This window comes from Burkholderia sp. AU19243, from assembly GCF_018148075.1.
In the GTDB taxonomy this organism is placed as follows: domain Bacteria; phylum Pseudomonadota; class Gammaproteobacteria; order Burkholderiales; family Burkholderiaceae; genus Burkholderia; species Burkholderia latens_A.
Map to the genome: position 1 here is coordinate 286529 of NZ_JAGSTV010000006.1, position 57671 is coordinate 344199.

A 57671-nucleotide genomic window follows, 5' to 3' on the forward strand; every position below is an offset into this window, starting at 1 on the left:
ATGCATTTCCACAATCTCTTTTGCCTATTTTGACGGAGTGAGAATTGCAAATGGATCAGCCCCAAGCTTGCATGGTCGCCGCCGATGCAGCACCCCGTACGAAACCTTCAAACTACCCTGAGCCGTTTGCCTCGCGCATGACGGGACGGGAGAAGAAACCTCTTGGCGATCCGTTCGGTTTGGAGCAGTTTGGTGTGAACTTGACGACATTGAGCCCCGGCGCGGTGTCTGCTCTACACCATCGGCACTCGAAACAGGATGAGTGGGTGTATGTCCTCAGCGGCGAGGTCACCCTCTACGTCGGTGACGAAAGCTACCTCATGCGACCTGGAATGTGCGCCGGGTTTCGCGCGAATGGCATGGCGCACCATCTACAAAACAACTCGGCAGCCGATGCCACGATCATCGAGGTCGGCAGCAGGGTATCTGGCGACGCAGTAAGCTATGCAACGGACGATCTCGTTGCTGTGATGGGTTCAAACGGCCAGTGGGGTTTCCAGCACAAGAACGGTGAACCCTACTAATTTCAACGTCTGCTTTGGAGGGAGCTGAACGCCACCGATGGGTCGCGTGCCGCCGCTCGCCGAAAGGCAGACGTCGGCCAAGGAGGGACGTTGGACACTGACCCACGAATCGTCGACAATCGCGCGTAGCGGCCCGGATTGGCTACGTTACATCATACCTGCCGGTTAGCGTCACATTTGTCAATGAAGCAGACGACCGTTGAAAAAAACCGATCCCGTGCGCATGGAAGAGAATGGTTTGCTGCAAGCCACTTCTATGTTTGGCTGGGCGCCGCTGCGATTATTTATTTTAGTGACCAGCTTGATCGGTTGTTTGGTCTATGGATTCTGCTTGTTCCCTTGATGGCGATTCCTGTTCTAGTCGCGATAAGCATCTTCGTCGGGGGATTCATCGCCATCCTTTTGGCTCGCCGATGGAGAAGGTTGTTCTCGGTGTTCACCGCACCGTTGATGGCCATCGGACTGCTTATGGCCGCCCGTCAATTTGGGATCAATCCAGACTGGATCCGATTTCAAGTGATGCGTGCTCACTATTCGGACCTTGCACGCAATCTCCCAGGACCGTCACCAAGATATGGCGAGTGGAGTTGGGGAGGCACGGGGGGGGCGACCGGAGCGAACATCTTCTATACCCTGGTCTATGACGAAGCGGACAAGCCTCTCGAGCGAGCTACGAAGCAGGGACGCGAAGGGGCAGAATTTTCTGCACGCTCGTATGGTCATCACTTCTTTCTGGTAACAGAGCTCTATCAATAACAATCGGTATTCGAAGTCTCGCCCTTGCGTGTCAATCATTACTTCGAAACCGCCCCCGCACTGACGGCCCTGTCAAATCATCGGGTCATCGGGTTTGGGAAGCCCAATTCGAATGTCCGCCGTTGACCAGAACCAAAGACCGATTCGGGTTGGGGAAGTCGCCGGTCGCGTGTCGGAGAGCGGCGACCGGCTGAGTTCGGCCAGAATCAGCCGTTCGACAACGAAATCTGAATCGTCGACAATGCAAGCCCACACCACAGCCGCCGAGCCCGAGCCGAACGCCGGCCTTTCGTCACGGAGAGCTGTGGGATCTGCTGTCCTGGCTGGTCCCGCAGGCGATACGGCTCAACAACGACGGACTCGCGCAGTTCAAGCGCTTGTGCACGCGTTTCGCGATGTCCGCTCCCGACGCTGGGCGCCGCTTCGACGCGCTGGTCTCCTTGTCGACCAAGCGGGTTCGCCGCTGGATGCCCGGGAAGCCTGCTTCTGCATTTGTACAGGGGCTCGAGATACGAATCACGGTCGACGAGCAAAGATTCGCCCAGTTCAGCCTCGACGGGCTGGGCAGGGTAATGGACCGGATCTTTGCCTGCCACGTGCCGATCACCGGCTTCGTACAGATAGTGCTGCTGTCGGCCATTACGGGCGCAACCCTGCGGTGCGGTGAGCCGTGCCCAGGCGCCCAGCCCCTCGCCTGATAAATAGATTGCGCTTTCGGTGAAAAATAATTGAAAGGTGCTTTCGAGCATCTTTCGCCGTGTCGGAATTTGTCCTAGAGTATCGGGGCCTCGGATCGGCGGTCTGCCGGGGCAGAACCTGAGACGAGAAGAAGGAACAAGAATGAGTTTCGCCCCGAATGGCGGTATTCCGAGCGGATTCGGAGGGAATTCGTTGGGCTCACTGAGTGCGCTCGGCGGCCTTGCCGGTCCAATTGCGTCCACAGTGGCCGGTCAAATCGGCCCGCTTGCTGGCGTCGCCGGCCATCTCGACACCGTACAGCGCGCGGTGCAATTGGCGCAGACCGGTTTCTCGCTGATGAACAAGACGCCCGCTGCGATTGCGGATGCGCTCAACAATGCAACGGGCGGCGTCGCTCGTCTGACGCAACTGAACCGGTATGTGACGATCGAATCTCCGCTCGGGCCCGACGTTTTATTGGTCGGTGCTGCGGTCATCGACGAATACGTCAATCGCCTGCCGGAAATTCATCTCGATTTGCTGTCGCATCAGCATGATCTCACGCCGGATCATCTGATCGGCCAGCCAATCAAGCTGCGGCTCGATCACGATGCGCGGCAATCGACACTCGAACGCATCGTAATGTCCGGAGGTGCCGAAAATAACCGCTATTTCGACGGGTATGTCGCGTCCTTCGATCGCGCCGGCAATCCGGGGCGCGTAACGCAGTACCACATGACCGTGGTGCCCTGGTTCTGGTTCCTGACGCGCTCGACCGATTGTCGAATTTTCCAGAACAAGACTTCGCGTGAAATCCTCGGCGAGATTTTCCAGGATCACGGGTTCACCGACTTCGAGTTCGACATCCGGACCGCCCAGAAACCCCTCGAGTACATCGTGATGTACCAGGAGTCGTATTACAATTTTTGCGCGCGATTGATGGAGCAGGAAGGGCTGATCCGGACGCACCGCTACGAGAAGGACAAACACATTCTCGTGATCGGCGATACCAACTTCGTGTTTCGCCCAATCGACGGCCTGACAACTGTGCCGTATGCGGACAGTGAAGCCAGCGAGTTCAATGGAATCGATCAACTGCACGAAGGCCGGCGTTTCGGCGTCGGCAAGGTCACGTTCCAGGATTTCAATCATCAGAACCCGTCGTCCCCCCTGATGCTCGTACAGGCTGAGCCGCAGACGTTGCGACACGCGCGGCTCGATGCAACGGAGCGTTTCGAGCACCAGTCGCTGTATGACCACGGTGACGACGGCAATCGCTACGCGCGCATCGCGATGCAGGCCGAGGAAGCTCAGGCGCATCGATATACCGGTGGCGGCTATGCATGGAGAATGACCACCGCCGGCAGTGTGACGGTAGCCAATCATCCCGTGATGGCAAACAATCAGGAATACGCGATCCTGCATGTGCGGCACGAAGCGGTGAACGACTACACGCAACATGCCGCGAAGATGCCGTACCGCAACTCGTTCGCGCTTCTGCCGAAAAAAATTCCGTACCGCGCGCCGCGTAACACGCCGAAGCCGGTCATCCATGGAACTCAGTCGGCGATTGTAGTCGGTCCGAAAGGCGAGCAAATCCATACGAACGGCAGTTGCGTGAAGCTGCACTTCCTGTGGGATCGTCGCGGGCAGATGGATGGGTCTGACTCGATGTGGATTCGTGTGTCCCAGCCATGGGCGGGTGCGGGGTGGGGTGCAGCTGCGATTCCGCGGATCGGGCAGGAAGTTCTGGTCTCGTTCAATCAGGGCGATCCTGATAACCCGGTGATTGTGGGGCGTGTGTTCAACGGTGAGCAAGGCAATCCTTACCACGGTGCGGCTGGCCAGACGATGGGGATCAAGAGCCAGACGCACAAAGGGCAGGGCTCGAACGAGTTGCGGTTTTCCGACGTGAACGGTGCTCAGGAAGTCTTTCTGCATGCTCAGAAGGATATGAAGACCGTGATCAAGGATTCCGAAACGCATACTGTGGAAGCGGGCGCACGCACTGTTTCATTGCTCAAGGGCAGCGAAACCAAGCAGATCGCGCAGGGCGGGCTGACCGAAACCATCGCGCTGACGCGCGACACCACCGCGAACGTGATCAACACGAAGGCGATCGCGAGCAAGGCTGGCCCCGGGATGCAGAGTCACCAGGCCAGCGACGGCATGGAGTTTCGTGTCGGCGAAAGCATCGTGACGATGACGCCGGACGGCATAAAGCTGGCGCACGGACCGTCGACGATCCTCATGAACGCGAACGGAATCTATCTCGACGCACCGGTCATCCACCTGAACCAGGGCAGTGCCCAGGCCCCCGAACAGGCACTTGCGCTGCAGTGGGCCGCTGCGCAGGCAATGATCGCCGAAGGACTCGCGAGTTCCGATCCGGCGACACGTGCGGCAGCGGCGAAATACGCGAGCTCGCTCAAGGCGCAGCAAATGGCGAAGCTCGCCGATCACGTCTACCACCCGAACGATCCGCCACCCACGGGATGGAAGGTGGCCACCAACGATCCGGAGGCGCTGAAGGCGTTCGGCCTCAAGCCCGACAACTTCCATATCGACGGCAGCAACTTCGGTTCGCAAATGTATGTGCCCGACCCGAAGGTTTTCGGCGACAGCATGAAGCCAACCATCGCATTCAAGGGCACACAGAGCCTCGCGCCGTGGGGCGACGATATGAGCAACAACATGGCGCAAGGACTCGGCGATGAATCTCCGTACTACCGGAAAGCCGTGACCATCGGTAGTCGCCTCGAACAGTCGGGCGCGGCGTCAGGCGTCGATTTCACCGGACACTCGTTAGGCGGCGGGATGGCTTCTGCCGCAGCGGAGGCGAGCGGTGGTTCGGCCGTCACGTTCAATGCGGCCGGCCTCAATCCCGAAACGGTCGCGCAGTACGGCGGGACGGTTCAACCGACCAGCATTACGGCCTATCGCGTCGACGGTGACATATTGACCGGGCTCCAGGAAGGTCGGCTCGGGCCGATCAGTGATGGTACTGCTCAACTCATGCCCAAAGCGGTGGGCACCCCGGTTACGCTCGATGGCCAGAGCATCACCACTGTTGGGCGCCACATGATGGGAGACGTGACGACCGGGATGAACCAGCAAGTCGCGAAGGACGAGCTGGATCTGGTTTCACAACTGAATTCCTCACACTGATATGCAATTCAAGAAAGCGATAACTGCCGGCACGGTTGCGGCACTCATTGGAGTGACCTCGCCGCTCTGGTGGCCCACTCAAGCGCAAGGGACGAACATGGCTGGCTTCAAACGATACGCACCGGAAGACTTCTTTTCGGGGCAGCAGCTCACGTTGGCTCAGGCCATTCATGACGGCGATCTTGCCCGCGTTCAGCAGCTCGCGCCGAAGACCGACCTGAATGCCCCGGGCGCGAAGAATACGACTCTTTTGTCGTATGCCGTGCAGGAGATCGTCCCGGTCAAGAACGATGCTGCAAACCCGCGCTACCAGATTATTGCGACGCTTCTCAAGAACGGCGCAGATCCCAAGGCGCCGGTCGGCGCTAGCGGTGGGACGGTCGTCTATGCCGCGCTGCACGCCGACACGCCGAACTTGCTTCGCGTGCTGCTGGACGGTGGTCTCGATCCCAACTGGCGACCTAGCGGCGATACGCCGATGATTTTCGAAGTCGCGGAAAACAAACTCCTGCCACAACTGAAGCTGTTGGTCGAACACAAGGCGAACGTGAACCTTCGCGACTCACTCGGCGCGACAGCCATCTTCGATGCGACGTCGCTCCAACAGTGGGATGCAGTCGATTATCTGCTCGCGCACGGCGCTGACCCGAAGGTGGCCAACCAGCTGGGCGTTTCGTACGGCTGGGTACTGCAGAACACGATGGAAAAGCACACGGCGCCCGATTCCCCGGCGCGTGCGCGCGTCGAAGCAATCCGCCGCAGGATCGTCGCGGCTGGCGCGCCGTGGCCGCCGATCGATCCGAAGGCGCAACGAATGGCCATGCGTGCGCGCGGCGAAAAAGTCGTGACACCCGCGGGCCAGACAGATTGAACTTGCGTTTCAGCCGGGACGCCGTCGGTGCGCTGCCGAGCAGAGAGCGTTGCCGAGGCATACCGACGGACCCTGACATCTTCCGACTTCCACGTTTCACGAGATCTTCCGCATGAACGATTCCGACAACCGCATCCGGATTCACGAAGGCAGCATAGTCCTGCCGGATGGCTTCGAGGATCGTACGACCAATCTATTCGTTCCCACCGACCTCGCGACGCAGCCGAACCTCAGCATCGCGCGTGACTGGCTCAAGGACGGCGAAACCCTGGCACCCTACATCGACCGCCAGCTGGCGATGCTCAAGTCGCGTTTGCAAGGCCATCGGCTGATCTCACGCCAAGCCGAACGTCTTGGGCCAGAGGTGGACGCCATGCCCGGTGAGCGCATTGACACGGCGTACCGTAATGGCGCAAAGATGGTCTTTCAACGGCAAGCGGCGTTTATCGTGGCGCCCGGTCGTGTACTGATTTTCACGGCATCGAGTGCGAAGAGCTTCGGCGAATCGTTCGATGCCCTCTGGCGGAATTGGCTCGAGGGTTACCTGCCAGCCGAGCCGGAAACAGCATAACAACTAGAAAGGGCCGAAGAATGTACGAAGCCGCACGCGTCACTGACCCGATCGAGCACACCAGTGCGCTCACGGGCTTTCTCGTCGGCGCTGTCCTGGGAATCGCGCTCATCGCCGCCGTCGCATTCGCTACGTTCACATGCGGTTTCGGTGTCGCGCTGCTCGCCGGCATGGCGGCTGGGATCGGCGCGCAGGTGCTGCTTTCATTAGGAGAGGCGGTTGGCCGGATGTTCAGCTCGCCGTCCGGCAACATCGTCACTGGCTCGTCGGACGTCTATGTGAACGGGAAGCCGGCCGCCTATGCAACGCTAAGCGGCGTGGCATGCACCAAGCACAATCCCATACCTCTGGTCGCGCAGGGCTCGACGAACATCTTCATCAACGGTCGGCCCGCCGCACGCAAGGACGACAAAACCACTTGCGGCGCCACGATCGGCGACGGCTCGCACGACACATTCTTCCACGGCGGCACGCAGACGTATCTCCCCGTCGCCGATGAGGTGCCGCCGTGGCTTCGGACCGCAACGGATTGGGCGTTTGCTCTGGCAGGGCTGGTAGGCGGCCTAGGCGGACTGCTGAGGCAGGCCGGCGGCCTGTCGCGGGCAGTGCTACCGTGCGCAGCCAAATTCATCGGCGGTTATGTGTTGGGCGAAGCAGTGGGGCGCTACGTAGCCGGTCCCGCGATCAACAAGGCGATCGGCGGGATGTTCGGCAACCCGGTCGACGTCACGACCGGGCGTAAGATTCTGTTGGCCGAATCAGAAACCGACTACGTGATCCCAAGCCCGATGCCGGTCGCGATTAAGCGATTCTATTCGAGCAGCCTCGACTACGTGGGCTCGCTCGGCCGCGGCTGGGTCCTGCCGTGGGAGCTTCGACTCCAGGCGCGAGACGGACGCCTCTGGTACACCGACGCTCAGGGGCGAGAAAGCGGATTTCCATTGCTGCGTGCGGGGCAGGCGGCATTCAGCGAGGCCGACCAGCTCTACTTGGTCTGCGCACCCGACGGCCGCTACATCCTGCGCGACGTCGGCGAGACATATTTCGACTTCGGCCGATACGATCCGGATTCCAGCCGCATCGCCTGGGTGCGCCGCATCGAGGATCAGGCAGGGCAGTGGTACCAGTTCGAGCGAGACAGCCGTGGCCGCGTCACCGAAATCCAGACGTGCGGCGGCCTGCAGGCTGCGCTCGATTATGAACCGGAGCACGGCCGCCTTGGCGTGGTCACACTCGTTCACGGTGACGAGCGCCGGGTTGCTGTCACCTACGGGTACGACCAAAACGGCCAACTAGCCTCTGTGACGGATGCAAACGGAGCAATCGTGCGCCGATTCAGGTATGCCGACGGCCTGATGACGAGTCATTCCAATGCGCTGGGCTTCACGTCGAGCTACGTGTGGTCAATGATCGAAGGACAGCAGCGCGTCGTCGAGACGAACACCAGCGAGGGTGAACACTGGACCTTCGAGTACGACGTCAACGGTCGGCAAACTCGCGTTCGGCTTGCCGACGGCCGTACCACGCATTGGCGCTTCGACGCTGCGTTTCAGATCGTCGAGTACACCGACCTCGACGGTGGCTTCTATCGGGTCAAGTACAACGATGCGGGTATGCCGACGATGCTCATGCTGCCGGGCGAGCGGACGGTCCAGTTCGAATACGACGACGCCGGCCGGATCGTCGCGGAAACCGATCCGCTCGGGCGCACGACGCGTACCCGCTATGACGGCAACAGCATGCGGCCCGTGGAGATCATCGGGGCTGATGGGGGCGCCTGGCGTGCCGAATACGATCCGCAAGGTCGGCTGCTGTCGACTCAGGACCCGCTGGGCCGTGAGAATCGTTACGAATATCCCAAAGGATTGACCGCGCTGCCGACGGTGCACGTCGATGCGCGGGGTGGCCGCAAAACGCTGGAGTGGAACCGCCTTGGCGAGCTGGTCGGCTACACGGACTGCTCGGGCAAAACAACGCGTACGTTCTTCGATGCGTTCGGCCTTCCGCTCGCACGCGAGAACGCGCTCGGGCAGCGCATCTCTTATGACGTGCGTCCAACCGGTGAGCCCCGTCGGATCACCTATCCCGACGGCAGTACGGAAACTTTCGAATACGATGCGGCCGGGCTCGTCGTGCAACACGTCGGACTCGGTGGCCGGATTCAACAATCGCTGCGCAATGCACGGGGGCAGCTTGTCGAGGCAATTGATCCGGCTGGCCGACGGACCCGCTTCCGTTACGATCCCGACGGGCGGCTTCGGGAGCTACAGCAGGGACACGCGCGCTACGCCTTCACGTATAGCGCCGGCGGTCGACTTGCGACCGAAACACGTCCCGATGGCGTCGAACGGCGGTTCGGGTACGGCGAAGCCGGAGAACTGGTCGCGCTGGACATCGTCGGCGCGCCGGACAGCGGTACAACCTCGAATCGACCGATCCGCACCGTCCGATTCGAGCGTGATCGGATGGGGAATCTGAAGGTCCAGCACACGCCGACCGAAGTGACCCGCTACGGGCGTGACAAGGGAGATCGGCTGCTGAAGGTGGAGCGCACCCCGACGGCCATGGGCGTCGCACTCGGCATTACGCCGGATACCGTTGAGTTTGAGTACGACAAGGCCGGCCGCCTTGTTGCCGAGCATGGTGCAAACGGAACCGTTCAGTACACGCTGGACGACCTGGACAACGTGATGACGCTCGAATTGCCGCACGAGCAGACGCTGCAGATGCTGCGCTACGGCTCAGGCCACGTGCATCAAATCCGTTGCGGCGATCAGATAGTCAGCGACTTCGAGCGCGACGACCTGCATCGCGAGCTGACACGTACGCAAGGGCGGCTGATTCAGCGTTCTGCGTATGACCCGCTTGGCCGAAAGGTCTGGCAGTCCGCCGGTTTCCAGCCCGAGGCGCTGGGCCGCGGGCGCGGCCATTTGTGGCGTAGCTACGGGTACGATGCCGCCGGCGAACTGATCGAAACGAGTGACAACCTGCGCGGCAGCACGCAGTACAACTACGACCCGGCTGGACGGCTGACTCGACGCGTGAACATGTTGGACCGACAGCTAGAGGAGTTCGCGTGGGATGCCGCCGGTAACATGCTCGACGATGTGCAGCGCAGAAGCCGCGGATATGTCGAAGGCAACCGTCTGCGAATGTGGCAGGATCTGCGGTTCGAATACGATGCATTCGGCAATCTGGTGGCCAAGATGCGGGGCGCGAACCGGACGCAGCGCTTTACGTACGACGGGCAGGATCGGTTGATCGCGGTGCGCACGCAGGACGCGCGCGGTGTTGTGGAATCGCGCTTCGCTTACGATCCTCTCGGTCGGCGCATCGCGAAGTCCGATACGTTTTTCGACATCCGCGGCGTGAAGCAGCGCACCGAGACGAAGCGGTTCGTATGGGAGGGGCTGAGACTTGTGCAGGAGGTCCGCGAAACCGGGGTGAGCAGCTATGTTTACAGCCCTGGCGAGCCGTACTCGCCCGCCGCGCGCGTCGACGCGGTGCTGGCGGAGGCACTTGCGGCCGCAGCGATCGACACCGCGAAGCGTACTTCCCGGATCTACCACTTCCATACCGACCTAGTGGGGGCGCCGCTGGAAATGACCGACGAGTCGGGCGAGTTGACATGGGCCGGGCAATATTCGGCCTGGGGCAAGGTCGAGCCGGGGAGTCGGCAATCGACTACGGCCCGGACCGACCAGCCCCTGCGCTATGCCGGACAATATGCCGATGACAGCACCGGACTTCACTACAACACGTTCCGGTACTACGATCCGGATGTTGGGCGGTTCATCAATCATGATCCGATCGGGCTGCTGGGCGGCGAAAATCTGTACGCATATGCCGCGAACCCGTTGACCCTGGTCGATCCGATGGGGTGGTGCTCGACGAAGCTCGGGAACAATATGGGCGCGCGTTCTGGTGATGGTATGGCGAACCATCACTTGATTCCCGAAGAGCTCATGAAGCATCCCGACTATGCAGCCATGTTCAATCGGTTGCGCGGTATGGGTTTCGATGGTGATGGCGCTTCCAATGGCATATTCCTGCCCGGTAGCTCGAAGCTAGCGCAAACGCTCGAGCTACCCGGACACTGGTCGAACCATGGCCAGTACACTGCGGCCATTGAAACCGAGCTAAAGAAGTTGAACCAACAATTCCTTGCCGGCCGTCTCAGCGATACGCAACTTGCGCTTGGTGTAGGGCGCATTCAAAATATGGCGCGCGAGGGCTTGGAGTCCGGTAAATATGCGATTGATGCAATAACGGGAAGGTTACTTTAATGAATGCACGTTTCTACGTCGTTAAATATCGCGCCGGAGAGGCAGGTTGCCCGCCGTATCTGTCCGGTGAATTGAATCGCGGAGAATGGGAATGGCCTATGTATGTGGCCGATCCATTTGGCATCGAAGTAAAGCACGACTATGTTTTCACGTTGTCTGATCCGTCGGTCCAGATTGATTTTGACTTCTACGGCGCGCAAACGAATTATGTGTCGAAGGAGTTTCTGGGTGTATGTGACAGAATGGGGGTTCGTTATCGCGCAATTCCCATAAACATTGTCAGGGACGCGAAGCCTGTCAGCCAAAAAGTTTACTCCATATTTTTACCGGGCGATCACGAATCACTGCTTGATCGCCAAAAATCAGAATATTTGGAAGACCGCGATTTGGAAACAAAGGAGATTGCTGAAAATAATTTATACCCGGGAACTCCAATGTACAGCTGGATAAAGCAGTTTGTTCCGCGTGAAGATTGTTCCGCTGTTTTGTTCAGGTGCACCGAAACAATGGAGCTGGTTTGCAATCGTGACTTTAAGGCCGAGGTGGAGCGCTGCGCGTTGAAAGGTATCGACTTCGTACCAATCGATGAAAGCTACTCTTACGACCCCTGGGGTGAGGCGCCCTAAACGAACGTATGGGTCGAAAAGCGGCTGCCGAACCAGGAAGAGACACTCACAGTTGCGCCTCCAAAGCGGACGAATGGTCCGCGCGGTGTCGCTGCGAAGACAAGCGTATCCGCCAAGATACGCGCAAGGAATGACCGCCTGCGGAAAAAAATAGATTGTGTCGAAGTGAAGTCCTGTCACGGCCGAACTTCATTGAATATGCGAGTTACCTCTCGCGCTTTGGACGAGACACTGTTTCTCGCAACGCTCACGGATCCATCCTTCCGCGGCGAGGCGGGAGCGTCGACTTGTGTGGTATGACCGATTTCTGCCTTTTTCGCGAAATGGCGAAGGCACGAACTGGGTGGGACGGCGCGAAGGGTTTGTCCGCGGCGCGCGTCCCGACCGTCAAGCGGCATGCATTGCGCCGCTCGCGAGTACCGGTCCGGTAGGTTGACCGTGCGGCGCGCCGCCGCGAGGCTCGAGCGACACTGCCAGCACCGCCCGCGGATCGAGTTGCGCGATGATCGCTTGCGGCAACGGCATCGAAGTCGGCGCGTTCGACGCGAATACGCCGAGCGAGATCGGCTTCGCATTCGGCGGAATCAGCCACAGTTCGGTGGAGCGATCCGCGGCAACGGGCGGCGTGTTGGCGGGCACCACGACCATCCGCGCGCGCCGCAGGTCGACCGTGGCGGTCCATTGCGCGACGCCATCCGGGCGTGCCAGCGTAGCGGCCATGTACTTGCTGCCCTCGGCAGTCGGGCGGGGCGGTGCTTCGTCCACCCGGATCACGTTGACCGCTAGCAGGCCAAGCGCCGCCGCGCTCGCTCCAATGCCGACCCAGCGCCAAAGCCGCACGCTGTTCCACCACCCGCCGGCCGGCGCGGCGCCCCGAGCGAGCGGCGCCGCGGCGAAGCCAAGGTCGTGCTGAATTCGCGTCCAGATTCGCGCGGGCGGGTCGACGGGCGTGATGTCGTCCGCGAGCGGGGCGAAGCGGCGCTGCCACCGCTCGAGCGTGGCTTGCAACGCCGGGTCGCGAGCGGCGGACTGCTCCAGCGCTCGGCGTGCGTCCGCGTCGAGCACGCCGAGGGCGTATTCTGCGCAGCGCAATTCGGGATCGTGATCGGCCGGCGTATTCATTGCTCCAGGCATATCTTCAGCTGCATCAGGCTGCGCCGGATCCAGCTCTTCATTGTTCCGAGGGGCACGCGCAGCCGCGCTGCCAGCTCGCTGTAGGTCGCACCGCTGAAAAAGGCCTCGCGCACCGCGCGGCACTGCTGCGGATCGAGTTGTGACAGGCAGCGCTCGAGACGTCGGCGCTCCTGCGTTGCCTCCGCCAGCGCGGCGGGCGTCGGATTCTCGTCGGGAAGCTCCAGCACCTGTTCGTCGTCGAGCTGGGCGTCGCGATGCTGCCGCAAACGGTCGATCGTCCTGTTGCGAGCCAGCGTGATGAGCCACGTCATCGCGCCGCCGCGCGCCGGATCGAACGTATCGATGCGTCGCCACGCCATCGTGTAGACCTCCTGGAGGAGATCCTCGGCTTCCCCGTGATCGTGAAGCATGCGTACGATCGTCCCGAATACGCGCGACGCGCTCAGCCGATATAACTCCGCGAAAGCCGCCTGGTCTCCGCCGGCTGCACGAGCCATCAGCCGATTCAGATGCTCACGGCGCGCGACATCCACAGCGGCATCCCGCGAAGGGGTTGACTGGTCGAGGCCACTGGAATCGCTCGGCGTGTCGCTCATGCGTTGTGGAGGGCGCGTCGCGCCACGGTGTGAATGTCGGGCCAAATATAGCATTGTCGGATGCATCCGATTGAACGATCTGCGCGCGCCAGTTGCTTGTGATGCCCGGCGACGCTCGATGCGAGCTTCCGAGCCAAATACGAGCGTCGCGCGTATTGGGATGCATACCGTCGGCAACGTGCAGCAGACGTGCGGGACCGCCGGCGGTTGAGTGCCACAATTTGCGCGTTTCGTGTCAGGACGGCCAATCGATGAGGCGAGGCATCGCGGGCAGGCCGCTGCTGACAGCCTGCGTGATCGTCGTGGTCACTGCAGTCCTGCCGGCCGGATGTGCAAGCTTCGCCGGGCGACGATCTTGACCGCTACGTCGGCAGTGGGTGCGAGTTCGCGCGATATGAAAACCGTGTCGCGCGCGGGCGCGACGGCGTTACGACCTTTGCCGAACAGGTTGGCGCGCAGCGAAGCAGATGTTCAAAGTGGGACATCTGACGGTTGTGCCATCGTCGTTGAAACTTACGATGTTGAGGAACACGAAGGTCGAGCCGTTTGTAGTTTGTAAAAGTAGAGGTGAAGGACCGGGAGTACTGGGCGCCGGAGTGTCGTCTGAAAGCGTGGCGACATTGCACCGCAAGCAGAGAAGATGCAACGCGTCGTGCGCCCCGATCTCACACTTGACCTCAGCGGCCCAGTTGACAACTGCATTACGGAAATCCAATACTTCCTTCTCCTCGAACGTTGTCGACGCGATATTGCCGAGTACTCAATGCGCAGCAGGCAAACGCGAGTCGTCTTCGCCGCGCGCGTCGGCGTCGAGCAATCTGCAATCACCAACACAGCGTGAGGAGTTGCCATGCGCCGCCCCGTTTGCGCCGTTCTGACCTGTCTCGCCGCAGCAGCGACGCTCCTCGTCGACCCGGCCCGGTCGCTAGCCTGCACACGCGTAGTCTATCTCGGCAACAACGACGACGTTATCACCGCCCGATCGATGGACTGGAAACTCGATGTCGCCACCAATCTCTACATCCTGCCGCGTGGTATCGCGCGCACCGGCGAATCCGGTCCGAACTCTCTCAAATGGACCGCGAAATACGGTAGCGTCGTGGCGACCGGTTATGACGTCTCCACCACCGATGGGATGAACGAAAAGGGGCTAGCCGCTGAGCTGCTCTGGCTCGTCGAGTCGCAATATCCCCCCTTCGACAAAAACTCGAAACCGGGACTCACGATCGCCGCATGGGCGCAGTACGTGCTGGACAATTTTGCGACCGTCGCGGAAGCCGTCGCTGCGCTCGAGAAAGAGCCGTTCACAATCGTCACTGACAACGTCCCCGGAGAACAGCGCCTGACGACACTTCACCTCGCGATGTCAGACGCGACTGGCGACAGCGCCATCGTCGAGTACATCGCCGGCAAGCAGATCATCCATCATGGTCGGCAGTATCAGGTCATGACGAACTCACCGATCTTCGACGAGCAGCTTGCACTGAACGAATATTGGAAGCAGATAGGCGGCACCGTCTGGCTGCCTGGCACCAATCGCTCTGCTGACCGGTTCGCGCGCGCGTCGTTCTACGTCAACGCTATCCCCAAGAGTGAAGACCCCGCCATTGCACTTGCCAGCGTTTTCAGCGTGATCCGTAACGTATCGGTGCCGTTCGGGATCGCCACGCCGGGCGAGCCGAATATATCGTCCACACGCTGGCGCACCGTTGCCGATCACAAGCGCATGCTTTACTTCTTCGAATCGGCTGTCACTCCGAGTACCTTCTGGGTCGACCTCCACAAGGTCGACTTCTCCGCCGGCGCACCGGTCAAACGTCTCGACCTCGGCAAGGATCAGCGCAACGCATTCGGCGGCGAAGTCTCCAAGGACTTTCAACGCGCACCCGCGTTTCCCTTCCTCGGCACCGACGCGAGCAAATCCCGCTGAAGCGTGGCGTCACGGCTTCATCAACATCGCCTTATTTGACTGTTCGTTCCAGTATCGATAGAATGGTTTCTTGGCTGGAAACCAAGGGTTCGATCATGGCTAGAAATAAAGAGTTCGATATTGACCACGTCCTGGATGCCGCAATCGAAGTCTTTCGCTCGCACGGCTATGCAGGCACCTCAGCCGGCATGCTGGTCGACGCAATGCGGATCGGTCGACAAAGCTTGTACGACACATTTGGCGACAAGTGGGGACTCTATTGCGCAGCGGTAAAGCGATATGGCGATACCGAACGTCAGGCGCATCTTGACGCGCTGAATCAAGGTCACAAGGCCATCGACGGCTTGCGCGCGATGATGAATCGCGTCGTGCGGGAGGCGCGTCAGTCCTGTTTGGGTGTGGTTTCAATCTGTGAGTTCGGAGACTCGGACCCGGAACTGACGAAATTGCGCGAAGGAATCGGTAAATTTTTGCTCAAGGCGCTGACCCAGAAAGTACGGGAAGCTCAGGCGCAAGGTGACGTTTCACTGGAAGTGGACGCCAAACAAGCCGCAAGCTTTCTGGTTGCAAGTATCGCCGCTATTCGGTTGTCGGCGCGCGCAGGCGCCGGCGACTCGGAACTGGCATCACTGGGCCGGTTGGCGATGCGAGTGTTGATGTAAAATTTTTTTGCCTTTTAATGGAACGATCATTCCATTATTGGAGAGTGTGATGAAAGCAGTGGTGATGAATGGCGTTGGCGATGTAGACATGCTCGAGTATGTCGAGCGAAATGATCCGGTTCCTGGTCCGGGTGAAGTGCTGGTCGGCATCGCTGTGGCCGGCGTGAATTTCATGGACATTGGCGTTCGCCAGGGAATGGCCTGGACCAACGTGCCCAATCCTAAAATAATCGGCGTGGAGGGTGCGGGGCGTGTGCTGGCACTGGGCGAAGGCGTGTCCGATCTCGAGATAGGTCAGCGCGTGGCTTGGGCATATGCACCAGGCAGCTATGCGGAAAAGGTCGTGCTGCCGGCCGCGGCGCTGGCGCAGGTGCCGGACGACATTGACGACCGTGTCGCGGCGTCGCTCATGATGAATGGCTTTACTGCGAGCCATTTTGCCACCGACTTCTATCCGGTCCAGCAGGGCGATATTGCGCTGGTGCATGCCGCCGCCGGTGGCGTAGGTTCGCTGCTGGCTCAAATCATCAAGTTGCGTGGTGGTACGGTCATCGGCCGCGTTTCGTCGGAATCCAAGGTTGCGGCAGCTAAAGCAGCCGGCGCGGATCATGTAATTGTGGATCGCTCGGGCAATTTTGTTGATGCCGTAATGGACATCACGCGAGGAGACGGCGTGCATGTGGTGTACGACGGCTCGGGGCCGGCTACATTCCAGGCGTCGCTTGATGTGTTGCGTTATTCCGGTACCTTGTGCTGGTACGGACCGGTGCTGGGAGCCGATGCGACGATCGAGCTGTTCCGGTTGCCCAAGAGCATCAAGATCGGTTATGCGTCATTCGCCGACCATATTCGGACCCCTGCGTTGCTGCGTTCGCATGCAGCGCAGCTGTTCAGTTGGGTGCGTGAAGGGCGGCTCAAGGTGCACAACGGCGGCGTATATGCGTTGGCAGATGCCGCGAAAGCTCAAGCCGATATGTGGAGCCGTAAGACTTCCGGCAAGTTGCTGCTTGTTCCATGATTTGACCGGCAGGCGACCCCGAGCCGCGAGCATACTGACCGGGTCTTCTGCGGGGGCGATAAAGACCTATGGGTTGCCTCACAGTCGCCAGCATTGCGACGGCAGAAGAGCCGATGACTTGTCGTCGAGCAAGCAACGCGACGAGACGACCGTTCCGCTCCGATATCCGGCCTTAGGGCTGCCGCGGCATGAGCGAGAGCAACGGGGCGGCAGCAGAAGTTCGGTGGTCGGCCCAGCGCGGTTGATCGCCTGCCAACTTCGAGCTTCCGCGTTCGGCCACTTTCAGTCGTTCGCTCGCGCCGCCGGATGGAAACTCAAATGTGTGCTCCAAGCATAGCTGCGGCCCCTCCTGCAGTGTGGCTGATCAGTCGCAAATAAGCACGGACGTATCGGCGCTCGGAGGCGCTTCGCACTGCGGGGCGCCCGCCCGGCAGCCCGTCGATGCTCGCTAGCAATGCCGTCAGCCGAACCGAGCGTGATGTTATCCGGGTTGCGAATAAAAAACTTGACAGTGAGAGCATATGCTCCTAGTCTTTGTCTTAAGAGAGCATATGCTCTCACTTTCGAACGGAGCGAAGTGATGAACGAGCCTGAGATTCTTGTAAGCGGTGCAACCGGACGCACCGGCGGTTTCGCCATTGACGAACTGCTCAAGATGCACAAGCGCGTGCGCGCCTATGTGCGCACCGATGATGATCGAGCGGCAGCCCTGAGGCAGCGTGGCGTCGACGTCGCAGTCGGAGACTTCACCGACCTCGACGACATTCGGGCCGCGATGGAAGGCATCCGATCGGCGTATTTCCTTCATCCGATCGCGCCGGGAATCATCGGAGCCGCGGCCTATTTCGCGCAGGCAGCAAAGGAAGCGGGCGTCGCGGCGATCGTCAACATGTCGCAGATTTCCGCGCGCCGGGAGTCAATGAGCCACGCGGCACAGGATCACTGGGTCTCCGAGCAGGTCTTCGACTGGTCGGGTGTGGCGACCACACATTTGCGCCCCACCTTCTTTGCTGATTGGCTCGTGTATCCGCATTTTGCGCGGGAGATATGGGCCACGAAGAAGATCGAATTTCCGTTTGGCAACGGCCGTCACGCGCCCATCGCCAGCGACGATCAGGGGCGCGTAATCGCCCACATCCTCGCCAATCCGGAAGGCCACGAGGGCAAGACCTACACGCTCCACGGCCCCGTCGAGATGAACCACGTCGAGATCGCAGCCGCGATGAGCGAGGTTCTGGGCGTCCGGATCGAATACGCGCCCACTTCCATCGAGGAATTCCGGATCAAGATGGAAACCCTTTACAAGTTTCCGCCGTTCCTCACGCAGCATCTGGTCGAAGTCGCACAGAACTACCGCGATGGCATCTTCTCGGGCAACAACGACGTCGTCGAGAAGATCACCGGAAAGCCGCCGCTGTCGGTCCAGCAGTTTGTCGCCAAGCACCGGGCCGCATTTGTGTGAACACATCCTTGAGAAAAATCGCGCGTTCCGAAAACGTCATGCACCGAATCGAAGGAACCCGCCGTACCTCGCGACGCGCGGGTAACGTTGGCGCAATTAACCGAAATCAGGAGTGCAACACATGTTGTCCGTTCACCAGCCACTCGGAATCGATCAATGTAACTGCTTCGCCGTGAGGAAGGCGAGCAGGCAGATCTCCCGACTCTACGATAGCCATCTCGAGCCCGTGGGTCTGCGCATCACGCAATTCCTCACCCTGGCCGCCCTGCATGAAGTGGGGAGTACACCGGTCAATGCCCTTGCGGAACGACTCGATATCGAACGAACGGCGATGGGAAAAATGGTTGGCTTCCTCGAACGCGACGGCTTCGTCACGATCAAGCCCTCGCCCACGGACGGCCGAAGTCGCCTCGTCGAACTGACCGAGGCGGGGCAGCGCCTGCACGAAAGAGCGTCCCCTCTCTGGCAGGAAGCGCAACGGGAGTTTGAGCAACTGAACGGCGTAGACAACGTTACAGCGTTGCGAGAAAGGTTGAAAGGCGTGGTCGTCGGCGACGTGTCGATGCGTTCGTCGGAAGACTAGGCGTCGGGATTGTTGCATGAAACGAACGCGCCCGACCTGACGGCGGTGCAAATACATAGCCGGTTGCGAGATCGCGCCGTCGGAGTATCCACAACCGGGGAGTCGCCACACCATCTCGAGGTTCAGACTCTTCGAAGGATTGGAAAATGCTCACATGGCGATGAGAGCCGGAAGGGGAGGCGCGGCCAACATTCCTTCCGCATGGCGCGTCTACGGAGCGACCTCGGCCGGGATATCCCGCACCACTTCGGTCAGCTTGCCGGAATTGATCTCGTAGAAGAAACCGTAGAGTTTGATGTTCTTCGGCACGGCCGCGCTGGCACGAAGCAGTTGGACATCGTGCCTGATTGATTCCTCAAAATCCGAAATGGCGAGACTGTCGTGGTCGAACATCGTTGAAATGTCGGCGTGGTGATGATCGTGGAACTCTTCAACGAGCGCGTCGGGCGTGAAGGCCGTTGCGCCGCAAAACGAGTGGTGCACCACTGCGACGTTTTGCACCTTGAAGAGATAGTCCATCGTCGCGACCGACTGCAGAGCCGACAGGGCACGTCCTCCTGCGTTCGACACGGCAAACAACGTACGCGTGTTGCCGATCCGGTTGCCGGCCTCGTCCAGAATGTTTTCGCCTGGATAGACTTCGTCGCCGAAGTAGTCGGCGACCGCCTGCGGGATTTCAGATGCTCTCGGGTCAAAGCAGTGGATCACGATGGTCTTCATCGGGATGAAACGGCTGAATCCCTGAAAGTTCGACCGGTCGAACCATGTCGGGTCAAACCATGGTTGTGTCCTGAATTCGAATTGACTGTATTGGCTCATTTGCGTTGCCCCGCTCTGTACGTTCGCCGGCTAGCCGGAAAGGCAGCGACGTGGCGCTGCGTGTGACGTTGAGTATAGGTTTGCCGATCTGCGTCACAAATGACATTGAGCCCTCGGTTTCTGCCAGTGGCCTGTCGCACGAAGCCGTTGCTCATTCGTCGAACGGCGCCCAATCCAGCACGACCGGCGCGTCTACGATGGTGAGCGGCGACCGGTTGTGCGCAACACGCGAACAGATGTGGAACCAGTGCGGGTACGGCTGTTTGCAATCGACCTCGTGGTTGAGCATTTCGTTGAAAGCGCGCTTGAAGTTTCGCCGCGGGTATCGTCGCAGCACTTCGGCAACGTCCGCTGGGTCGAGGTGCGCGCCAGCCACGCCGGAGACATCGTAGGCGAGCCCCAGCTGCATCAGGCGGCTGGTATCGCCCCTGAACTGGTTCATGTCCCATGTATGAAGCGCGATGTTGTCCCAAACCTTCTGCGCCCGATCCTCCGATAGCCCCCGCTCGACGAGGAACGTGCGCGCCGCCGTTGCCCCTTCGATCTCGAACCGATGCGGGCCCGCCGCGTGGTCGGTAAGGCCAAGGTCGTGCAGCACGGCTGACATGAACATCAACTCGCTGTCGACCTTCGCTCCCTCCTGTTGCGCGAACAGTTCCCCGAACCAGTAGCACCGCATCACGTGGTTGAAGAGCGTCTCGTTCGAAACCGAGCGTGCAAGTGCTTCGACCGCACGAGCAAGGCTGCTGTCCGGTACCTTGATATCCGATATCACGATAATGTCCTGTCGATATTGCCATTGAGAACGGCTGAATCAGTATAGGAAAACTGACAATTTGTCGACTGACATTCACGCCTCGCTTTCTGCCGGCACGCTCGTCCTTGCGCTGAGCAGCGCGCCGCTTTTCGTGCACCGCGACGTCGAAGCAGGACGCGCGCTGTCCCCGCTCGCTGCGTGCTGCAGCCCGGTGTTGGCAGAAAAAGAGGTATGGTTGTCATTGCGTGCCTGTGCCCAATACCTGTAGCTTGTCTTGTCGTCCACGGTTGGTCGCCATGGGCCAGTCCTGTTACGCGCGTGCCGGCGGACGTGACTGAGCTTGGCATCCCGCAAATGCCCGCACTTCGATACGTCAGCCTATGTCTAGAACCGACAGTCCGGATGGGCCCGCGCCGCGCAAGATTGTCATCGTCGCCTACGAGGGCGCCAAGCTCCTGGACATATCAGGCCCGCTGCAGGCCTTTAGCGACGCCTGTCTTGAAGACGGTCGTCCCGCGTATGAGATCGTTCTGACTTCCGAGGCGGGTGGCCCGGTGCCCACGGACACGCGCGTGAAGCTGGAAACAGTGCGCCTCGACGACGCAGCGATGGACTCCGTGGACACGTTGTTGGTCGCTGGCGCCGACTTGTTTATGCCAGCGGCTGCGACTGCATCGCTGCGCGCGAGGCTCGTGAACTATCTCGACCGGCCGCGTCGGCTTGGCTCGATTTGCACCGGCGCATTCATCCTGGCGCAGCTCGGCGTGCTCGATCACCGCGATGCAACCACGCACTGGGCTGCCTGCAGCCGGCTCGAGCAGCAGCATCCGTCGGTCAACGTCAAGGGCGACGCGATTTTTGTGACGTCCGACCATATCTGGACATCGGCCGGCGTCTCCGCCGGAATCGACATGGCGCTCGCCATGATCGAGGACAATCTGGACCATCTGACAGCGCTCAACGTGGCCCGCGGCATGGTTCTCTTTCTCAAGCGACCCGGTGGCCAATCCCAGTTCAGCATCGAACTGCGTCAGCAGATGCGCGACGCGCGCGGCCGGTTCGACGATCTGCATGACTGGATGCGCGCCCATCTCCACGCGGACCTGTCGATTGCCGCATTGGCCGACGCGGCACGGATGAGCCCACGCAACTTCGCGCGGGTCTATCTTCGCGAAACGGGGGAAAGCCCCGGGAAAGCCGTCGAGCGGCTGCGCATAGAGGCAGCCAGACGTCTGCTTGAATCCGGGCAAGAGCCTATTCAGGTCATCGCACAGCGAACGGGTTTCGGCGATGACGAACGCATGCGCCGGGCCTTCTCGAAGGTGTATGGCATATCTCCGCACGACTATCGCCGCCGCTTTGGCCGGAAGGCATGATGCATATCGCGCCGGAAGCGTTCGCGACCGACGATAAAGAAACGTCCCGAAACGAGGGGTGATTGTCGTTGTCGACAATGACGCGTTGCACTATTTTTTCCGGATAGAGCAATAAAGGAGCGTCTATGAACCCGCCTATCACCGTCGCAGGCGTGACTGCGCCAGATTCGGAGCTTGCGCGCAAAGCAGCCGCGCTCGCCGAACGAGCCCATGCGAAGCCGCTTTTGAATCACGTGCACCGGACATGGTGGTTCGCGGAGTTCATCGGCAAAAGGCGGCAAATGAAATACGACCGCGAACTGGTTTATGTCGCGTCGCTCCTTCACGATCTGGGGTTGTCGAAGGACCACGGCGCGGATAAACGCTTCGAGGTCGATGGCGCGGACGCTGCAAGCAGGTTTCTGCAGGCGCACGGCTATCCGAAGACGAAAGTGGATCTTGTATGGGACGCGATTGCGCTGCACTCGGCTGCTGATATCGCCGATCGCAGGGAGCCGGAAGTCGCGCTCGTTCATTTTGGTGCTCACGTAGATGTGATGGGGCTCAGAATGAACGAGATCTCTCCGCAACTGATCGACGACACGCTCGCGCTTTATCCGCGGCTTGGCTTCAAAAAGGCATTCACCCAGGCGCTCGCCGAGGTCGCGAGACAGAAACCGCATACCGCCATCGGAACGGGCCTCGCCGACATTGGACGTCGCCTTGCGCCGGCAATCGAGATTCCGGACGTTTGCGATCTGCTCCTTGGAGCGCCGTTCGAAAGCTGACGTCACGCAGCCATGGTTACCCGTTCGGAGCGTCGTCTTTGCGAACAGGTTCATCTCGACTTCGAATATCGCTGGTTCTGTCGACTCGGACGTGCAGACTCAGTGCCGACTGGTTTGACGGTCCCCACAAACCCCCAGGGATGCCTCCGGGACAGAGAGGCTTTGCGGCACGTCTTCGAATCCGTTTTACGCCGCTGCATGAGCAAAGGATTCGTTGAAGGCAAAGGGTTCGCCGCAGACGCCGGCGCGCTCAAGACCGATGCGAATCGTGTGCGCGACGCACCTGGAGAAGAAATGAAGGTCCAACGTTGACCGGTGAACCGATGTTCGACCGAGGGACCGGGAAGGCAGCTTCGGGTCGAGAGTACGCACTGCCAAGTGGCCGCTTCCGGGCTGCGGAATTCAAGTGACCGCTTTCAAGCGATGAGTTTGAAAGGAGAACTGACGCAGCTCGACCCGCTCCGGTCATACGATCCTCTCCACCGAACAGCAGTGCGTAGAGTGTGACCAACGCGTGCTAGCGCGGCCAAAAAGCGACCGTTTCCCCTGAGGTGCTATGCACGCCTCATGGACAAAGGTTCAGAAACTTGACGATTTCGGGCCGCCTGAAGAATAGCTGTCTGAAGGCGGCGAAGCCGACCCACCGGCAAACACCGCCGGGAGCGGCCCTTGTCGCTTGAAAGTCGCCTTTGGGTTCACCCGGAACCGAAGGACCGTTGTGGGCCGATTGCTGCCGATCGCCGAATTCCCCCGTCGAGCGTACCGGTGCGCGCCCGTATAAATCTGCCGCCGTCGCGCCGGACGAGGCGCGGCCGACTTTGACGCGTCAAAAAATCGACCGGCCGGAATACGTCGTCAACCACTCCAGCGCCAACGTCCCCGCCAGCGAATTCCCGTTGGCGTCGAGCCCCGGCGCCCACACGCACACGGCCATCTCGCCCGGCAGCACCGCGACGATCCCGCCGCCGACGCCGCTCTTGGCCGGCAGCCCGACGCGATAGACGAAGTCCCCGGCCGCATCGTAGGTGCCGCAGGTCAGCATCAGCGCCGACAGCCGCTTCGCCGAACTCCCGTCGACGATCCGCTCGCCGGTGACGGGCGCGACGCCGCCGTTCGCAAGGAACAGTGCGGCCTGCGCGAGCTCGACGCAATTCATCTCGATCGCGCACTGGCGGCAATACGCGTCAACCACCGTGTCGGGCGGCATCTGCATGTTGCCGAAGCTCGCCATGAAATGCGCCATCGCGCGGTTACGCTCCGCGTGCTGAAGCTCCGACAGCGCGACGCGCGAATCGTAGTCGACGTCGTTCGAGCCGATCAGCCGCCGCACGAACTCGACGAGCGCGGTCTCGGCCTTCACGAAGCGGCGGCACAGCACGTCGGTGACGACGAGCGCGCCGGCGTTGATGAACGGGTTGCGCGGCTTGCCGCGCTCGCTTTCGAGCTGAACGAGCGAGTTGAACGCGGTGCCGGACGGCTCGCGGCCGACCCGCTCCCACAGCGCATCGCCGAGCAGCTGGAACGCGAGGGTGCACGCGAACAGCTTCGAGATGCTCTGGATCGAGAACCGCTCGCGCGCGTCGCCGACGGTGTAAACGTTTCCGTCGAGCGTCACGACGGCCATGCCGAACTTGTCGGCGGGCACTTTCGCGAGTTCGGGGATGTAGTCGGCGACGCGCCCCTGGCCAATCCAGGGGGCAAGTTCGGTGTGGATCCGCTCGAGGATCGGCTGATAGTTCATCACGTCATGCAGGGCGGGCGCGCCGCCCGGATTCCAGGGAGCCCGTATGGAACCGTTTTGCCGCCGGTTCGTCAAGCGCAACCCGAATCGCGCCCTTATTTTCGAGATAGGCAAACAGGCGAGCGACGGGCGCAGTATCATGCGGTACGTTTCGGCCGATGGCCGGCAGCCGGCGCGGGCCGGCCGCCGCCGCGGTCTCCCCGTATGTTTCGACCGTTGCCCATGTCTTTTCGCATCTTGCTCGTCGAAGACGACACCCGCCTTTCCACGCTGATTGCCGGCTATCTGCGCAAGAACGACTATGAAGTCGACACCGTGCTGCACGGCGACGCCGCCGTGCCGGCGATCCTGTCCACCCGTCCGGATCTCGTCATTCTCGACGTGAACCTGCCGGGCAAGGACGGCTTCGAGATCTGCCGCGAGGCGCGCAAGCAGTACGACGGCGTAATCATCATGGTGACGGCGCGCGACGAGCCGTTCGACGAACTGCTCGGCCTCGAATTCGGCGCGGACGACTACGTGCACAAGCCGGTCGAGCCGCGCATCCTGCTCGCGCGGATCAAGGCGCAACTGCGCCGCGCGCCCGCACGCTCGGCCGAAGGCGCCGCACCGCAGCCGGAGCGCTACACGTTCGGGCAGTTCTCGATCGACCGCACCGACCGCTCGGTCGTGCTGCCCGGCGGCGACTCGCCCGACCTGACTTCGGCCGAGTTCGACCTGCTGTGGGTGCTCGTTTGCCATGCCGGTGAAGTCGTCAGCCGCGACGACCTGATGCTGCAGTTGCGCGGCGTCGAATTCGACGGCCTCGACCGGACGATCGACGGCCGCATCTCGAAGCTGCGCCGCAAGCTGCACGACGATGCGGGCAACCCGCAGCGGATCAAGACGATCCGGAGCAAGGGTTACCAATTCAGCAAGCATGCGTGGGAATGACGCCGCACCGGCGCTGCGACGCCGCCCGCGGCCGCCCCGCATTGCACGATAGCCGGAAGCCGCGATGATCCGACACACCCGTTCGCACCCCGATGCACCGCCGCTGTCGACGCTGCGCTACGTCAGATGGCGCTGGCTGCATTTCCGCCGCGCGTGGACCGACACGCGCGCCGACCGCATTCCAAGCTGGTCGCGCCTGTACGTGCGCACCTATCTGCATCTGCTCGGCCTCGTGCTGCTGACCGCGCTCGTGCCGGCGCTCGCGCTGTGCGTCGTGTTGTCGCCGGAAGTCGTGTGGCATGCATTCGATGCGCTGCCGGGCGACATCTGGATTGTGCTCGCGTTCGTGTTCACCGCACCGGCGCTCGCGGCATACCGGTGGATGCGGCCGGTCTGGTCCGATCTCGTAATGGTGCGCGAGCGCGCGATCGACTTCACCGGCGGGCGTTTCAACACGCGCGCGCGCGAGTCGCACAGCGTGATCATCGGGCCGCTCGCGCGCACGCTCAATGCGCTCGCGATGCGCATGGAGCGGCTGATCGCCGCGCAGCGCGACCTGACGAACGGAATCTCGCACGAGTTGCGTACGCCGCTCGCGCGCGTGCGCTTCGCTCTCGAGATGTTGCGCGAGCCGGGTTCCTCGGCCGAATATCACGGCGCGCTCGAAAGCATCGCGCAGGACGTGACCGAGCTCGAGGAGCTGATCGACATGAGCCTCACGTATGCGCGGCTCGAATACAGCTCGCTGCAGTCGAACCTGGAGCTGACCGCGCCCGTCGCGTGGTTCGAGCACCAGATCAGCGACGCCCAACTGCTGTATCCGGAACGCGCGATCGAGTCGCGCATCGCGATCGAGTCGGACTTGCGCGTGAAGATGGATCGGCGGCTGATGTCGTACGCAATGCGCAACCTGTTGCGCAACGCGAGCAAATACGCGGCGTCGCGGATCGTCGTCGGGATCGCGGTCCAGCACGGCAACATCGCGATCTCCGTCGAGGACGACGGCCCCGGCGTGCCGGAGAGCGAACGCGAACGGATCTTCGATGCGTTCGTGCGGCTCGATCGCCGCACCGGCGGCTACGGGCTCGGCCTCGCGATCACGCGGCAGGTGCTGCACGCGCACAACGGCCGGATCGCGGTCGTCGATCCGGTCGAGCTCGGCGGCGCGCGCTTCGAGATCAGCTGGCCGATCTGAACGCCGTCAGTACGTACGGCCGAGCTGCAGGTAGATGTTGCGCCGCCCGCCCGGTGCGAGCGCGACACCCATGTACACCGGCCCGAATGCGGTCGACAGGCTCGTGAAGAACGTATAGCTCTGCTTGAGCGTGCCGCCGCCGACCTTCTCGCCGCTCGACCACACGTTGCCGAGTTCCGCGCTGGCGCCGATGGACAGCGCCTTGACCGGCGACGCGTTGAACGTCATCAACTGGTTCATGTACGTCACGTTGCCGTACGCGAGTTCGTTGCCGTTCAGCTGGTCGGCCGCATACGCGGCCAGATGCTGGAAGCCGCCGAGCGTGAAGTTGAACGCGTTGATCAGGTTGGTGCCGCCGATGCTCTTGCCGCCTTCGATCGTCGCGCTAATGCTGTGCCGGCCGAACCGCTGCGCGATCATCGCCTTGCCGTAGATGTCGGTAAACGGCGTATTCGAGATCGCGTCGTCGAATTGCTGCGCCGACTGGCTGTTGTGCGACAGCAGCGAGCGTTCGACGCGGAACTCGGTGTAATAGCCGCGGCGCGGGAACGTCGGATCGTCGAGCTGGTCGATGACGAGCCGCGCGCGCGCGGTCAGCGCCTGCGACGAGAAGCTCGGCCACAGCAGCGTCGAGCCGCTGCCGTCGTCGGTCGGGAACGGCAGGTTGTAGTTCGGCGAGCCGTGCCCGGTCGCATAGCCGATGCCGACCCGGAAGTCGCCGAGGCGTCCGATCGGCAAGCCGAAGTCGAGCCCGGCGCGCGCCGTCTGCATCAGGTACTGGTTCAGCTTCACGTCGCCGCTGTTGTCGTACAGATTCGCGTAGCGGCGCTGGTACTCGGCGTACGGCGCGATGTAGAAACCGTATGCGGACGCGAACGGCTGGCGCAATTCGACGCGGGCCGACTGCAGATCGCTGCCGATCGTCGTATCCGCGCGGAACTCCAGCCCCGACTCGGTGAGCCACGGCCGCCGGTAGCCCACGTGCAGGCGGAAGCCGCCTTCGTCGGTCGAACTGCTCGACATCCCGACGCCGAACAGCAGGAAATTCGGCCCCCAGTACTTTTCCCGCGCGTCGATCTCCAGCACTTTGTCGTCGCCGCGGCTCACGATCTGCTGCGTCACGCTCTCGAAGTTGCCGCCGGTCGTCAGCGCGAGCAGATCCTGACTGACGGTCGCGGGATCGTAGATGTCGCCCGGCTTCACGTGCAGCGCATTGCTGACGACACGCTTCGGCACACCGCCCGTCGTCTTGATTTCGATCCGCGTGATGCGGATCGGCGGCGGCAGCGGCTGCGCATGCGCGGACCGGTACGCCGCGTACTGTTCGGGCGTCAGTGCGAGGTGCCGCAGGCGCGGCAGCGCTGCGGTCGCGGCCGCAGCGCCGGCGGCGATCGCCTGCTTCGCGTTCTGGAAGTCGGTGAACGCGAGCGAGCCGAGGTCGGGCGTGAGCAGCACGTCCTGCGCGGCGAGCTGCTTGCGCTGCGCCGTCACGTTCTGGCGGATCAGGATGCCGACCATCTGCTGCATCACGTCGGCGGGCGACGCGAGCGCGTCGAGCGGGCGCAACTGCGAGCCGATGTCGACGGCGATCACGACTTTCGCGCCCATCTGCCGCGCGGTATCGACGGGCAGGTTGCTGACGAGCCCGCCGTCGACGAGCGCGCGGCCGTTGATCTCCGCCGGCGCGAACAGGCCGGGCATCGCCATGCTCGCGCGGATGGCGAGCGGCAGCGAGCCGTGGTCCAGCACGACCATCTGCCCGGTCTGCAGGTCGGTCGCGACCGCGCGATACGGAATCGGCAACTGGTCGAACGGCTGGTTGGTCGGCACGGCGGCCGTCCAGTCCGCGAGCAGCGCCTGCAGCCGGTTGCCCTGCACGAGGCCGACCGGCGCCTTCACGCCTTTCTTGCCGAAACCGAGCGTCAGGCCGCCGATGTAAGAGCGTTCGTCCTCGCGGCTGCTTTGCGGCAGGTCCGCGCGGTCGGTCACGTCGAATGCGATGTCGGCGAGGTTCACTTCGGACAGCCGTTTCTGCATCTCGTCGGCGGCCATCCCGCTCGCATACAGGCCGCCGACCACGGCGCCCATGCTCGTGCCGGCGATGCAGTCGATCGGAATGCGGTTCGCCTCGAGCACCTTCAGCACGCCGAGATGCGCGTATCCGCGCGCACCGCCGCCGGACAGCACGAGGCCGACCGACGGTCGCCCCGCAGGGCCCCCGTCGGCGATGCACGTCGGTACGGCGGCCGCGGCGGAGGCCCCGCGAGTCGTCGCGGCATCAGTGGCGGCAGCGGCCGTCGTGGCGGAGCGGGTGGCGGTGTCGGTGGCCGGCAACGGCTGCGCGGCGACGGTGCAGCACCAGAGCGCAATGAGCGTTGCGCCGAGCTGGCGCACCGCGGGCCAGCAGAGAAAAGCGGGCGCTGTCATGGTGGAATACCTGGCGTGATCGGGCATCGGACGCCTGCCGGGAGCAGGCAAGACCGAGAGATTACCGTGTTTTACAAGCGCAACGCGAGCGGCCGACGCGTAGGCGCGTGGCGGCGAAAACGGGTTTTCGGCAATTTCGTCGCGAAAAAATCATCAGAATTGCCTAAAGTATCGGAACGATTTGCCGCTAAGCCCGTGATGGGGCGGCGAGGGCGCGTCCCGGGGGATGCGGCCCGGCCGTTTCGGCTTGTTTGTCAAAAGAAGGCTTGATATGTCGACACCGCTGTTCGGAAAGTTGTTTGCGCAACCCGTTGCGATCGACCCTGGAACGGCGAGTACGCGGATTTACACGCACGAGCGCGGCGTGGTGCTGAACGAGCCGTCGGTCGTCTGCTTTCGCAAGGGCGGCGCGTCCGACGCGCGGCCCATCCTCGAGGCGGTCGGCGAACTCGCGAAGGCACTGCTCGGGCGCGAACCGGGGCATCTGGAGTCCGTGCGGCCGATGCGGCACGGCGTGATTGCCGATGCGCACGCCGCCGAGCAGATGATTCGCCGCTTCATCGACATGTCGCGGACGCGCTCGCGCTTCGGCCGCCGCGTCGAGGTCACGCTGTGCGTGCCGTCGGATGCGACGCCGGTCGAGCGCCGCGCACTCCGCGACGCCGCGTTCGCGGCAGGCGTATCGGAGGTCGAACTGATCGAGGAGGCGCTGGCCGCCGGGCTCGGCGCCGGCTTGCCTGTGACCGAGCCGGTCGGCTCGATGGTGATCGATATCGGCGGGGGGACGACCGAAGTCGCGGTGATCGCGCTTGGCGGCATCGTCTACCGGGAGGCGATTCGCGTCGGCGGCAACCAGTTCGATGCGGCGATCGTCAACCATGTGCGCAATCTGTACGGGGTCCTGCTCGGCGAGCAGACGGCCGAGCGCGTGAAGAAGACGATCGGCTCGGCCACCCGCGCCGTGCCCCGGACATCGACGCGCGCGATCGGACGCGGCGTCGAGGATGGGCTGCCGCGCTCGATCGAACTGTCGAACCACGACGTGGCGGACGCGCTGGCCGCACCGCTCAAGCAGGTGATCGGCGCGGTGAAGTCCGTGCTGGAAAACGCGCCGGCCGAGCTCGTGACCGACATTGCCCATCGCGGCGTGGTGCTGACGGGCGGCGGCGCGCTGCTCGCCGACCTCCCGCGGCTGCTGCGCGACGAAACCGGGCTGAGCGCGCGCGTCGCGGACGAGCCGGCCACCTGCGCGGTGCGCGGCGCCGGCGAGGCGATGGGGCGGCTCGCGATGTGTCCGGCGGATTGAGGCCCCGGCCGGGCATGCCCGGCTCCATGCGTTGAAAGTCTTCGCTTGGGCCCGCTGCGCGCTCAAGCGCGCCGGTCTCGAACCGGCGAATATCCTTGCTGCGTACTCACGCGGCCTCCCGTTCCGCGATCACTGCTCGCGCCGCGCGACCGTGCCGGCGGACGCGTCGATGCGCTGCGCCGCTCGCGACATCCCGCTGCGCTATCCAGTCAGCGTGTTTTCATCACGCGACGTGCCGGCTCGCAACGGAACTGCGTTGCAACCTGTATTGCCAGGGTGGACGCGGTTTCGGATTTTCGCGATTCGAAAATATCCGGTGAACTGTTAAATATTCCGATTTTAAAATCGGATCCGGCGGAGTGGTTCTGCATTGTCCGGACCTGCAATTACTTTCGCTTCCCATATTGCGACGCAATAAATTCGGCCGCCCGATCGGCATCGGGCGCCGTGTTTTGCGATCGGACCGTAACCATGGATTGAGTCCGCTTCTGCAGGGGGCGCTCGGAATGCGGGTGTGCACGTCCGTCGGGCAGGCGTGCGCGAGTAAAAAATGCGCATTCGATTAACGTTGATCAAATAACCACACATCGGCTGGAAAACGGCGCCCTTTTGATATAGCCTTGTCTGACAAAAAAGCAGCACGATATTTCAAACCAACCAGAAAATCACTGCAGAAAAACAAGGGGGCCGCCATCATGTCATTCGGCTAGTTTTGCGTTCGCAAACGAGAATCGACTAATCGCAGTTCATCCACAAATAAACCGACGTCGTGCCGCGACCGCCGGAAGGCATATTTTTGCCCGCGATTTTCTGCTGTCGCCGGTCCGATTCAGCGGCCATGCCGATGGAGAGGGGAAGCATGAACATTACGCAGCCGAATTCGAAGAAGAGCGGAGAGCCGTTTCCGAAATTCCTGTTGCCGACCGGCATTTTTCTGGCATTGTCCGGCGCGGGCATCGTTCCCGCGTACGCGAGCTGCAGCACGGCAGGCACCACGGTGACCTGCTCGGGCGTCGCGAATCCGCTGGCGCCCAGCTACGCGAACGGCGCCAACAACCTGAACGTCACCGTCAATCCGGGCGCGGCCATCGGCGTGCTGCTGGGCATCGGCGGCACGGCGCTGTCGCTGCCCGGCAGCAACAACACGCTGACCAACAACGGCACGATCGACCCGTCCTTGCTGGGCTCGGGGCTCGGCATACTTTCAAGCGGCGCGGTGGTCGGCAATGGGTCGGCGAGCACCACGACCGTCACCAACAACGGCACGATCAACGGCACGACCGGCGTGGCGATCAGTGGCTTGACCGGCATGGCGTTGTCGGTCGAGAACGGTACGGGCGGCGTCTCCACCATCACCAACACCGGGACGATCGGCTCGACTGCGCTGTCCGGCGCGGCGCTCGTCGGCGCCGACGCGCCCGTGGTTGCCGCGTACGGTGGCGGCCAGGTCAACATGACGAACAGCGGCACGATCACAGGCCGCGTGTCGCTCGGCGCGAACGGTACGTTCGGGCAAGGCAACACGTTCACCAACTCCGGCACGATCAACGGCGGCGTGTCGATGGGCGCGAACAGCAACAACACGTTCAACGCGGTGACGGGCTCGTCGGTCAACGCGGCGGGCGGTATCGGCGGCGCGTTCAACATCACCGTCGGTCCGCTTACGCTGGGCGTTGCGGCCACCGGCGTCGTCGACGGCGGCGCAGGCGGCGACAACACGCTCAACCTGCAGCAGGGCGCCTCGGCGAACGGGACGATCGCGGTCAACAACTACATCAACTTCAATCATCTCGACGTCGCGAGCGGCACCTGGACGATCAACGGTGCATCGACCGCGCAGGACGCGACGCTGTCGGGCGGCGTCGCGATCATCAACGACAACGCGTCGCTCGGCACGGGCACCATTACCGGCAACGGCGGCGCGCTGCAGGCGGGCACGGCCGGCCTCGACGTTTCCGGCAATGTGACGCTCGGTGCGGGCGGACTGGCGGTGCAGGGCGCAACCGGGCTCACGCTGTCGGGCACGGTGTCCGGCGGCGGCACGCTGACGAAGAACGACGGCGGCACGCTGACGCTGTCGGGCGCGAACAGCTACACGGGCGGCACGAACCTGAACGGCGGCGGGCTCGTGGTCGGCAACAATACGGCGCTGGGGCTGGGCGCGCTGAACGTCAATGCGGCGGCGTCGCTCGACACGAGTGCGAACGTGGTGCTCGGCAATACCGTCAATCTCGCCACCGGCACGACGCTGACCATCGGCGGCAGCAACAATCTCGAGCTGACCGGCGCGATCAACGGCGCCGGCGGTCTCGTGAAGAACGGCGTGGCGACCACGACGCTGAACGGCGTGAACACGTACACGGGCGACACGACGATCAACAGCGGCACGCTCGCGCTGAGCGGCGCGGGGAGCCTGTCTGCGAGCGGCACGGTCAACCTGACCGGCGCGGGTGCGACGTTCGACCTGAGCGGCGCCGCCGGAACGCGCACGATCGGCGCGCTGACCGGCGCGGCCGGCACGAACGTGAACCTGGGCGCGAATTCGCTGACGCTCGGCGGCACCGTCAATGCCACCTACGCCGGCACGATCGGCGGCTCGGGCAGCGTGACGCTGACGGGCACCGGCACGCAGTCGCTGACCGGCAACAACATCTATACGGGCGGGACGAACCTTAGCGGCGGCAATCTCGTCGTCGGCAGCAACGGGTCGCTGGGCCTGGGCGCCGTCAATGTGAACGGGTCGTCCACGCTCGACGCCAGCGCGAACGTATCGCTCGCGAACGCCGTCAACATCGCGACCGGCACGACGCTCACGATAGGCGGCAGTACGGATCTCGGGCTGGGCGGCACGGTCTCCGGCGGCGGCGGGCTCGTGAAGGACGGCGCGGCGGCCCTGACGTTGAGCGGTGCAAACAATTTCGCGGGCGGCACGACGCTGAACGCGGGCAGCCTCGTGCTCGGCAATGCCGCAGCGCTCGGCGCGGGCGCACTGACCGTCGCGGGCGCGGCGACGCTCGACGCGAATACGAACCTGGCGATCGGCAACGCGATCGATGTCGGCGCGGGGACGGCGCTCACGCTTGGCGGCAGCAACGGGCTCGGGCTCGGCGGCGCGATCTCGGGCGCGGGCTCGCTGGTGAAGGACGGCGCGGCGACCACGACGCTGACGGGCGCGAACACGTACACCGGCGGCACGACGATCAACGCGGGCACGCTGGCGATCGGGGCGGGCGGCAGCCTCGCCGCAACCGGCACGATGAATCTCGCGAATGCCGGTGCGACGCTCGACGTGAGCGGCGCGACGGGGGCGCAGTCGATCGGCGCGCTGAACGGCGCGAGCGGCACGAACGTGAACCTTGGCGCCAATGCGCTGACGCTCGGCGGGGCAGGCAGCGGCACGTTCAGCGGCGCGATTGGCGGCACCGGCAGTCTGACGCTCGCCGGCACCGGTACGCAGACGCTGAACGGCGCGAGCACGTATTCGGGCGGCACGAACCTCAACAGTGGCACGTTGGTGCTGGGCAACGCGGCGGCTTTGGGCACCGGCGCGGTGACCGTCGGCGGCGCGGCCACACTCGATACCAATGCTGCGCTGTCGGTCGGCAATGCGATCGATGTCGGCACGGGCGCGACGCTCACGCTCGGCGGCAGCAATACGCTCGGGCTCGGCGGCGCGATTTCCGGTGCGGGTGCGCTGGTGAAGAACGGCACGGGGACCACGACGCTGACGGGCGCGAACACGTACACCGGCGGCACGACGATCAACGCGGGCACGCTGGCGATCGGCGCGGGCGGCAGCCTCGCCGGGACCGGCGCGATGAATCTCGCGAATGCCGGTGCGACACTCGACCTGAGCGGCGCGTCGGGCGCGCAGACGTTCGGCGCGCTGTCGGGCGTGGCCGGCAGCAACGTGAATCTCGGCGCCAACGCGCTGACATTGGGCGGAGCCGCCAACGGCACGTTCGACGGCGTCATCGGCGGCACCGGCAGCGTGACGCTGGCGGGCGCCGGTACGCAGACGCTCAACGGTGCGAACACCTACTCGGGCGGCACGACGCTGAACGGCGGTGCGGTGGTGCTGGGCAACGCGGCGGCTTTGGGCACCGGCGCGCTGACCGTCGGCGGCGCGGCCACACTCGATACGAATGCGGCGTTATCGGTCGGCAATGCGATCGATCTCGGCACGGGCGCGACGCTCACGCTCGGCGGCAGCAATGCGCTCGGGCTCGGCGGCGCGATTTCCGGCGCGGGCGCGCTCGTGAAGGACGGCGCGGCGACTACGACGCTGACGGGCGCGAACACCTATTCCGGCGGCACGACGATCAACGCCGGCACGCTTGCGCTGGGCGCCGGCGGCAGTCTCTCGTCGACCGGCACGGTGAATCTCGCCGGCACCGGCTCGACGCTCGACCTGAGCGGCGCGTCGGGCGCGCAGACGCTCGGCGCGCTGTCGGGCGTGGCCGGCAGCAACGTGAATCTCGGCGCCAACGCGCTGACATTGGGCGGAACCGCCAGCGGTATGTTTGGCGGCGTCATCGGCGGCACCGGCGGCCTGACCGTCGCCGGCACCGGCACACAGACGCTGACCGGCAGCAACACGTACACCGGCGGCACCACGATCGCGTCGGGCGGCACGCTGCAGCTCGGCAACGGCGGCACGTCGGGCAGCGTCGTCGGCAACATCGTCGACAACGGCGCGCTGATCTTCAACCAGTCGAGCAACGTGACGCTCGCAAACTTGCTGTCGGGTACCGGCTCGCTGACCCAGGCCGGCAGCGGGCAGCTGACGGTGACAGGCGTCAATACGCTGAGCGGCCCGACCAGCGTCGCCGCGGGCACGCTCGCGGTCGACGGCTCGCTTGGCCAGTCGGCCGTGACCGTGCAGAACGGCGCGACGCTGACGGGTACGGGCACGGTCGGCGGCGTCGTGGTCCAGGGCGGCGCATTCGCCGCCGCGTCGCAGCCGGGCGCGGCGTTGAACGTGGCCGGCAACGTCACGTTCCAGCCGGGTTCGACGCTGCAGGTCGCGGTCACGCCGCAGCAAAGCGGCAGTATCGCGGCCGGCGGCACGGCCACGCTGAACGGCGGCGCCGTGCAGGTGATCGCGAACCAGGCCAGCTACCAGCCGACCACGACGTACACGATCCTCAGCGCATCGGCCGGCGTGCAGGGCACGTTCAGCCAGGTGACGTCGAACTACGCGTTCCTGATGCCGACGCTCAGCTACGATCCGAACCACGTGTATCTGCAACTGGTTGCGAACGGGACGGCGCTGCCCGATGTCGCGACGACGCCGAACCAGCGCGCGGTCGCAACCGCGATCGGTGCGCTCGGCGCGGGCAATCCGCTGTATGACACGGTGCTGACGACCGATGCGGCCACCGCGCGCCGCGCTTACGGGCTGCTGGACGGAGAGCTGCACGCGAGCCTGAAGAGCATGCTGCTGCTCGACAGCCGCTACGTGCGCGATGCGGTGACCGACCGCGTGCGCCAGGGCCTCGCGCCCGGATCGGGGCCGCTTGCCGCGCTGTCGTCGGGCGGCGCCGCGCTGTGCGGCGACAACACGGCCGGCGCGACCGATCGGGCGCTGCCGCCGGAGCGCCGCCTCGGTTCGCGAGAAGGCTGTTACGGCGGCACGCCTTACCAGCCGGTGGTGTGGGGCCAGGCGTTCGGCGGCCGCAGCCGGCTTGCGGGCGACGACAACGCATCGACGATCAACCGCAGCATGACGGGCTTCATCGCCGGCGCCGACATGGCGTTCAACGACAACTGGCGCGGCGGCCTTGCGGCGGGTGTCACGCACAGCTCGCTCGACAACGACCAGAGCGCGTCGGCGGCGGTCAACAGCTATTACCTGTCGCTGTACGGCGGCGCGCAGTACGGTGCGCTCGGCGTGCGCGGCGGCGCGTCGTACACGTGGTACCGGATCAACAGCGACCGCAATCCGGGCTTCGCCGGCTTCTCCGATCACGATTCGGCCGGCTACAACGCGCATTCGGCGCAGGTGTTCGGCGAAGTCGGCTACGCGGCGCCGGTCGGTCCGGTCGCGCTCGAACCATTCGCCGGTCTCGCCTATGTGAACCTGCATACCGACGGCTATACGGAAACCGGCGGCGCGGCCGCGCTGCGAGCCGGCGGCCAGACCACGCACGTCGGCTTCTCGACGCTCGGGCTGCGCGCCGCATCGCAGCTCGGCGCGATCGCGAGCGGCACGTTCACCGCGCGCGGGACGGTCGGCTGGCGGCATGCGTTCGGCAACGTGCGGCCGTCGTCGGCATTCACGTTCGCAAACGGCGGCACGTCGTTCCAGGTGTCGGGCGTGCCGATTGCTCGCGACAGCGCGGTGCTCGAGGCCGGCATCGACGCGAACGTCACGAAACGCCTGACGCTCGGCGTCACGTTCAGCGGCCAGTACGGCAGCGGCGTGCGCGACAACGCGGTGCTGGGCAACATCCTGTGGAAGTTCTGACCGGCGCATGACCGGCGCGCAAGCGCTGCCCCGCGACGCCTGCCGTCGCGGGGCAGCGTTTCGTCGCTGCGCACGCTTCCCGTTCTGGCCTATCCTGTGCGAAACACGCGACGCGCGCCGCGCGTCGCGCGTCGACACAGGAGGATCGATGCCGAATCACGCCGAAGCCACCACGACGCAGGCGCCGCAAGTCGCGCCTGTCCCTCCCGCTCAAGCGTCGGGTCCCGCATTCATCGCGCCCGAAGCCGATCCGCAGGCGCTTGCGCGCAACAATCAGTACGTGCTGAAGTCCGGCGACGCGTTCGTGGTCAGCGACGCGCTCGGCGACATCGGCGGCCATGACGACGGCCTGTTCGTCGACGACATGCGCGTGCTGTCGACCTGGCGCCTGACGTTCGGCGGCCGCGCGCCGTCGCTGCTGTCCGGCGCGACGAGCGCCGACAACGCTTCGTTTACCGCGCACCTGACGAACCGCCCGCTGCCGCCGCTCGGCGGCCACGAGACGCCCGAGGGCGTGATCCACATCGAACGGACGCGCGTGCTCGCGGGCGACGTGCTGTACGAAGCGCTGACGCTGACGAACTACGGCGCGAGCGAGGCCGAAGTGCCGCTGTCGCTTTCCTTCGCGGCGGATTTCAAGGACATGTTCGAAGTGCGCGGCACGCAGCGGCCCAAGCGCGGCACGGTCGTTGCGCCGCGCGTCGACGCAGGCGCGGTGCGGCTGCGCTACGACGGCCTCGACAAGGTCGAGCGCAACGTGACCGTGCACTTCTCGCCGGCGCCCGACGCGCTGTCCGTCGATCGGGCCGACTACACGCTGACGATCGCTGCGCAGGCGTGCGTGTCGATCTACCTGACCGTCGATGCGACGCTCGGTGCCGCGCACGACGGCGAACGGCCGGGATGCGGCCGTGTCGCACTGCGCACCGCGCTCGTCGGCGTGCATCGCGAAATGCGTTCGCGGCGCGAGTCGATGGCGCGCGTGAAGACCGGCAATCCGCTGTTCGACGCGTGGCTCGACCGGTCGCTCGCGGATCTCGGCCTGCTCACGACGCAGCTCGAAACCGGCCCGTATCCGTACGCGGGCATTCCGTGGTTTTCGACGCCGTTCGGCCGCGACGCGATCATCACGTCGCTGCAGATGCTGTGGCTGCAACCGTCGCTCGCGCGCGGCGTGCTGCGTTTTCTCGCGGCGCACCAGGCGCGCGAGACGTCCGCGTTCCGCGATGCGGAGCCCGGCAAAATCATGCACGAATTCCGCCGCAGCGAGATGGCTGCGACCGGCGAGGTGCCGTTTGCGCTGTATTACGGCGGCGTCGACACGACGCCGCTGTTCATCGTGCTGGCCGGCGCATACGTCGAACATACCGGCGACGATGCGCTGATCGACGAGCTGTGGCCCGCGCTCGAGCGGGCCGCGCAATGGGTGATCGGCAAGTGCGACCGCAACCCGTACGGGCTGCTCGATTACCAGCGGACGTCGGAGCGCGGCCTCGCGAACCAGGGCTGGAAGGACAGCCACGATTCGGTGTTCCACGCGGACGGCACGTTCCCCGACGGGCCGATCGCGCTCGTCGAAGTGCAAGCGTACGCGTGCGCGGCGTTCGAGGCGATGGCGACGTGCTCGCAACGGCGCGGCCACCCGGCCGATGCGGCGCGCTATGCGCTGCGCGCGAGGACGCTGCGCGACCAGGTCGAAGCGCTGTTCTGGATGCCCGACGGGCAGTTCTACGGGATCGCGCTCGACGGGCACGGCGATCTGTGCCGCGTGCTGGCATCGAATGCGGGCCATCTGCTCGCATTCGGGCTGCCCGACGCGCAGCGCGGCGCGGCCGTCGCCGGGGTGCTCGGCTCGACGCTGTTCCAGACCGGCTGGGGCGTGCGCACGCTCGCGGCCGGGCAGCCGCGCTTCAACCCGATGGCGTATCACAATGGCTCGGTGTGGCCGCACGACAACGCGCTGATCGCGCGCGGGCTCGCGCGCTACGGCGACAAGACGGCCGCGGTGAATCTGCTGAGCGCGTTGTTCGAGGCCGCGGTCAGCTTCGAAATGCGGCTGCCGGAGCTGTTCTGCGGATTCCCGCGCCGGCGCGGCGAACCGCCGACCGCTTATCCGGTCGCGTGCCTGCCGCAGGCGTGGGCGGCCGGTGCGCCGTTCATGATGCTGCAGGCATGTCTCGGCGTGAGCATCGATGCGGCGTACCACGAAGTGCGCGTCGAGCGCCCGACACTCCCGGAGGGCGTCGACTGGCTTCGGGTCGAGGAACTGCGGGTGGGCGACGATACCGTCACGCTGACGTTCCGGCGCGTCGACGGCCAGGTCATCGCGGCGGCGGAGCAGCCGGGGCGCGTGAAGGTCGTCGCCGTGTTGTGACGCATTCGGCATGCGGCGCGCGCGGAGGTTGCGCGATGTCGCGCCACGTCCGCGCACGGCGGCATAGAATCGTGACATGACCCCTCGAACGATGGCGGAGGCACCTACGATGACGACCGACAACCGGCCCGACGACGGCGAGCACAAGCTCGAGAATCTCGAAGCGGCGGTCGACCACCTGCACAAGTCGATCGAATCGCAGAGCATCGCGGTTGGCGCGGCGAAGGGCATCCTGTTCAGCCTGATCGAAACACTCGGCGCGCTGATCGGCGATCCCGATCTGCCCGAACATGCACGCTCGGGCTACGAGGCGCTTCGCGACAAGGCGAGCGAACTGCGCGGCGGCCTCGACCGCCATTGACGCAGCCGCTTTGCCGGCGCGGCCGCCTCGCGTGCGCCGGCGCTGCCCGATTCTGCGCGGTGCGCGGAAAAGCCCGTGCGATCAACCACTTGGCAGCGTGGTGCGCAGGATATCCACACGCTTGCCAACACAATCTGTGGAGAACCGGCTCGCCACGCTGCGGCATGGCGCGCCGGGCGGCAATGCCGTCAATCGGTGCCGCATCGTTGACCTGCCCGCGCGGATCTACTGAATCCCCTTTTGTATCAGGATGTTACGTGTCACATTGAAGGAATATCCACAGGCTTGCCAACAAAATCTGTGGATAAGTCTGACGGGATTCCTTCTCGACGGTTGAGTATCCGGCGCGCGGGAGCGGCTGGGCCGGCCGCGCGCCCACCGGCTGCCCGCTGCGTGCACCGGCACGATAATTCGTGCTCGATCAAGGGGTTAGATGGTGGGTACCCAGGATATCCACATCGTTGCCAACACAATCTGTGGACAAGCGCGATCAGTCATTCGGCGGGTGTCGTCGCGGCCGCTTCCGCGGCGATCCAGTCGCGAAAGAGTGTCATCGCGGGCGTGAGCGGCTTCGATTTCAGCGACGTGAGCCAGTACGCGCCGCCGTGCACGTCGATGTCGAATGGCCGCGCAAGCTGGCCGAGTTGCACCTCGCGCGCGAACATGCACGCGGGTGCGAGCGCGACGCCCGCACCCTGCATCGCGGCCTCGACCATCAGCCGCGACGAATCGAACACGGGCCCGGCGACCGTCCACGGCTCCAGTTGAGCGGCGTCGAACCACGCGAGCCATTCGTCGGCCCGGTACGAACGCAGCAGCGTCTCGTTCGAGAGATCGGCCGGTTGCGCGAGACGCCGCGCGATTTCCGGCGCGCACAACACGGACAGCGGCGCGTCGAGCAGGCGCTCGTTGCGCGTCGCCGGCCAGTTCCCTTCGCCAAAGCGGATCGCGAAATCCAGCCCCTCGGCGGCGAGGTCGACGACGTTGTTGTTCGTCCGCAGCCGCAGCTCCACGAATGGATGCGTGTCGCCGAAGCGCTTCAGTCGCGGCATTAGCCAACCTATGGCAAAGGTGCCCACGGCGCCGAGCGTCAGCACCTCGCGGAAGCGTCCGCCCTCGAACTGCTTGAGCACGGTCTCGATCCGGCTGAACGCATCGCTCAATACCGGCAGCAGCGCGCGCCCTTCGTCGGTGAGCCCGAGACCGCGCGGCAGGCGCGTGAACAGCGTGCAGCCGAGGCGCTCCTCGAGCGCGCGCACCTGCTGGCTGACGGCCGCCTGCGTGACGCTCAGCTCCAGGCCGGCGCGCGTGAAGTTCAGGTGGCGTGCCGAGGATTCGAACGCGCGCAACGCATTCAGCGGAAGATGAGGGCGGAGCTTGTTCATAAGATTTTCTTTTGTCAGCGCTCAATTATCGTTGCTTGTCGGACAATCGTAAAGTCACGATAGTGCTGTCTCGCCGGCCGGCCGTTTTGCATCCATTCCACCCCCGAGAGACACGACATGACTTACTCATCGCAACGCCGAACCCTGTTGCGGGCCGCCGCTACGGCGCCGCTCGTTCTGACCGTCACCGCGTGTGCGTCACCGCCGGCTCCGGCGCAGGACGTCGCGTCCGCGACGTCGTTTGCGGCGCTCGAGCGCGCGGCGGGCGGCCGCCTCGGCGTATGCGCGATCGACACTGCGAGCGGCCGGCGCGCGTTGCATCGCGCGGACGAGCGTTTCCCGTTCTGCAGCACGTTCAAGGCGATGCTGAGCGCGGCGGTGCTCGCGCAGAGCGTCGAGCGGCCGGGGTTGTTGCAGCAGCGCGTGATGTACGGGCAAGCCGATCTCGTCAACTATTCGCCGGTATCGGGCAAGCACGTCGGCACCGGAATGACCGTCGCGCAATTGTGCGAAGCGGCGATCCAGTACAGCGACAACTCGGCCGCGAACCTCGCGATGAAACTCATTGGTGGACCGGCGGCGGTGACCGCGTTCGCGCGCTCGATCGGCGACGATGCGTTCCGCCTCGATCGCTGGGAGACCGAACTGAACACCGCGTTGCCCGGCGACGTGCGCGACACGACGACGCCCGCCGCGATGGCCGCAAGCCTGCGGGCGCTCGTGCTCGGTGACGCGTTGCCGCCCGCGCAGCGTGCGCAACTCGTCGCATGGCTGCGCGGCAACAAGGTCGGCGACAAGCGGATTCGCGCGGGCGTGCCGCCCGGCTCGCAGGTGGCCGACAAGACCGGCACCGGCGACTACGGAACGACGAACGACGCGGGTGTGATCTGGCTGCCGTCGCGCGCGCCGATCGTGCTCGCCGTGTACTACACGCAAGCGCAGCCCGAAGCGAAGGCGCAGGAGGACGTGATCGCAGCTGCCGCGCGCATCGCGGTCGCGACGTTCGCTTGAGCGTGCGATGCGGCGCGTGTTCGTCGACGGTTGGCTGAAGCGATGGATGCATGCCGTGCCGCTGTCGTGATCGGCATGTCGAAACGTCGTGCGATCAACGACTTAGATCGCGCATGCTCAGGATATCCACACCGTTGCCAACAAAAATTGTGGACAAGCGAGGCGTGCACGCGCGGCACGCGCGCGTGCACGATCCGAAGCGTCGTCGACAAAGCCTTACGGATCAAGCGCTTGGCCGCGGTATGCGCAGGCTATCCACATGCTTGCCAACAAAATCTGTGGACAAGCCCGGCGCGTTCGCGCGGCCGATCTTCAGCGCTGCCGATCGTCGAGCGCGGGCCAGCGCGCGAACGCAAACACCCACAGCATGATGAAGTTCAGTACCGGGACGAACATCGTCAGGATCCACCAGCCGGAATGTCCGGTACGCCGAACGATGCGGACGTACGGATAAACGACGATCGCGACGAGCACGAGCGACACGAGCAACTGCGCTGCGGTGAAATGTTCCATGGTCTTCCTCGGAGTGATGTGTCGTTGTCCGATGCGCGCGCAACGGTTCGTCCGTCGAGCGTCGCGTGACGCTGCCTCGATGCCCGCATGTGCCCGCATGCATGCGGCTCGTGCGATCGTGACGCGTCGCCGGGGCCGGCGTCAAGGCGCCGCCGCCGTGCCGGATCGTTCGTCCGCACCCGCATGTGGAAGGTACGGTGCCGCAACGGCGGCGCTGCAGATGAATCGTTGTCCGATCAACGGGTTAGACGATGCTTGCTCAGGATATCCACAAGCTTGCCAACAAAATCTGTGGGCAAGTTGCCGCGACGCTCGCATTGTGGCCCGGCGGTGCGCTGCCGGCCAGCGACGTGGCATCGTGACGCGAAGTGCGGCGATGCGGCGCATATGACGGCCCGGCCCGCGCCGTGTCTGCATCACGCGTGCCAAAGTCCGTCCGATCAAGGGCTTAGCGCTGCGATACGCAGGATATCCACAAGCTTGCCAACATTTTCTGTGGAGAAGTGCGCGTGGCGATCCGCTGGCGGTGCACAAGGTTCAAGCCCGTCGACGCGCCGGTTCGCGTCGGCGCACGCCGGATGCGCGGAGGCCGTTTGAAACGTGTCCATCGAGTGGGGCGCGCGTGCGACGCGAGCACGTGCCGCGCACGGCGCCGGCGCATTCGCTGCGCACGACCGCCAAATTCTTTCGGATCAAAGGTTTGCGAGCGTTAGCGGCAGGTTGTCCACAAGCTTGCCAACACAATCTGTGGAAAAGCGCGCGATCCGGCGTGCGTCAGGCCGGGGCGGGAAAGCGCACCGTCACGGTCAGCCCGCGCCCGCCACGCGTCGTGCCGAGCGCGACTGTCGCGCGATGCTGTTCTGCGATGCGCTTCACGATCGACAGCCCGAGCCCGCTTCCGGAAGACGTGGCCGCCTGCGCGCCTTCGCCGCGATAGAAACGCTCCCAGACGTTCGTGCGTTCGGCGTCGGGGATGCCGGGGCCGTCGTCGGCGACTTCGAGCACGGGCGTCGCGCCGTCGATGCGCGCGGAAACGTCGACGCGCGCACCGTCGCCCGCATACCGAATCGCGTTGTCGACGAGATTGTTCAGCAGTACGCGCAACGTATCGACGTTGCCGACGGCCATCACCGGCGATGCCACGATCGCGCCGAGGTCGATCCGGTGCGCATCCGCGACGCGTGTGCGGTCGGAGACCACCGAGCGGCACAGTGCCGCAAGATCGACTGGTACGGACGCCGACGCGGATGCCTGCGCATCGGGTTCCAGGCGCGCGAGCGTCAGAAGCTGCTCGGCGAGGTGGCCGAGGCGCGTCGTGCCCGCGTGGATCTGAGCGAGGATCTGCTCGCGTTCGGCGGGCGTCGACGCGCGCCGCAGCAATTGCGACTGAATCGACAGCCCCATGATCGGCGTGCGCAGCTCGTGCGCGGCATCGGCGATGAAGTGACGCTGCAGCGTAAACGACCGATCGAGCCGCGCGAGCAGGTCGTTGATCGCTTCGGCGAGCGGGCGCACCTCGTTCGGCATCGACGCGACGTCGACCGGCTCCAGATTGTTCGCATTCCTGCGCTTGAGGCCGGATGCGATCGTGCGCAGCGGCCGCAGTCCGGCGCCGATGCCGAACCACAGCCCGATTGCGAGCACGGGCAGCATCGAGAACACCGGCCACAGCAGATGCACAGCGATGCCGGCGATCGCTTCCCAGCGTGCATGGCGCGCCTGCGCGACGCGGATCGTGGTGCCGCCGTGCTCGGTCACGTAGGTCCGCCACGGCTGGCCGCCGACGTCGACGCTCGCGATGCCGGTTCGCGTGGGCGGCGGCAGCGCCGATTCGCGATCGGTCGAATACACCAGCGTGCCGTTGCGCCAGACCTGCAGCAATACGGCGTCCGGGTCGCTTGCCTCGAAACCGTGCTTGCCGTCGTTGTTGCGGAACGACAGCTCGCCGTTGGGGCCGACGACGATCTGCTTCGACATGCTGCGCATCTGGTCGTCGAGCAGATCGTCGAGCTCGCGCAGCGCGCCCCAATAAGTGCCCGCGCTCGCGACGAGCCCGATCACGCACGCGGCGGGCAGCAGCCACGTCAGCAGGCGGCGCCGCAGCGATGCGCTGCGCCAGCGGGCGATCGCGCGCTGCAGGCGCGTCATGCGCCGTCACCGATCCGGTAGCCGACGCCGCGTACGGTGCGGATCATGTCGTGCCCGAGCTTCTTGCGCAGGTTGTGGATATGCACCTGCACGGCGTTGCTTTCGATTTCCTCGCCCCAGCTGTACAGCCGCTCCTCGAACTGTTCGCGCGAGATCACCGCGCCGGGGTCGCGCATCAGTTCGTGCAGCAGCACGAATTCCTTCGGCGACAGCGTGACTTCGGCGTCGTTGAGCCACACCAGATGCTTGACCGGATCGAGCCGCAGCGGGCCGATCGCAAGCGTGGTTTGCGCGCGGCCCGCATGACGGCGAGTGACCGCGCGGATGCGCGCGAGCAGCTCCTCCAGCACGAACGGCTTTACGAGGTAGTCGTCGGCGCCGCAGTCGAGTCCGGCGATGCGCTCGGGCACGCCGTCGCGCGCGGTGATGATGATTGCCGGCAGCGTTTCGTCGCGGCGGCGCAGCGACGCGAGCACCGACAGGCCGTCGCGGTTCGGCAGCCCGAGATCAAGCAGCAGCAGCCCGTAACCGGTCGAGCGCAGCGCGAGCGCCGCGGCATCGCCGTCCTTCACCCAGTCGACCGCGAAGCCTTCCTGTTTGAGGCCCTGTTCGAGCCCGCTGCCGATCAGCGGATCGTCCTCGACGAGCAGTACGCGCATGGATTCATGTCTCTTCGTGCGGGCGTCCGCCCGGGCTTTCCATGATATGCGCACGTGCCTTAGGCGGAGCTTAAAGATCGTGGGCGTTCGTACTTTCGGACTTGTCCCATGCGGCTTCGTGTCACGTCCGCACGACCTTCAGGTTTGCTTAACCTTACGGTCCGTAATTTTGGGCCGTCGCGTTCAACGCGGTGCGGCACCCGATCCAATCCAAGCAAAGGAACATCATCATGAAACACCTGGCCAGAATCCTGACGATCGCACTCGCGGCACTGCCCGCCGCCGTCCATGCGCAATACACCGGGCCGTCGGCGCTGACGACCACCACCGTGAAGGAGCTTCTCGCGAACGGCAAGGACGATCAGCATGTGCAGTTGCAAGGGCGCATCGTCAAGCACCTCGGCGGCGAGGATTACGAGCTCGCCGATGCGACCGGAACGATCCGGGTCGAGATCGACGACAAGCTGTGGGCGGCCGGACAACCCGTCAGCGACAAGAACGAAGTGAAGGTGACCGGCGAATTCGAGCGCAAATGGTCGGGGCGCGTGCAAGTCGACGCCGATCGCGTCGAAGTCGTGCGCTGACGGGCGCACCGGTGCGGACGGGGCCGGTGATACCATGGGCGACCGGTTCCCGTTCTCACCAAGATGGCCGCCAATTTCGATGAACTCGCGTCCCGGATCCGGGCGCAATTTTCCGAACTGAGTCCGCAATTCCAGGCGGGCGCTGCATTTCTGCTCGATCATCCCGACGAGGTCGCCACTTCGTCGATGCGCAAGGTCGCGCAGCGCGCGCAGGTTCAACCTGCATCGCTCGTGCGGCTCGCGCAGCAATTCGGCTTTCCGGGCTGGAACGAGTTGCGCGACCTGTGCGTCGCGCGCGTGCGCACGCGTCCGGAGCCGCTCACGCAGCGTGCGCGTTCGCTGGTGCGCCCCGACGCAAAGGCGTCGCTCGCGCACGATCTGCTCGCCGCGCAGCAACACAATCTCGCCGCGACCGCCGCGCAGAACGCGCACGCGCTTGTCGACGCCGCGAAGCTGATCCGCAAGGCATCGCACGTGCACGTCGCGGGGTTCCGTTCATGCTATCCGGTCGCGTTCGGCTTCGTGTACGGCTACCGGCTGTTTCGGCCGACGGTCTCGCTGCTCAACGGCGTCGCGGGCTCGCTCGAGATGGAGTTGCGTGCGATCGCGAAGCAGAGCGTGACGGTGATCGTCAGTTTCGCGCCGTATTCGGCGGAAGCGACGCGCGTTGCGCAGGCGGCGAAAGCACAGGGCAGCAAGATCGTCGCGATCACTGACAGCGCGGTGTCGCCGATCGCGCTGCATGCCGACGCGCAACTGATTTTCACGCACGACAGCCCGTCGTTCTTTCCGTCGCTGGTCGCCGCGCATGCGATGGCCGAAGCGCTGGTCGCGCAGTTGCTCGCGCTCGAAGGCAGCGACGCGGTCGCGGCGCTCGAACGCACGGAAGCGGAGCTGCATGCGAAGGGCGCGTATGTCGTGTAGCCGCGCGTGCGGCTTTTCGAGTTTTCCGGGTTGCAGGTTCTTCCGCTCGGTGCGACGCAACCGGTGCATGCGCGTGCGCCGCGCACGTTCCCGTGTGGCTCACGGCGCCGCTCGTCCGGTTCGACGAAAACGCGCCGTGCGCCTGATCGGTAGCATCGGCGGCGTGCTACCGGCATCGATATTTCGCCTTCCGATGAACCGTCGCGGTATCGCGCGCGCGTATGCTGGCGTCTCCAGTCCCGAGGAGACCGCGATGACCGAATCCAGCCCGCAGTTCCGCCACGCCGAAGCCTTCCGCGCGCTGCACGCGCGCCCCGGCGCATTCATCATCCCGAACCCGTGGGATGCCGGTTCCGCGCGCCTGCTCGCGATGGCGGGCTTCGAATCGCTCGCGACGACGAGCGCAGGCTTCGCCTATTCGCGAGGACGGCCGGACAACGCGATCGGTCGTGACGAGATGCTCGACCACATCGCCGAGATCGTTGCCGCAGGCGGTCTGCCCGTCAGCGCCGATCTCGAGAACGGCTTCGGCGACGCGCCGGACGCGGTCGCGGAGACGATCCGCCTCGCGGCCGAAGCGGGCGCGGTCGGCGGCTCCATCGAAGACGCGACCGGCCGTGCCGACACGCCGATCTATCCGCACGACGCGGCGGTCGAGCGGATCGCCGCGGCAGTCGATGCAGCGCGCACGCTGCCGTTTCCGTTCACGCTGACCGCTCGCTGCGAGAACTACCTGCACGGCCGCCGCGACCTCGCCGATACGATCGCGCGGCTGGTCGCGTATCGCGACGCAGGCGCCGACGTGCTGTACGCGCCTGGCCTGACCGATTCCGGCGACATCGCGGCGGTCACGCGCGCGGTCGGTGCACCGGTCAACGTCGTGATGGGGCTGCAAGGCGGGTTGCTGAGCGTCGATGCGCTCGCGGCGCTCGGCGTGAAGCGCATTAGCGTCGGCGGCGCGCTGGCGCGGACCGCGTTCGGCGCGTTCCTGCGCGCCGCGACCGAGATGGCACGCGACGGCACGTTCACGTTCGCGCAAGCGGCGGTGCCCGGGCGCGACCTCGACCGATGGTTTTCGGCACCGGACAATTCGCCCGTAACGTTGGAGTTCGGACGATGAGTGCCGATAAAATATGGAAACGTTCCCGGTCGAAAATCGATTGACGATAATCAATGGAAGTCGCTGCCGATTTAAAGTCGGCTGACGGCGCGAAATACATCGTTTATTCTCCGCATTCCGGCGGATTGCCTGTGCCTGCGTGGAAACCGCCCCGGTTCTGGCCCTAATCACGCGCCAGCGTGCCGATGGCGCGGATTGTTGCGATTTTTTGGCCCGATGTATTTCCCGTGTTCGGGAGTTGCCGGTTGATTTTCGGATTGGTAATCTGCGGTAGATCCGAAAGACCGGTGTAGGGGCCGCCGGAAAATGAATATATATAAAATCGAGAGAGCGATGAAAATCCGAGAAAATCAACGCAGCGGCTTTCGCGTCGGCGATGTCGTCACGCTGAAAACCGGCGGGCCGCGCATGACCATCACTTACGCCGGGCCAGTCGCGTTCGACGATGCCGACTGGCTGATCTGCCAGTGGTTCGACGACAGCGGCCACTTCCGCCAGGAAATGTTCCGTCACGACGCGGTGACGCGGGAGCCGCGCGCAATTTCCGCCGGCCGCGCCTGCATGCGTATGCTCACGCATCGTTACCGGTCCGCGGCCTGAGCGCGCGCAACGCGATCACCACGACATTTCACGCAACCCCGAAACATCCGGCGGTCGGGAGCGCCGATACTGCACGCATGAACCCGACCGATCCGATTGCCGCGGTCACGCACCGCGATCCCTATCCCTACTACGCGACGCTCGTCGACGGGCCGCCGCTCGCGTTCGACGCTGCGCTCGGCCTCTGGGTCGCGAGCCGCGCGGCGAGCGTGACGGCCGTGCTCGGCCACCCGGCATGCCGCGTCAGGCCGCTCGATGCGCCGGTGCCGCCGGCATTGCGCGGCACGACGGCCGGCGCGCTGTTCGGCGATCTCGTACGCATGAACGACGGCGCGTTGCGGCACGACGTGCCGAAGCAGGCGCTGCGCGCGGCGTTCGCGCCGCTCGACGCGGATGCGCTGCGCGAGCGTGCCGCACGGCTTGCCGGCGACCGACTCCGCGCGCCACACGATGCGCATGCATTGAATGCGTGGTGCATGACGGTGCCGGTGTGCGCGGTCGCCGATCTGCTCGGTTTCGACGATGCACAGCTGGACGACATCGCCGCGTGGGTCGTGGATTTCGTCGCCGCGCTGTCGCCACTATCGGACGCTGCGGCGCTCGCCCGAGCGAGCGAAGGCGCGCGGCACCTGCTCGACCGGATGACGGAACGCGTCGCGCACACCCGTGCGCAGGACGGCTCACTCGTCGCGGCGGTGCAGCAGGCGGCGCGCGCGGCGGGCTGGCACGCGAGCGGCGCGCTCGTCGCGAATCTCGTCGGATTGCTGTCGCAGACCTGCGAAGCGACGGCCGCATGGCTCGGCAACGTGCTGGTCGCGTGGGATACCACGAAGCCCGGCGGTGCACGCGCGATGCCGGACGCGGCGGCGCTCGATGCATTCGTCGCCGAGGTCGGCCGATTCGATGCGCCGGTGCAGAACACGCGCCGCTTCGTTGCATCGCGCACGACGATCGAAGGCGTGACCGTCGATGCCGGTGCGGCGATTCTGGTCGTGCTGGCGGCGGCGAACCGTGACCCGTCCGCGCATCGCGACCCGCATCGCTTGTTGCCGGCACGCGCGCCGGGGCCGAATTTCGGGTTCGGCATCGGGCCGCACGGGTGTCCTGGCGAACGGATCGCGCGGGCGGTCACGGCGGGGGCATTCGGTGCGTGGTTGCGCGCGGCAGGTCATGAACCCCGCGACAGGCTGGTATGGGACTACCGGGCGTCGGCCAACGTAAGAATGCCGAAGTTTATGCCGGCGAGGTAACCGCAACGGCGGGAACGGTGCGATTCAGCGGCAACCCTGCTTCTCGGCCCATTGCTCCTGCGCTGCGACGCGTCGCTGTACGCGTTCGACCAGCCCGGCCGAGAAGGTGCGCATGCTGATGCCGCGGCGTTTCGCGAGGATCGTTTGCGCGACGTCGGTTTGCGGGTTCGGCTGGCAAGCCCAGTACAGCGTCATCAGCCAGCCGATGCCCGTCCACCCGAACAGCGCATTGAACATCGCGATCATCAGCTTGTCGTGCCGGCCGCGGCGGTCGGCAATGACGGCCGGCAGAAAATAGAGCGCGATCGCTGCGACCGAACCGGCCACCTGAATCAGGACTGCGTGTTGCATGTTGCTGCTCCGTCCGAACTGCAATGAGGCCGATTGTCGCGCTTTTTCCATTCGTGTGCCGGCAATTGATTGTTGCGTTTTTGGTGACGATCAGCGCGTAACGGCGCTCTGTGAGTGCACTTCGTTGCTCAGCGCGAAACCCTCCTCGAGCCAGCCAGTGATGCCGCCGATCATCAGCTTCACCGGGCGTCCGAGGCGCGCGAGCCGGATCGCCGCGCGTGCGGCGCCGTTGCAGTGCGGGCCCGCGCAGTAGACGACGAACAGCGTGTCGGCCGGGTACTCGGCAAGCTTGCCTGCGACGATCTTGCGGTGCGGCAGGTTGCGCGCGCCGGGCACGTGACCGGCGGCAAATTGCTCGGGACTGCGGACGTCCAGCAGCACGAAATCGGGCGCGCCGGACGCGAGCGCATCGTGCGTATCCCAGCAGTCGGTCTCGAAGCGCAGCGACGCTTCGAAATGCGCGAGGGCGGCGGCGCTGTCGGCGGCGGGGACGTCGGTTACATATGACATGAAAAGCGCTCCTTGAGGCCGGCGCGGAATGCGCCGGAATGAAGGGAAGTATCGCGGTTCGCCGGCTATCGCGGCAGTGGCGCGATCGACAAGTTCCGGTAACATCGCGCCATGCACAATCATCTCGTCGTCGCGCTCGCCTACGATCGCCTCTGCACCTTCGAATTCGGCTGTGTGGTCGAACTGTTCGCGCTCGAACGCCCGGAACTCGGCGTCGACTGGTATCGCTTCGCGGTGTGCGCGAGCGAGCCGGGCCCGGTGCGCGCGGCGGGCGGCATCACGGTCGCCGCGCCGTACCGGCTCGCGATGCTCGATCGCGCCGATACCATCGTGATTCCCGGCTGGCGCGATCCGGATGAACTGCCGCCCGAGCCGTTGCTGAAGAAGCTGCGTGCCGCACATCGCCGCGGCGCGCGGCTCTGTTCGATCTGCTCGGGCGTGTTCGTGCTCGCGGCGGCCGGCGTGCTCGACGGGCTGACCGTCACGACGCACTGGCGCTACGCGGAGCGCCTGCGGGCGCGCTATCCGGCGCTGACGGTGAATCCTGACGCGCTCTACGTCGACGAAGGGCAGATCGTCACGTCGGCCGGATCGGCGGCGGGGCTCGACATGCTGCTTCACCTCGTGCGTCGCGATCACGGCGGCGCGATCGCCAACCGTGTTGCGCAGCGCCTCGTGCTGCCGCCGCATCGCGACGGGGGCCAGGCGCAATTCGTGCCGCGCCCGGTCGCGCCGGGCGGCAGCGACCGGCTCGCGAAGCTCATCGACTGGATGCGCGCGCATGCGGCCGAACCGCACACGCTCGCGTCGCTCGCTGCGCAAGCGGCAATGAGCACGCGCACGCTGCAGCGGCAGTTCGCGGATGCGACGGGGATGTCGCCGCTTGCGTGGTTGATCCGCGAGCGCGTGAACGTCGCGAAGGACATGCTCGAAGCGCATCCCGCGCTGTCGCTCGCGCAGATCGCCGCGCGCTCGGGGTTCGGCTCGGAGGAATCGTTGCGCCGGCATTTCCGGCGCGTCGCGGCGACGAGCCCGGCCGCGTACCGGCGCGGGATGGACCGCGGGGTTCGCTCGCCGGACGCGTGAGGCCGTGTCCGCGCGTTCGGCGGCGGCGCGGCTCCGTGCTCGCGGCTTGCCGGCGCCAAGCGTGCGCACGTCGCGTGGTTGACTGCGTAACCGCCGTCATCGCGGCGCCGCAACGACGCCGCGCCGTTGCCGGCGATGGCGCGCGACACCGGCCGCGTACGGCCGGCGCGGCGTCGCGCAAGCGCGGTCAGCGCGAGTTGGCGGCGCGCACAGTTTTCTTGATGCACGCGATCCTGTACACGCCGTCCTCGACTTCTACGCCATGCGTATCGTGCGTGAAGCCGGGGAAACGCAAGTCGTACTGCTCGAGCGCCTTCAGATAGCCGAGCAGCGGACCGTCGGCCGGCCCGGCGTTCTCGCCGGGCATCAACAGCGGAATGCCCGGCGGATACGGCACGACGCCGGTTGCGACGGTGCGTCCGGCCATCTCCGACAACTCCAGCATCTCGATGTCGTTGTGCACCAGATGCTCGAACGCCTCGGCCGGGCTGAAGTCCGGTTGCGGCAGCGTCGAGAAGCCGCGCGACATCATCTCGGTCGTCTTCAGGTCGCTCATCGCGCTGAACATCAGGTCGCACAGCTCGCGCAGGCCGAGCTTGCCGTAGCGGTCCGGATAGCGCGCGACGAGATCCGGCAGCGCCTGTTCGAGCGGTGCGTTCGCGTCGTAGTCGCGCTTGAAGTCGAGCAGCGTGTTCACGAGCGTGCCCCACTTGCCCTTCGTCACACCGAGCGAGAACAGGAACAGGATCGTGAAGTCGGTCGTCTTCTCGACGACGATCCCGTGGCGGTCCAGATACGCGGTGACGACCGACGCCGGAATGCCGACCGGCATCAGGCCGCCGTGCGGCGCGACGCCCGGCGTCACGATCGACACCTTGATCGGATCGAGCATGCAGTAGTCGTCCTCGATGTCGCCGAAGCCGTGCCACGTGTCGCCCGGATGCAGCACCCAGCACGACGGATCGGTGGCGAGCAGCGTTTCGTCCGCTTCGTGGAAGCGCATGCGCCGGCCCGTCTTGCGATCGACGACCGTGTCCGGCTGCCAGCCGTTGAAGAACCAGTCGTCGTTCTCCTCGCATTCCGCATGCAGCCGCGCGAGCATCCGGCGGAACGACACCGCCTCGCGGATCGCGTCCGTCGTCAGCGCTTCGCCGCCGGGACCGTCCATCATCGCGGCGCTCACGTCGTTCGACGCGATGATCGCGTAGTTCGGCGACGTCGACGCGTGCATCATGTACGCCTCGTTGAAGCGCGCATGCTCGATCGGATTGCGGCCGTCGCGGACATGAATGAACGACGCCTGCGACAGCGCGGCGAGCAGCTTGTGCGTCGATTGCGTTGCGAACACGGTCGGCTTGCTCGCGTCGTGCTGCGCGGGATCGCCGTGCATTGCGTAACGATCGCGGTAGATCGGGTTGAAGCGCGCGTAGCCGTACCACGCTTCGTCGAAATGCAGGCGGTCCACGCTCTGGCCGAGCAGTTCCTCGACGCGTGCGACGTTGTAGCAGAGTCCGTCGTACGTCGAGTTCGTGATCAGTGCATGCACGGGTGTCGGATCGATGCCGTCGCGGCCGCGCACGAGCGGGTTCGCATCGATCGCGAGACGCACGGCGGCCGCCGTGAGCCGCTCAGGCATGATCGGCCCGATGATTCCGTAATGGTTGCGCGACGGGATCAGGTAGGTCGGGATCGCGCCGGACATCGTCATCGCGTGCTCGGCCGACTTGTGGCAGTTGCGGTCGCACAGCGCGACCTGGTTGCGCGTGACGCTTGCCATCAGGATCACGCGGTTCGACATCGACGAGCCGTTCGTCACGTGATACGTGCGGTGCGCGCCGAACACGCGCGCCGCGTAACGTTCGCTTTCGCCGATCGGACCGGAGTGATCGAGCAGCGAGCCGAGTTCGCCGACCGAGATCGACAGATCCGAGCGGAACAGCGCCTCGCCGAAGAATTCGAAGTACGCGCGGCCGACCGGCGATTTGAGGAATGCGGTGCCGCCCGTGTGGCCCGGCGTGTGCCACGAGTATTCGTACACGCGCGAAAACTGCGCGAGCGCGCGGAACATTGGCGGCAGCACGGTCTCGCGATAGCGTTCGATCGCGGCGACGATCCGGCCGCCGATGAACGCGGTCGTGTCCTCCAGCATCCAGATGAAGTCGTCGGCCTTGCGCATCGCGTCGACCGGAATCGCGGCCGCGCTCGCGCGGCTGGCGAGCAGGAACACCGGCACCGTCGCATTGCGCGCGCGCATCGCGTCGAGCACGGCCTGCGCGGGCGCGTGCCCGGGATCGTTGCCGAGTTCCCAGTTGAGCAGCAGGCACTGGATCGCGGGATCGGCGTTGACGACCGCGCGCGCGTCGTCGGCTGAGGTCGCAATCACGACGTCGACGAGCCGTGTGCGCAATTCTTCGGCGAGCGCGGTTGCCGCGCGGCCGGTCGCCGTGCGCTCGTCGATGTCGTGCTGTACGAGCAGCGCCTTCATGCCGAGGCGGCGGAATGCCGGTTGGGTCAAGGAAGCGGTCATGGGTGAGTCCCCCGTTTATTGGGTTGCCTGGGCGTTCGCGGCTGCGGCCGGCGAGCGTGCGTGAAGGTTGTCGAGCTTGTGGCGGCCCACTGAGATCCAGAACGTCGCGACGAGCGCGACGATGGTCACGCCGAGCGCGAAATAGCGCACCCAGCGAGGCGAGCGGCCGCCCGGATGAACGTGGGTTTCCTCGATCTCGCGCTGGCGGTTGATCGACAACTCGTAGAACACGATCGTCGCGATCACGAAGATCAGCGACCAGCGCGTCTGCTGGCCGTCGGATCCGACCATCGCCCACAGTGCGTAGACGGCGCCGATCAGGCCGACGATCGTGTAGAACGCGAACTGGTGCGACGGCATCTTGCCGTAACCGAGCACCTTGATTGCAATGCACGAATAGATGTACGGCAGCAGCGTCATGATCACGGCGATCGACGCGACCTTGCCGAACTGCTCGCTCGCGCTGGGCGACATCGTCGCCAGCACCTGCACCGACATGATCACCGCGACGATCGCGAGGCCGGCCGACGGCACGTTTTTCGAGTTCACGCGGGCGAACACGCCGGCGAAGAGGCCGTCGTCGGCCGCGGCTTTCGCGGTCTGGCCGACCAGCAGCGTCCAGCCCGCGAGCGAGCCGAGGCAACCGAGCGCCGCGCAGATCGCGACCGCATTCGCCGCGGTGTCGCCGAGCGCGAGACGTGCGGCATCCGCGAACGGCGCGCTCGACGCGAGCAGCGCCTTGTTCGGGATCATCCCCATGATCACGGTCGAGCTCAGCACGTAGCAGACGGCCGCGAGCACCACGCCGCCGACGGTCGCGATCGGCACGTTGCGCGACGGGTTTTCCACCACCCCGGCCGACACCGACGCGCTTTCGACGCCGATGAACGCCCACAGCGTGAAGTTCAGCGTCGCGCCGATCGCGCTGAAGCTGCTTGCCCCCGACACGTTCCAGCCGGCGAAATACACGTCCTTGCTGAACCAGAACCAGCCGAACACGGCCATCCCGAGGATCGGCACGAGCGCGAAGATCGTCGTGACCGACTGCACGCGACCGACGACGTTCGGCCCGAGGATGTTCGCGTACGTGAACAGCCAGATCACGAAGATCTGCGCGAGCGCGAACACGAGCGGGTCGCGCAGCATCGGAAAGAAATGCGTCAGATAGCCGAGGCCCGCGACCGCGAGGCCGACGTTGCCGAGCACGTTCGCGAGCCAGTAGATCAGATTGGTCTGGTAGCCGATGTACGGGCCGAACGACTTGCGCGCATATGCGTACGGGCCGCCGGCGGCCGGGTCGATCGCGGCGAGCTTCGCGAACACCAGCGCGAGCGACACCGCGCCGACGACGGTGATCAGCCAGCCGAAGATTGCGATGCCGCCGGTGGCGGCGAGGTTCGCGGGCAGCATGAACACGCCGGAGCCCATCATGTTGCCCGCGACCATCAGCGTGGCGGGGATGACGCCGATTTTCGGCGCGGAGGCCGCCGCCGGGGCGGCGGCGGCACGGGAAGGGGACGAGCTGGCATCGGACATGCGAGGCTCCTTGAAAAGACGTGATGCGGTTGAGGTGGCGCGGCCGGACGCCGGTCGGCGATTCCGGAATGGATCGCCGTTTTATTAAACGAGGTCATGTTATATCGGTAATCGGATAGTTAAATGAAAATTCGGAAATTAAATTGATTAAATATTGACGTGAATCATTGAGACTGGCGAAACGATGTGTCGGAGTGGCCACGGTGATATGGTCCGCTGGGCGTTGCGCGGGTATGCGGCGGCGATGCCGGACGATCGAACGCGCTGGCTGATGGCGCGTCGATCGATAATCGATGTTTTCGTCGAACCGGTTAAATCAAGTCGTGATGTAAATAATCGTTCGGCTGGCGATGATTCCGGTTGACTGTCGTCAACGGAATGAAAACGCGCCGCCGGTGAATATGCGTCGCGTCCGATCGACGCGCGCGGCCCGTGAACACATCGGGAAAGGAATCCGGAAGGGGGCCCGCAAGCGGACGCGGAAACCACCCCGGCGCCAGGGCCATCGGCGTATCATCCGGATTTTCGTCAGCCCGATCCAGGCACCCCGCCATGACCTCCGTCGACACTACCCCCGTCCTCGACCATGACAAGCTCGTTACCTTCGTCGAGCGCAAGTGGAACGATGAAATCCTCCATGCCCTGACCGACTACATCGCGATTCCCGCGAAGAGTCCCGCATTCGACCCCGACTGGGCGAAACGCGGGTATCTCGAACGGGTCGTGACCGACGCCGCGCAGTGGGCCGAACGCCAGCCGGTGAAAGGCCTGAAGCTCGAGATCGTGCGCTTGCCCGGCCGCACGCCGGTGATCTTCTTCGAAACGCCCGCCACGCGCTCGGGTAGCACCGACACGATCCTGCTGTACGGCCATCTCGACAAGCAGCCCGAATTCGACGGCTGGCGCGCCGACCTCGGCCCGTGGACGCCGAAGTTCGAGAACGGCAAGCTGTACGGCCGCGGCGGAGCCGACGACGGCTACGCGATCTACGCGAGCCTCGCGGCGCTCGGCGCGCTCGACGAGCAGGGCGTCGAACGACCGCGCTGCGTCGGCCTGATCGAGACCTGCGAGGAGTCGGGCAGCTACGACTTGCTGCCGTACGTCGACGCGCTGCGCGACCGGCTTGGCCAGGTGTCGCTCGTCGTGTGCCTCGATTCGGGCGCCGGCAATTACGACCAGATGTGGCTGACGACGTCGCTGCGCGGGCTGGTGTCCGGCGACCTGCAGGTCGAAGTGCTCGAGGAAGGCGTTCATTCGGGCGTGTTCGGCGGCATCGCGCCGTCGAGCTTCCGCGTGATGCGGCAGCTGTTCGAACGCCTGGAAGACGCGAAGAACGGCAACCTGCTGCCGAGCGTGTTCCATTGCGAGATTCCCGACAGCCGCGTGCGCGAGGCCGATGCAGCCGCCGCGATTCTCGGCGACGCCGTGTGGAAGGGGCTGCCCTGGGCGTGCGGCGCGGACGGCAAGCCCGTGCTGCCAACCACGACCGACCCGCGCGAGGCGCTGCTGAATTCGACGTGGCGTCCGTCGCTGTCGGTGACGGGCGCGGCCGGCCTGCCCGCGCTCGCCGACGCGGGCAACGTGCTGCGTCCGCGCACCGCGTTCAAGCTGTCGCTGCGCCTGCCGCCGCTGGTCGACGCCGCGCAGGCCGTGCAGCAGCTGAAGGAACTGCTCGAACTCGACCCGCCGTACAACGCGAAGGTCACGTTCAAGCCGGACGCCGGCGCTGCGACCGGCTGGAGCGCGCCGGATCTCGCCCCGTGGCTTGCGTCGTCGCTGGACGCCGCGTCGCGCCGCCATTTCGGCGCGGACTGCGCTTACATGGGCCTCGGCGGCACGATCCCGCTGATGAACGTGCTGCAGGCCGGCTTTCCGTCCGCGCAGTTCATGGTGTGCGGCGTGCTCGGGCCGAAGTCGAATGCGCACGGTCCGAACGAGTTCCTGCACGTGCCGTACGCGAAGAAGCTGACCGCGGCCGTCGCGGACGTGATCGCGTCCGCACGCTGAGCGCTCGCGCCGCGTGCTCGTCCCGCCCGATCCGAGCGGATTCAACCCGACTTGACGGAGCCTTGCCGAT

Annotated in this window: 45 protein-coding genes (1 of these 45 cut by a window edge); 31 read left to right on the forward strand and 14 right to left on the reverse strand. The window is 64.8% G+C overall.

Features of this window, described 5'->3' with window-relative positions:
• The first annotated feature begins 50 nt into the window (after window positions 1-50).
• From KDW55_RS14435 to KDW55_RS14470, 8 genes are all read left to right on the forward strand, one after another.
• Window positions 51-524, forward strand: coding sequence for a cupin domain-containing protein (locus KDW55_RS14435; RefSeq protein ID WP_209825418.1), 474 nt, complete (start codon window positions 51-53; stop codon window positions 522-524).
• Between the two features lie 183 nt (window positions 525-707).
• Window positions 708-1280, forward strand: coding sequence for a hypothetical protein (locus KDW55_RS14440; protein WP_083253093.1), 573 nt, complete (start codon window positions 708-710; stop codon window positions 1278-1280).
• 314 nt (window positions 1281-1594) lie between these two features.
• Entirely contained in the window at window positions 1595-1978 is a 384-nt protein-coding gene (locus tag KDW55_RS14445) for a type VI secretion system baseplate subunit TssF (RefSeq protein ID WP_236857859.1), read from the forward strand.
• 142 nt (window positions 1979-2120) lie between these two features.
• A complete protein-coding gene (tssI, locus tag KDW55_RS14450) occupies window positions 2121-5126 on the forward strand; it encodes a type VI secretion system tip protein TssI/VgrG (protein WP_212197978.1) in 3006 nt (1001 codons plus the stop codon).
• Between the two features lies 1 nt (window position 5127).
• Entirely contained in the window at window positions 5128-5997 is an 870-nt protein-coding gene (locus KDW55_RS14455; RefSeq protein WP_040140604.1) for an ankyrin repeat domain-containing protein, read from the forward strand.
• Window positions 5998-6109: 112 nt separating this feature from the next.
• On the forward strand, window positions 6110-6568 hold the full coding sequence (locus tag KDW55_RS14460) for a DUF1795 domain-containing protein (protein ID WP_040140602.1): 459 nt from the start codon (window positions 6110-6112) through the stop codon (window positions 6566-6568).
• Between the two features lie 20 nt (window positions 6569-6588).
• Window positions 6589-10854: an RHS repeat-associated core domain-containing protein gene (locus KDW55_RS14465; RefSeq protein WP_212160348.1), complete on the forward strand. Its 4266-nt coding sequence runs from the start codon at window positions 6589-6591 to the stop codon at window positions 10852-10854.
• A complete protein-coding gene (locus KDW55_RS14470; RefSeq protein ID WP_069243231.1) occupies window positions 10854-11480 on the forward strand; it encodes a hypothetical protein in 627 nt (208 codons plus the stop codon). The genes KDW55_RS14465 and KDW55_RS14470 overlap by 1 nt, the downstream gene beginning before the upstream one ends.
• A 387-nt stretch (window positions 11481-11867) precedes the next feature.
• Here KDW55_RS14470 and KDW55_RS14475 read toward each other — a convergent pair whose 3' ends face one another.
• Together KDW55_RS14475 and KDW55_RS14480 are read right to left on the reverse strand one after the other, a co-directional pair.
• Window positions 11868-12602, reverse strand: coding sequence for an anti-sigma factor (locus KDW55_RS14475; protein ID WP_069243230.1), 735 nt, complete (start codon window positions 12600-12602; stop codon window positions 11868-11870).
• Window positions 12599-13210, reverse strand: a complete 612-nt coding sequence (locus KDW55_RS14480; RefSeq protein WP_040140594.1) for a sigma-70 family RNA polymerase sigma factor — start codon at window positions 13208-13210, stop codon at window positions 12599-12601. The genes KDW55_RS14475 and KDW55_RS14480 overlap by 4 nt, the downstream gene beginning before the upstream one ends.
• Before the next feature lie 640 nt (window positions 13211-13850).
• Between KDW55_RS14480 and KDW55_RS14485 the strand changes: the two genes are divergently transcribed.
• From KDW55_RS14485 to KDW55_RS14510, 6 genes are all read left to right on the forward strand, one after another.
• On the forward strand, window positions 13851-14051 hold the full coding sequence (locus KDW55_RS14485; RefSeq protein WP_212160347.1) for a hypothetical protein: 201 nt from the start codon (window positions 13851-13853) through the stop codon (window positions 14049-14051).
• A gap of 9 nt (window positions 14052-14060) precedes the next feature.
• Window positions 14061-15140 (forward strand): linear amide C-N hydrolase, encoded by a 1080-nt coding sequence (locus KDW55_RS14490; RefSeq protein WP_212160345.1) that lies wholly within the window; start codon window positions 14061-14063, stop codon window positions 15138-15140.
• Window positions 15141-15202: 62 nt separating this feature from the next.
• Window positions 15203-15802, forward strand: coding sequence for a TetR/AcrR family transcriptional regulator (locus KDW55_RS14495; RefSeq protein WP_231748477.1), 600 nt, complete (start codon window positions 15203-15205; stop codon window positions 15800-15802).
• A gap of 49 nt (window positions 15803-15851) precedes the next feature.
• Window positions 15852-16820, forward strand: a complete 969-nt coding sequence (locus KDW55_RS14500) for a quinone oxidoreductase (RefSeq protein ID WP_209821868.1) — start codon at window positions 15852-15854, stop codon at window positions 16818-16820.
• 580 nt (window positions 16821-17400) lie between these two features.
• The gene (locus KDW55_RS14505; protein ID WP_069243227.1) at window positions 17401-18282 is read left to right on the forward strand and encodes an NmrA family NAD(P)-binding protein; all 882 of its coding nucleotides are present in this window, start codon (window positions 17401-17403) and stop codon (window positions 18280-18282) included.
• A 121-nt stretch (window positions 18283-18403) separates the two neighbouring features.
• On the forward strand, window positions 18404-18865 hold the full coding sequence (locus KDW55_RS14510) for a MarR family transcriptional regulator (protein WP_069243226.1): 462 nt from the start codon (window positions 18404-18406) through the stop codon (window positions 18863-18865).
• Window positions 18866-19075: 210 nt separating this feature from the next.
• Here the strand turns inward: KDW55_RS14510 and KDW55_RS14515 are convergent, their stop codons facing one another.
• Together KDW55_RS14515 and KDW55_RS14520 are read right to left on the reverse strand one after the other, a co-directional pair.
• The gene (locus KDW55_RS14515; RefSeq protein WP_040140582.1) at window positions 19076-19684 is read right to left on the reverse strand and encodes a carbonic anhydrase; all 609 of its coding nucleotides are present in this window, start codon (window positions 19682-19684) and stop codon (window positions 19076-19078) included.
• A gap of 151 nt (window positions 19685-19835) precedes the next feature.
• Window positions 19836-20459, reverse strand: a complete 624-nt coding sequence (locus tag KDW55_RS14520) for an HD domain-containing protein (RefSeq protein ID WP_059544410.1) — start codon at window positions 20457-20459, stop codon at window positions 19836-19838.
• A gap of 362 nt (window positions 20460-20821) precedes the next feature.
• On the opposite strand from KDW55_RS14520, the gene KDW55_RS14525 reads away from it, so the two are divergent.
• Both KDW55_RS14525 and KDW55_RS14530 read left to right on the forward strand, forming a co-directional pair.
• Window positions 20822-21817: a helix-turn-helix domain-containing protein gene (locus KDW55_RS14525; RefSeq protein WP_212197979.1), complete on the forward strand. Its 996-nt coding sequence runs from the start codon at window positions 20822-20824 to the stop codon at window positions 21815-21817.
• Window positions 21818-21942: 125 nt separating this feature from the next.
• Window positions 21943-22584, forward strand: coding sequence for an HD domain-containing protein (locus KDW55_RS14530; protein ID WP_069243223.1), 642 nt, complete (start codon window positions 21943-21945; stop codon window positions 22582-22584).
• A gap of 826 nt (window positions 22585-23410) precedes the next feature.
• Here the strand turns inward: KDW55_RS14530 and KDW55_RS14540 are convergent.
• Window positions 23411-24325, reverse strand: a complete 915-nt coding sequence (locus tag KDW55_RS14540) for a glutaminase (protein WP_040140573.1) — start codon at window positions 24323-24325, stop codon at window positions 23411-23413.
• Between the two features lie 222 nt (window positions 24326-24547).
• On the opposite strand from KDW55_RS14540, the gene KDW55_RS14545 reads away from it, so the two are divergent.
• Window positions 24548-25258, forward strand: coding sequence for a response regulator (locus KDW55_RS14545; protein ID WP_040140571.1), 711 nt, complete (start codon window positions 24548-24550; stop codon window positions 25256-25258).
• A gap of 64 nt (window positions 25259-25322) precedes the next feature.
• Window positions 25323-26453, forward strand: a complete 1131-nt coding sequence (locus KDW55_RS14550; RefSeq protein ID WP_212160342.1) for an ATP-binding protein — start codon at window positions 25323-25325, stop codon at window positions 26451-26453.
• Between the two features lie 6 nt (window positions 26454-26459).
• Here the strand turns inward: KDW55_RS14550 and KDW55_RS14555 are convergent, their stop codons facing one another.
• Window positions 26460-28880: a patatin-like phospholipase family protein gene (locus KDW55_RS14555; protein ID WP_212160341.1), complete on the reverse strand. Its 2421-nt coding sequence runs from the start codon at window positions 28878-28880 to the stop codon at window positions 26460-26462.
• Window positions 28881-29151: 271 nt separating this feature from the next.
• Here KDW55_RS14555 and KDW55_RS14560 point away from each other — a divergent pair, with 271 nt between their 5' ends.
• The 4 genes from KDW55_RS14560 to KDW55_RS14575 all read left to right on the forward strand — a co-directional run bounded on the left by KDW55_RS14560 (window position 29152) and on the right by KDW55_RS14575 (window position 39390).
• The gene (locus KDW55_RS14560; protein WP_040140566.1) at window positions 29152-30186 is read left to right on the forward strand and encodes a rod shape-determining protein; all 1035 of its coding nucleotides are present in this window, start codon (window positions 29152-29154) and stop codon (window positions 30184-30186) included.
• A gap of 859 nt (window positions 30187-31045) precedes the next feature.
• On the forward strand, window positions 31046-36655 hold the full coding sequence (locus KDW55_RS14565) for an autotransporter domain-containing protein (RefSeq protein ID WP_212160340.1): 5610 nt from the start codon (window positions 31046-31048) through the stop codon (window positions 36653-36655).
• Window positions 36656-36803: 148 nt separating this feature from the next.
• Entirely contained in the window at window positions 36804-39029 is a 2226-nt protein-coding gene (locus KDW55_RS14570; protein ID WP_209821863.1) for an amylo-alpha-1,6-glucosidase, read from the forward strand.
• A gap of 109 nt (window positions 39030-39138) precedes the next feature.
• On the forward strand, window positions 39139-39390 hold the full coding sequence (locus tag KDW55_RS14575; protein ID WP_006482135.1) for a hypothetical protein: 252 nt from the start codon (window positions 39139-39141) through the stop codon (window positions 39388-39390).
• Between the two features lie 494 nt (window positions 39391-39884).
• Here KDW55_RS14575 and penR read toward each other — a convergent pair whose 3' ends face one another.
• Window positions 39885-40775 carry a beta-lactamase transcriptional regulator PenR gene (gene penR, locus KDW55_RS14580; RefSeq protein WP_069243220.1) on the reverse strand — a complete coding sequence of 297 codons (891 nt, stop codon included), beginning with the start codon at window positions 40773-40775 and terminating at the stop codon, window positions 39885-39887.
• Between the two features lie 117 nt (window positions 40776-40892).
• Between penR and blaPEN-bcc the strand changes: the two genes are divergently transcribed.
• Entirely contained in the window at window positions 40893-41786 is an 894-nt protein-coding gene (blaPEN-bcc, locus tag KDW55_RS14585; protein WP_209825425.1) for a PEN family class A beta-lactamase, Bcc-type, read from the forward strand.
• A 312-nt stretch (window positions 41787-42098) separates the two neighbouring features.
• On the opposite strand, the gene KDW55_RS14590 is transcribed toward blaPEN-bcc, so the two are convergent.
• The 3 genes from KDW55_RS14590 to KDW55_RS14600 all read right to left on the reverse strand — a co-directional run bounded on the left by KDW55_RS14590 (window position 42099) and on the right by KDW55_RS14600 (window position 45106).
• Window positions 42099-42299, reverse strand: coding sequence for a membrane protein (locus KDW55_RS14590; RefSeq protein WP_040140558.1), 201 nt, complete (start codon window positions 42297-42299; stop codon window positions 42099-42101).
• A gap of 774 nt (window positions 42300-43073) precedes the next feature.
• Window positions 43074-44447, reverse strand: coding sequence for an ATP-binding protein (locus tag KDW55_RS14595; protein WP_209825426.1), 1374 nt, complete (start codon window positions 44445-44447; stop codon window positions 43074-43076).
• Window positions 44444-45106 carry a response regulator gene (locus tag KDW55_RS14600; RefSeq protein ID WP_040140553.1) on the reverse strand — a complete coding sequence of 221 codons (663 nt, stop codon included), beginning with the start codon at window positions 45104-45106 and terminating at the stop codon, window positions 44444-44446. The genes KDW55_RS14595 and KDW55_RS14600 overlap by 4 nt, the downstream gene beginning before the upstream one ends.
• A gap of 230 nt (window positions 45107-45336) precedes the next feature.
• On the opposite strand from KDW55_RS14600, the gene KDW55_RS14605 reads away from it, so the two are divergent.
• The 5 genes from KDW55_RS14605 to KDW55_RS14625 all read left to right on the forward strand — a co-directional run bounded on the left by KDW55_RS14605 (window position 45337) and on the right by KDW55_RS14625 (window position 49584).
• The gene (locus KDW55_RS14605) at window positions 45337-45690 is read left to right on the forward strand and encodes a NirD/YgiW/YdeI family stress tolerance protein (protein WP_040140551.1); all 354 of its coding nucleotides are present in this window, start codon (window positions 45337-45339) and stop codon (window positions 45688-45690) included.
• Between the two features lie 63 nt (window positions 45691-45753).
• A complete protein-coding gene (locus KDW55_RS14610) occupies window positions 45754-46614 on the forward strand; it encodes a MurR/RpiR family transcriptional regulator (RefSeq protein ID WP_069243217.1) in 861 nt (286 codons plus the stop codon).
• Window positions 46615-46867: 253 nt separating this feature from the next.
• Window positions 46868-47734: an isocitrate lyase/phosphoenolpyruvate mutase family protein gene (locus KDW55_RS14615; RefSeq protein ID WP_209822799.1), complete on the forward strand. Its 867-nt coding sequence runs from the start codon at window positions 46868-46870 to the stop codon at window positions 47732-47734.
• A gap of 333 nt (window positions 47735-48067) precedes the next feature.
• A complete protein-coding gene (locus KDW55_RS14620) occupies window positions 48068-48334 on the forward strand; it encodes a YodC family protein (protein WP_040140547.1) in 267 nt (88 codons plus the stop codon).
• A 77-nt stretch (window positions 48335-48411) separates the two neighbouring features.
• On the forward strand, window positions 48412-49584 hold the full coding sequence (locus tag KDW55_RS14625) for a cytochrome P450 (protein WP_212197980.1): 1173 nt from the start codon (window positions 48412-48414) through the stop codon (window positions 49582-49584).
• Window positions 49585-49608: 24 nt separating this feature from the next.
• Here KDW55_RS14625 and KDW55_RS14630 read toward each other — a convergent pair whose 3' ends face one another.
• Together KDW55_RS14630 and KDW55_RS14635 are read right to left on the reverse strand one after the other, a co-directional pair.
• Window positions 49609-49935, reverse strand: a complete 327-nt coding sequence (locus KDW55_RS14630) for a superinfection immunity protein (RefSeq protein WP_040141250.1) — start codon at window positions 49933-49935, stop codon at window positions 49609-49611.
• Between the two features lie 90 nt (window positions 49936-50025).
• On the reverse strand, window positions 50026-50445 hold the full coding sequence (locus tag KDW55_RS14635) for a rhodanese-like domain-containing protein (RefSeq protein WP_212197981.1): 420 nt from the start codon (window positions 50443-50445) through the stop codon (window positions 50026-50028).
• A 111-nt stretch (window positions 50446-50556) separates the two neighbouring features.
• On the opposite strand from KDW55_RS14635, the gene ftrA reads away from it, so the two are divergent.
• Window positions 50557-51531 (forward strand): transcriptional regulator FtrA, encoded by a 975-nt coding sequence (gene ftrA, locus KDW55_RS14640; RefSeq protein WP_209821858.1) that lies wholly within the window; start codon window positions 50557-50559, stop codon window positions 51529-51531.
• Window positions 51532-51718: 187 nt separating this feature from the next.
• Here ftrA and KDW55_RS14645 read toward each other — a convergent pair whose 3' ends face one another.
• The gene (locus KDW55_RS14645) at window positions 51719-54058 is read right to left on the reverse strand and encodes an Orn/Lys/Arg decarboxylase N-terminal domain-containing protein (RefSeq protein WP_069243214.1); all 2340 of its coding nucleotides are present in this window, start codon (window positions 54056-54058) and stop codon (window positions 51719-51721) included.
• Window positions 54059-54073: 15 nt separating this feature from the next.
• A complete protein-coding gene (gene adiC / locus KDW55_RS14650; RefSeq protein ID WP_212197982.1) occupies window positions 54074-55594 on the reverse strand; it encodes an arginine/agmatine antiporter in 1521 nt (506 codons plus the stop codon).
• A gap of 552 nt (window positions 55595-56146) precedes the next feature.
• Here adiC and KDW55_RS14655 point away from each other — a divergent pair.
• Both KDW55_RS14655 and KDW55_RS14660 read left to right on the forward strand, forming a co-directional pair.
• A complete protein-coding gene (locus KDW55_RS14655; protein ID WP_040140534.1) occupies window positions 56147-57601 on the forward strand; it encodes a M20 family metallopeptidase in 1455 nt (484 codons plus the stop codon).
• A gap of 68 nt (window positions 57602-57669) precedes the next feature.
• Window positions 57670-57671: a 2-nt sliver of a malate/lactate/ureidoglycolate dehydrogenase gene (locus tag KDW55_RS14660; RefSeq protein ID WP_040140532.1), read on the forward strand. 1108 nt of this gene lie beyond the right edge of the window; a 2-nt sliver of its 1110-nt coding sequence is all that appears in the window; only part of the start codon is in view: it crosses the right edge, with 2 bases visible at window positions 57670-57671; the stop codon falls past the right edge of the window.

Excerpts from the sequence above, each read along its gene's own strand:
- KDW55_RS14435 (WP_209825418.1), top strand. The coding sequence starts at position 51 with ATGGATCAGCCCCAAGCTTGCATGGTCGCCGCCGATGCAGCACCCCGT.
- KDW55_RS14515 (WP_040140582.1), bottom strand. The coding sequence starts at position 19,684 with ATGAGCCAATACAGTCAATTCGAATTCAGGACACAACCATGGTTTGAC.
- ftrA (WP_209821858.1), top strand. The coding sequence starts at position 50,557 with ATGCACAATCATCTCGTCGTCGCGCTCGCCTACGATCGCCTCTGCACC.
- tssI (WP_212197978.1), top strand. The coding sequence starts at position 2,121 with ATGAGTTTCGCCCCGAATGGCGGTATTCCGAGCGGATTCGGAGGGAAT.
- KDW55_RS14635 (WP_212197981.1), bottom strand. The coding sequence starts at position 50,445 with ATGTCATATGTAACCGACGTCCCCGCCGCCGACAGCGCCGCCGCCCTC.
- KDW55_RS14500 (WP_209821868.1), top strand. The coding sequence starts at position 15,852 with ATGAAAGCAGTGGTGATGAATGGCGTTGGCGATGTAGACATGCTCGAG.
- KDW55_RS14505 (WP_069243227.1), top strand. The coding sequence starts at position 17,401 with ATGAACGAGCCTGAGATTCTTGTAAGCGGTGCAACCGGACGCACCGGC.
- KDW55_RS14555 (WP_212160341.1), bottom strand. The coding sequence starts at position 28,880 with ATGACAGCGCCCGCTTTTCTCTGCTGGCCCGCGGTGCGCCAGCTCGGC.
- KDW55_RS14645 (WP_069243214.1), bottom strand. The coding sequence starts at position 54,058 with ATGACCGCTTCCTTGACCCAACCGGCATTCCGCCGCCTCGGCATGAAG.
- KDW55_RS14540 (WP_040140573.1), bottom strand. The coding sequence starts at position 24,325 with ATGAACTATCAGCCGATCCTCGAGCGGATCCACACCGAACTTGCCCCC.
- KDW55_RS14600 (WP_040140553.1), bottom strand. The coding sequence starts at position 45,106 with ATGCGCGTACTGCTCGTCGAGGACGATCCGCTGATCGGCAGCGGGCTC.
- KDW55_RS14570 (WP_209821863.1), top strand. The coding sequence starts at position 36,804 with ATGCCGAATCACGCCGAAGCCACCACGACGCAGGCGCCGCAAGTCGCG.
- KDW55_RS14470 (WP_069243231.1), top strand. The coding sequence starts at position 10,854 with ATGAATGCACGTTTCTACGTCGTTAAATATCGCGCCGGAGAGGCAGGT.
- KDW55_RS14610 (WP_069243217.1), top strand. The coding sequence starts at position 45,754 with ATGGCCGCCAATTTCGATGAACTCGCGTCCCGGATCCGGGCGCAATTT.
- KDW55_RS14475 (WP_069243230.1), bottom strand. The coding sequence starts at position 12,602 with ATGAATACGCCGGCCGATCACGATCCCGAATTGCGCTGCGCAGAATAC.
- KDW55_RS14625 (WP_212197980.1), top strand. The coding sequence starts at position 48,412 with ATGAACCCGACCGATCCGATTGCCGCGGTCACGCACCGCGATCCCTAT.
- KDW55_RS14575 (WP_006482135.1), top strand. The coding sequence starts at position 39,139 with ATGACGACCGACAACCGGCCCGACGACGGCGAGCACAAGCTCGAGAAT.
- KDW55_RS14530 (WP_069243223.1), top strand. The coding sequence starts at position 21,943 with ATGAACCCGCCTATCACCGTCGCAGGCGTGACTGCGCCAGATTCGGAG.
- KDW55_RS14480 (WP_040140594.1), bottom strand. The coding sequence starts at position 13,210 with ATGAGCGACACGCCGAGCGATTCCAGTGGCCTCGACCAGTCAACCCCT.
- KDW55_RS14605 (WP_040140551.1), top strand. The coding sequence starts at position 45,337 with ATGAAACACCTGGCCAGAATCCTGACGATCGCACTCGCGGCACTGCCC.
- KDW55_RS14525 (WP_212197979.1), top strand. The coding sequence starts at position 20,822 with ATGTCTAGAACCGACAGTCCGGATGGGCCCGCGCCGCGCAAGATTGTC.
- KDW55_RS14655 (WP_040140534.1), top strand. The coding sequence starts at position 56,147 with ATGACCTCCGTCGACACTACCCCCGTCCTCGACCATGACAAGCTCGTT.
- KDW55_RS14620 (WP_040140547.1), top strand. The coding sequence starts at position 48,068 with ATGAAAATCCGAGAAAATCAACGCAGCGGCTTTCGCGTCGGCGATGTC.
- KDW55_RS14455 (WP_040140604.1), top strand. The coding sequence starts at position 5,128 with ATGCAATTCAAGAAAGCGATAACTGCCGGCACGGTTGCGGCACTCATT.
- KDW55_RS14595 (WP_209825426.1), bottom strand. The coding sequence starts at position 44,447 with ATGACGCGCCTGCAGCGCGCGATCGCCCGCTGGCGCAGCGCATCGCTG.
- penR (WP_069243220.1), bottom strand. The coding sequence starts at position 40,775 with ATGAACAAGCTCCGCCCTCATCTTCCGCTGAATGCGTTGCGCGCGTTC.
- KDW55_RS14630 (WP_040141250.1), bottom strand. The coding sequence starts at position 49,935 with ATGCAACACGCAGTCCTGATTCAGGTGGCCGGTTCGGTCGCAGCGATC.
- KDW55_RS14560 (WP_040140566.1), top strand. The coding sequence starts at position 29,152 with ATGTCGACACCGCTGTTCGGAAAGTTGTTTGCGCAACCCGTTGCGATC.
- KDW55_RS14490 (WP_212160345.1), top strand. The coding sequence starts at position 14,061 with ATGCGCCGCCCCGTTTGCGCCGTTCTGACCTGTCTCGCCGCAGCAGCG.
- adiC (WP_212197982.1), bottom strand. The coding sequence starts at position 55,594 with ATGTCCGATGCCAGCTCGTCCCCTTCCCGTGCCGCCGCCGCCCCGGCG.
- KDW55_RS14485 (WP_212160347.1), top strand. The coding sequence starts at position 13,851 with ATGCAACGCGTCGTGCGCCCCGATCTCACACTTGACCTCAGCGGCCCA.
- blaPEN-bcc (WP_209825425.1), top strand. The coding sequence starts at position 40,893 with ATGACTTACTCATCGCAACGCCGAACCCTGTTGCGGGCCGCCGCTACG.
- KDW55_RS14550 (WP_212160342.1), top strand. The coding sequence starts at position 25,323 with ATGATCCGACACACCCGTTCGCACCCCGATGCACCGCCGCTGTCGACG.
- KDW55_RS14545 (WP_040140571.1), top strand. The coding sequence starts at position 24,548 with ATGTCTTTTCGCATCTTGCTCGTCGAAGACGACACCCGCCTTTCCACG.
- KDW55_RS14615 (WP_209822799.1), top strand. The coding sequence starts at position 46,868 with ATGACCGAATCCAGCCCGCAGTTCCGCCACGCCGAAGCCTTCCGCGCG.
- KDW55_RS14590 (WP_040140558.1), bottom strand. The coding sequence starts at position 42,299 with ATGGAACATTTCACCGCAGCGCAGTTGCTCGTGTCGCTCGTGCTCGTC.
- KDW55_RS14460 (WP_040140602.1), top strand. The coding sequence starts at position 6,110 with ATGAACGATTCCGACAACCGCATCCGGATTCACGAAGGCAGCATAGTC.
- KDW55_RS14440 (WP_083253093.1), top strand. The coding sequence starts at position 708 with ATGAAGCAGACGACCGTTGAAAAAAACCGATCCCGTGCGCATGGAAGA.
- KDW55_RS14565 (WP_212160340.1), top strand. The coding sequence starts at position 31,046 with ATGAACATTACGCAGCCGAATTCGAAGAAGAGCGGAGAGCCGTTTCCG.
- KDW55_RS14465 (WP_212160348.1), top strand. The coding sequence starts at position 6,589 with ATGTACGAAGCCGCACGCGTCACTGACCCGATCGAGCACACCAGTGCG.
- KDW55_RS14510 (WP_069243226.1), top strand. The coding sequence starts at position 18,404 with ATGTTGTCCGTTCACCAGCCACTCGGAATCGATCAATGTAACTGCTTC.
- KDW55_RS14495 (WP_231748477.1), top strand. The coding sequence starts at position 15,203 with ATGGTTTCTTGGCTGGAAACCAAGGGTTCGATCATGGCTAGAAATAAA.